Below are 57,671 nucleotides of genomic sequence, written 5' to 3'. Positions count from 1 at the left end.
CCACTAGCCCCGGATCTTGTGCATATAAAAGACGACGAGAGTTTATAACAGATGATTTTTAGGAAATATAGAAGGAGGGAAAACGATGAAGTCATATATGGCAAAACCAAATGAAGTAGAAAGAAAATGGTTTGTAGTTGACGCTGAAGGAAAAACTTTAGGTAGATTATGTTCAGAAGTTGCTAAAATTTTAACTGGAAAGAATAAACCTGAGTATACACCTCATGTGGATACTGGCGACTTTGTAATTATCTTAAATGCTGGGAAAGTTGAATTAACTGGGAAGAAATTAGACCAAGAATTCTATACTTACCATACTGGACATCCAGGTGGATTAAAGCAAGTTAGCTTTAGAAATATGCTTGCTGAAAAACCTGAGAAGTTAGTTTACAATTCTGTAAAAGGAATGATTCCAAAGACAAGACTTGGAAGACAAATGCTTAAAAAGTTAAAAGTATATGCTGGTCCAAATCACGACCATCAAGCTCAACAACCACAAGTATTAGATATATAATTTGATCGGGTTAGAAAGGAGGAAAAACAGATGGCAAAAGTAGCATACTACGGAACAGGTAGAAGAAAGAAATCAATTGCTAGAGTAAGATTGGTTCCTGGTGAAGGAAACATCACTATAAACAAGCGTGACATTGACAGTTATTTAGATTATGAAACTTTAAAAAGAGAAGTAAGACGTCCATTAGAGATGACAAACACATTATCTAAATATGATGTTATTGCAACTGTAACAGGCGGTGGATTTACTGGTCAAGCTGGTGCTTTAAGACATGGTATTTCAAGAGCATTAACAAAAGCTGATGAAGAATTAAGAGGAATCTTAAAAAAGGCTGGCTTCTTGACAAGAGATGCAAGAATGAAGGAAAGAAAGAAATACGGTTTAAAAGCTGCGAGACGTGCACCACAGTTCTCAAAGCGATAATCATACTATATATAAAAAGACTGTCCATTTATCAAATGGACAGTCTTTTTATATATAGTATGAAATTATTAGCGTTAACCTAAAGCATAATTTGTCATCCTAAGCGGAACAAAGCGGAGTCGAAGGATCTTAGAATTAGTAAAATTCATGGTTGTGTCAAGATCCTTCGCTACGCTGAAGAAGAGAATTCGACAAAATTTTGGAAATGATTGTATTAAATTAACGCTTATGAGTATGAAATATTAAACTTTGCAAATAATATTGTAGATAGTCAATCTTCTATAAAGGAGGAATAATAAATGCGAGCAAACAAAATGAATCAGCCTAACCAAGGAATCAAATGTATAGTGAACACCTGTCATTATTACATGAATGGAGATCGTTGTTCAGCAGAGATGATAGAAGTTCAACCTAAAAATGCTAATAATACACACGATACAGATTGTGCAACATTTATACCAGAGGGACAAGCTTAATTCAAGAAGAAAAAAAGCCCCGTTAGACGTGATTTTTCTAGCGGGTCTTTTTTAAATACTAATTCTGCTTACTGTCTCTCTTTGTATAAAAGAGACAAAAGTAAATGAAATTTAGCACTTTCCCGGGAAATATAGCACTATGTGATCAAATAATTTGTATAAACCTGCTTAACCATGTAATTTTTTTTGCAAATCTTCAATACTTCTTGACACGGTAGCCATGCTGTTAGTGAGTGTTTCAAATTCATTAGCTAGATCGCCATCCTTCAGACGTCCGTTATTATCATCTACCAGCAGCATTTCAATAGCTGAGAGATATTCTCCAGACTTATTTAGATTTTTTTTCAATTCTTGCAGTTGATTTGAAATGTTATTTATATCTTTTGAATTTTGCATTGTATTTCTCCTTTCCAAATGGTGATTACCACTTATATTTTTCCCTTAAAAAGCAATAAAATACGAAAGAAGGACAGGAAAATAATGAACTTGTAATTGTATATGTTGAGGGCTTTTCATATATATAAATATCAGAGAAAAAATACACTGTATGCCGTGTATATTAAAACTCTTAGTCATACATCTGGGAGTAGGAAATATCAATGGTTTTTTCTGTGATAAAAGATATAGCGTATAGGGGGAATACTATTTGAAGGTAATTATTGTTAAAAAAAGTTGGATTTATATTGCTATAGTGCTGTTAACTCTTTCAGTACTTTCTATAGCATGGATAAACTATTATAGGGCGAAGACAACTGCTTACTTATTGCCTAGCCTTACTAAAGTTATAATGCTAGATGCAGGGCATGGTGGTGTTGATCCAGGAGCTGTTAGCAAAGGAGGTGTGAAAGAAAAAGATATTAATTTAACGATAGCTCTGTATTTAAAAGAATATCTGGAACAAAATGGAGCGGTTGTTCTTATGACACGATTTGAAGATGAAGGTCTATATTCATCAGAAGGAAGCCTAAGAAATAAAAAGAACGAAGACTTGAGGAAGAGAAAAGAAATAGTAAAAGATAGCGGAGCAGATATCTTTATTACAATTCATCTGAATAGTTTTCCACAAACACAATATTACGGGGCTCAGACCTTTTATCCTAAAGATAATGCAGCAGGTAAAGTACTAGCAGAAAAAATACAAGAAGAACTAATTAATACATTAGATAATAATAATAAAAGAGTTGCGTTACCTAAAGATGATGTATACGTCATAAAAGGATTAGATATACCAACCACATTGGTTGAGTGTGGTTTTCTATCTAATCCTAAGGAGGAACAATTATTACAAAAATCATCTTACCAAAAAAAGATTGCTTGGAGTATTTTTGTAGGAATACAAAGGTATTTTTTAGAGAAATCTTAAAAAATGATATGCATCAATCCTTAGCTACATTGTTTTGCCAGGAATAATCATATCAATAATTCCTATAACAAGTGCACCTATGATGGCTCCTAAAAAGGTTACTGTCATAGCAGGCACCACAAACTGACTAATGTAAATAACAATAGCAGCAACAATAAAGCCTATGACTCCTCTACCAAAAGGAGAAGCATCAACGTTAAATATTCTTTCTACTAAGTAATTGACGATTGAAATTGCTAAAGCAGCTAGTACAACACCCCATAAACCTTCAATTCGGAAACCCGGTGTAATAAAGGCTGCTACTGCAATAACAATAGCGGATATAATAAATCTTAAAATTAATTTACCCCAACTGGGAGCATCCTGGGTACGATTTGGATTTCTTTCTTCTGACACTATAATCCCTCCACTTCACTAAAAGTTTTTATTTCTAATAAAACTTAATCCTTATGTTAAAAGGATTAGGTTGGTTTAAAAAGTGTTTCTTAAAAATAGCATGTACAATCAGGGAAAAATTTATTCATTTAGAGATAGAAGATTGTATAAATCTTATTTGGATAGGAAAGGTGGTAAAATGAAAAAAAAAATTTTTTTTATTATTATAAATAAAAAAAGAATCATACTTACCTTAGTATTATTTGTTGTACTTATTACGGTGTTAATAGGAGTAAGGGCACAAATGAAAAAAAACACTAGGGTATGGAATTATCATGAAGTCATAGTAAAAAAGTTAGAAGGTAAGTCGGATAGAGAAGTTCAGGGGAAGGTGGCTATCATTATAGATGACTTTGGAAATGCAGGAGACGGAACAAAAGAAATGGTAGCTATTCAGTCGGTACTGACTTGTGCTGTTATTCCTTTTTTACCTTATACTAATGAAGATGCTGTATTAGCTCATAACAGGGGACATGAGGTTATTATTCATATTCCTATGGAACCCCACTTTGGCAATCCCAAGTGGTTGGGTGAAAAAGGAATTACCACAAATCTCTCTACTGAACAAGTGAAAAGTATCATACGAGAGGCTATTGAAAAAGTGCCTTATGCAGTAGGGGTAAACAATCATATGGGTTCTAAGGCCACTGAAGACAGAAGGATTATAACAGCTATTGTTGAAGTGTTGAAGGAAAATGACATGTATATAGTAGACAGTAAAACTAGCATGACTTCAGTCATAAGAGAAATTGCCGAAGAATATGAAGTGCCAGTTTTGGAAAGAGCAGTATTTTTAGATAATGAAAAAAATATAGATGCTATCAAAAAACAGCTAGAGTTGCTGGGAGAGATAGCTCTAAAGGATGGCTATGCAGTAGGAATAGGTCACGTTGGACCGGAGGGTGGAGTTGTAACAGCTAAGGCTATTGAAGAAATGATCCCTGTTTTTGAAAAAAAGGCAATAAAAATTGTGCCAGTATCTGAGTTAATAAAGGAGGTTTTTTAGACTAAAAGAAGGAGATATCTTCGGCAGATTAGCATGGAGGAACTTCTTAGAAGTAAAAGCATTGTAAATGATGAGCAATTGTTACCCAATACCATGAAATCCTAACATGATTATAATCACAAAATACCGTGACATATGTCACGGTAAGAAGAGAAGGATTATTATATTATTTATATAAAGAATATAATACATTTGAAGGGAGAAATAATCATGTTCGGTATATTTAAGAATAAGAATAATGACCAAAATAATGTAGTACAAGAAAACAACCCAATGTTTTGTTATCAATGTGAACAAACACCAGAGGGAGGATGTACGAAATTTGGTGTCTGTGGAAAGAATCCTGATATAGCAAGTCTACAAGATATTATTATCTTTGGATTAAAAGGGGTTGCTGCCTACGCAACACATGCAAGAGAACTAGGTATGGTAGATCCAGAGGTAGATGCAATTGCCCATGAAGCATTATATACTACATTAACCAACTCAAACTTCAACTTAAATGAGCATATAGGTATGGCTATGAAGGTAGGAGAAGCAACAGTCAAGGTAATGGATTTATTAGATAGAGCACATACTTCAAAACTAGGGGTTCCACAACCAGTAACTGTGACACAAGATAAAGTGGAGGGGCATGCAATACTAGTAACAGGACATAATTTATATGCACTAGAAGAACTACTAAAACAAACTAAAGGTAAAGGTATTAACGTTTATACACATTCAGAAATGTTGCCAGCTCATGGATACCCAGAGCTTAAAAAGTATTCTCATTTAAAAGGTAACGTAGGTAAAGCTTGGTATGATCAAAGAAAGTTATTTGAAGAATTCCCAGGAGCTATTTTAGGAACCACCAATTGTTTAATGCCAATAAAAGGAAGTTATTCTGATAGGTTCTGGTCTTATGGAAACTGTGGCTTAGAAGGAACCGAAAAGATTATTAACGATAATTTTACACCTATTATAGAAAAAGCTTTATCTTTACCAAAGGCAAATATAAAGTCTGACAAGGTTTTAACAACAGGTTTCCATCATAACACAGTATTGTCTATCGCTCCAGAAATTATTGATGCAGTAAAGGCAGGGAAAATTAAAAGATTCTTTGTAATAGCTGGTTGTGATGCCCCTACAAAAGGAAGAGACTACTACAGAGAATTAGCAAATACATTGCCAAAGGAATGTGTGATCTTAACGACTTCTTGTGGAAAGTTCAGATTTAATGATATAGATTTTGGAACTGTACCAGGAACCCAGATCCCAAGATATATTGACTTAGGACAATGCAACAACTCAGGTTCAGCAGCAAAAATTGCAATAGCTTTAGCAGAGGCCTTTGGTTGTGGTGTAAATGACCTACCATTAACTATTGTATTATCATGGTTTGAGCAGAAAGCTGTAGCTATTTTACTAGGATTATTTAGTTTAGGAGTAAAAAATATCTATATTGGACCAAGTGCTCCTGCTTTTGTAACTCCTGGAGTATTAAAAGTATTGCAAGATACCTTCAACTTACAGTTGATTAGTGGAGACGCAAAAGAAGACTTACCTAAAATGTTATAGTTCATCGTAAAGTACTATAAGATTTTTAAAGGCTGTATTTTAAGAAATAGATAAGAGGAAGTTGAAATGAGAGAAGGCCTACAATTAGTGTAGGCCTTCTCGTTGTTGTATAAAGGTTTTAATTACTGTTGTTAATGTTGATACCATAAAATATTTCTGTCATTTCTTGATTTAGTTTCTCAAAAATCTCTCTTTTTTCTTCTTCACAAAGATCTGCCTCGGATATCTCGAATAAGTAATTATCAAGATCAATATCCTTGATCTTCATTTTCGTATGAAAAATATTTGATTGATAGATATTCATATCGATTAGGCTATACCTATCTATGGTTCCTCTAGCAATATAATCTTGAACGGAACTAATTTTATGATCAATATAGTGCTTGTTTCCTTCAATATCTCTTGTAAAGCCTCTTACTCTGTAATCGATTGTAATAATATCAGAATCAAAGCTGCTTATCAGATAATTTAAAGCCTTTAAGGGTGAAATCGTACCGCAGGTGGATACATCAATATCTACTCTAAAGGTACTGATATTATTTTCAGGATGACTCTCAGGGTAAGTATGGACAGTTACATGACTCTTGTCTAAGTGCCCTACTATGTTTTCACGACATGGAGTTAATACACCTCTATTACAAGAAGGGTCTAACACATACAGAGGAACTTCCTCTTCAGAAATTAATAGCGTAACACTAGCACCTTGAGGGTCATAGTCCTGCTTAGCGATATTTAGTACACTAGCACCAATAGACTCTGTAACAGTCTTTAAAATTTTTGTTAATCTTTCAGAATTATATTGCTCATCAATATACTCAATATACTTTTTTCTATCCTCTTCAGTTTTTGTATAACAAATATCATAAATATTGAAGCTCAAGGATTTAGTTAAATTATTAAATCCATATAATCTTAACTTGTTTTCATTTATTTTTGGCAATGATATTCCTCTTTTCTAATGGTATTCTTAGAAAATTATAAAACATATATTTTTATTGTCAAGTTATAAATTTTCTTAACTGCATATAGATGTGCGATCATAAAATTGTTCTTTATAGTATAGTGAGCAATTAATCAATAAATATTCTATAAACTAGTTACAGAGTCTCTCTTCACATTTTACTAGATTATATAGTAAATAGCAAATAAAAGAACAAAATCTTCCTTGAAGAACGTAATAAGGTAGATTTTGTCTAAAAGTAAAGAAGGGTTCTTTATTTATTTTTTAATAAATAGTACTTCCTTTAAATACTTTTCATAAAAGTCATTTAGAGCAGCTTCTAGTTGAAACTCACCGTCATAGGCACACCATTCTAGTAACAAACCATATACATAGGTCAATATAAACTTTGCAGTTTCTTGACTATCTAGATTTTTTTTAAAATAACCAATCCTTTGTCCTTCTTGAATAATATTTGTTAGAACGTTTTTCTGAAAAACGCTAGTGATAGAAAAATTTTTATAATGGTTCTCTATTTGAATCTTTAAAAATATCTTGATTTCATCTAGTGCATTTTTCTGAAAATAATTTATATAATAATCAAATATACTGCGAAGCTGCACATCAGGAGGTGACTCCAAAGTATTACTATAGATCTCTAATAAATTTCCCTCAGTTAGTCTAAATTTTCTCCTAACAATATCAGCCTTAGATTTAAAATGGTAGTAAAATGCTCCTTTTGTCAATCCCAATTCATTACAAATTTGCTCAACAGTAATGTTATCATATCCTTTTTTTTGAAACAGATAGAAGGCCTTATCTAGTAAAATTTTTTTTGTATTAATTGCTTGATCCCTGCGAAGTTTTTTATGTGTACTCTCCATAAAACTTACCATTCCCTTTATATTTTAAGATTATTATAACAATTATGTTTTAAAAAATAAAGGGTTGACTTTACATACCTTAGTATGTTAATATAATAACATACTAAGGTATGTAAGATGTATGACAAAATTTAGAATTAAATTTATGAGATATATCTTACTTGGTTTCAAAGAGGATAGAGATAAAAATAATTAAAGATAATGTTTTATTTTTAGGGGATTTGCTGATTATATAAAAAAGTTACATAGTGTTACTTGAGTTTTTATTTACTAATATTTTGATATCAATAAGGATTTAGTGGCGTATCATAATACTAAATGGAGCACTTGTCCGTTGATATAAATAAAACCCTCTTTAATTTGTTTGAAGTCACAGGATATGTGGCTTTTTTTTTATGTAAAAATCTAAAGAAAACTGCACTATAGACAAAAACTTTTCGACAAAGGTATATAGTAATATATGGAAAAGATAAAATGTGCTATAATCATGATAATATAGGTACATGCCTTTAAGCTTGAACTTTAATATTCAGAGGTTATGGTTTTGATTTGACTCAAAAACATAGCCAAGGACTGCAAGTGTAGCCCTTAGGATATTAAAGTTCATAGATGTATTTCTATAATAAAAATGTTATAAAAACGATATTAATCAAAGGATACTGGCATATACCTACAGCACTGAAGGCGTATCTTTAGTTAGGGGGAGAAAAAATGAAGTATTTGAGTATTAGGATAAAATTATTGACTTTGATACTTATAGCACTAATCCCATTAATAATATTTCAGTATGTAGGTATTTCTGAAGGGCTTAAACGTCAAACGCAAAGAGAACTCCTATCAAATGTTGAATATGCGGAGGCGGTTTCAAAAGTTTTTGTAAGTTACATTGAAGAAGTATGGGTACAACAGGAAATCGTTTCAAGGTTTATTACTTCTCAAAGAGGTGCAACATTAGAAGAAGTACAGTTTGATTTAGAAGAAATACAATCTGCTAATAAAGTTATTGCTAAAATGCACTTTTTAAACTTAAATGGAACTATTTTAGCAAGTTCAGCTCACGAGGATATAGGCTTAGTACTTAGAGAACGTAACTACTTTCAAAGAGTATTAAAAGGAGAAGAAAATGTTATTTCTGATTTGGTAGTAAACTCTAGAGGAGAACTTGTTTTACCAGTGGCTACAGGGATAAAGAGGGATGAAGAACTCATAGGGGTTATTGTATCAGTAGTGGATATAGAGAAACTACAGTCGAGGTTCCCAAGCTTTTTATTTGATGAAGGCAGTAGATTTACCTTTATTGATACCCGTGGAAATATAGTTTATTGCAGTGATCCTAATGTAGAAATTTGCGGGATACAGGCAATAGCAGATCATTCTACTGCTTGGCAGGCTTTAGGAGGAGAAGTGGTTAAAACAACAAACTATAGGTCGGAAATCGATGGTACTTTAAGGATACGTGTAGCTTATCCAATAAAAGAAATTGGGTGGGTATGTGTTGTTAGCTCCAATCTTGATGTGGTTTTGAAAGAATACCATAATCAAGCTAGAAACTCAACAATTATTTTGACGATAGTCTCTTTACTTTCTATAGGAGGAGCTATTTTATTGGGAAATCGTATTTTACATCCCATGACTAGGTTAAAGGATGCTGCTTATACCTTGGCCGGTGGGGATTACTCGGTGAGAACAAATGTGACTGGCAGAGATGAGATAGCAGTGACGGCTCAAGTATTTGATTATATGGCAGGAGAAATCCAACAATATGATAAATTTAAAACTCAGTTTTTTTCTAATTTATCTCATGAACTTAAAACACCTATTAATGTGATCTTCGCTGCTGTACAATTGCTTATCATAAAGCAAGATGACAAGCAGGAGAGTTTATGTAAAACTGAAATGCAAAAGTTTACAAAAACAATAAAGCAAAACTGTTATAGGCTTTCAAGATTAATCAATAATCTTATTGATATGAGTCGGTATGATGGAGGATACTTGAAGATAAGGCTTAGAAATTATAATATTGTGGCTCTTGTGGAAGAAATCACCATGTCAGTTACTAAGTACGCTGAAACCAAAGAAATAATGATAGTATTTGATACAGAAGTAGAGGAAAAGGTTATTGCATGCGATCCTGATTTTATTGAGAGAATCATCTTAAATCTTCTTTCTAATGCTATAAAATTTACAGAAAGAAAAGGGAGTATTTTCATAAACATTTACCATGGACAGAAGGGTGTGGTGATATCTGTAAAAGACACTGGTATAGGAATTCCCGAAGAGCAGCTGGAAACTATATTTGAACGTTTTAGGCAGGTAGACACCTCATTAAGCAGGAAAAATGAAGGTAGCGGAATAGGATTATCTCTTGTAAAAGCATTAGTGGAAATGCAAAAGGGAACCATCACTGTCAAAAGCCAATTGGGAGTAGGAACAGAATTTACTATAGAACTTCCTGCAAATAAATTGAGGGAGAAAGATATAGCATTATGTAATGAAGCTGTTTACGTTAATAATACAGCGGAAAGAATAAGCATCGAGTTTTCAGATATATACTCTATTCATGAATGTGATTAAGTAAATCGTATATCTATCCCTAAAATTACCTGGTATGCTACAACACATTAGACGAAAAATAAAGAAGAGGTGATTAAGATGAAAAAGAAAGAAGCTAAAAAAAGTCTTGATAAAAACTTCTTTAACGAGATGAACTATGAATTAGCCGGTGACATAGGTGCTATTGATAATGAAGATATGCTGAATAATAAAAAGTTAATTACAGAAAAAAAACATGTAAATAAAAATAAGAAAAAGTCATAAGTACGTAAGGACTCTTAGCTGATAAGAGTCCTTACGTATCTAAATTTTTACTTTATTAATAATTTTTCTACACTAAGCTATAGATTAAAGTTTTAGTAATATATAGAAATTTTTCATTCAGTTGCTTTTATTTATGATACAGGTATACAAATTATTTGACCGATTCTTAAAGCGTCTGGATTTACAGTTGGATTCGCTCTTCTAATTGCTTCTACGGTTGTGTTGTATCTGATAGCAAGATTGTAGAAAGTATCTCCTGAACGTATGGTATAGGCAGTTGTGCCAGTAGGGCAAGTGGTTGGTGGTGGCGTAGTACAATCTACTCCAAGTGCAGTCCATGTCCTAATGCCTACTACTCCATCTTGAGTAAGACCTTTGCTGGCTTGGAATGCTATAACTGCTGCTTGTGTCTTAGAGCCGAAAATGCCGTCAATAGGTCCTGGATCAAAACCAGCATCTTTTAATAGTTGTTGAAGTTGTCGTACAGAATCACCTCTACTACCTACTCTTAAGGTAGGACATACAGGAGTAGGGGGTGGGGTAGGTCCTGGTATACAAATTATTTGTCCGATAAACAATCTGTCAGGATCCACACCAGGATTAGCAGCCAGCAAAGCGTCTAAAGATATATTATAGGTTCTAGCTATATTATAGAAAGTATCTCCAGCTCTGATGGTATAAGGGGTTGTTCCTGCTGGACAAGTAGTGGGAGGTGTAGCGGTTGGAATACAAATTTGTTGTCCAATCATCAACATGTTTGGGTTGACAGTAGGATTTGCTGCGATAAGAGCTTGAATAGTTGTATTAAACCGAATAGCTAGTCTATAGAAGGTATCACCTGCTTGGATGATATAAGGTGTTGTTCCAGGGGGACATGGTGCCTGGCTATAATACATATAATACATACTTAATTGCCTCCTTTATAAGATATTTACAATATACTATGGTACTATAGTATACTACAGTATATTCCAATAGAGAGAATAGGTTCTATTTGCTTATCATCTTTCTTCAAAGAAGACACTAGTTAAGTATAAAATTAAAATATTTTTTTTTGCTATTGAAAGAACGGTTTAGAAAAGGTATAATAAGGGTACATCCAGTGAATTTACCTATAAGTATAATAATGATAGTTAAAATTTTAACATAATCATTATTAATTAGCACTTATTATCTCATCATAATTATTGTATAAATCCCAAGACATAATTATTTACATAGTTACAGGTTTCGACACAATGCGAACTGATAGTTAAAATTTTAACATAATTATTCTTAATTAGCACTTATTATCTCATCACAATCATTACACAGTCCTTAATGTATGGCTACTTAATATTAAAGTATAAAAGAAGTATTACTAAAATACTTGCAAAGCTAAAAAATCAAATGTAGCGTTGTTTAGTTGAAACTGAAGTGAAGATATGGATTTTAATTTGAGTTTAAATCAAGGTTTTCTTTTAGAGAGATTTTGCTCAAATATAAAATAATAAATACAAAAAAGGAGGCGCATTATGGGTAAAAATGTTTTGACTGAAGAAAATTTTGAAAAGTTGCAAAGAGTTATTGATGTAAACAAAAACAAGCAAGGAGCATTAATGCCTGTACTTCATGAAGGCCAAAAAATATTTGGATGTCTATCATTAGAGGTACAAAAGAAAATCTCTGAAGCACTTAAAGTACCCTTAAGTGAAATTTACGGAGTAGTAACCTTCTACTCTCAATTTTCTCTGGAGCCACAGGGTGATTATGTAATAGGAGTTTGTTTGGGAACAGCCTGTTATGTAAAGGGGGCACAGCCTATTATTGATAAAGTAAGCCAAATGATTGATACCAAGGCTGGTATGACTTCAACTGATGGAAAGTTCACTTTGGTGGCTACCAGATGTATAGGAGCCTGTGGTCTAGCTCCAGTAATTACTGTCAATGAAGATGTATACGGTAGACTTAAAGTAGATGATATACCTGAAATTATGGAAAAATATATGTAAATAGCGTATAAGAAAGGGGGATATATAGTGAAATCGATTGCAGAATTACAAAAAATTCGTCAAGAGGCGTTGGATAGAGTAAATCTTAGACGGGATAAAAAGGGTACTAGAATCGTTGTGTTTATGGGGACCTGTGGCATTGCAGCAGGTGCTAGACCAGTGTTAATGGCTTTATTAGAAGAAGTAAAAGCCAGAAATCTAAGTGATATAGTGGTTACACAAGCCGGTTGCAAGGGCGTCTGTAGATTAGAGCCAACTGTGGAAGTATATAAAGAGGATGAAGAAAAAGTTACTTATGTTTACATGACACCTGATAAGGCAAGGAGAGTAATCGTAGATCATATTGTTAATGGTAAGGTTATAGATGCCTATGCTATAGGAGCCTATGCAGAATAATCGTTTTTATGGGGCCTATAACAGAATATAGCTTTTGTAATGAAAGTCAATAACGTGATAAGGGGGTTAAATAATGGATTTATTTAGATCGCATGTACTGGTGTGTGCAGGAACGGGATGTACTTCATCAGAATCGTTAAAAATTTTAGAAAAATTTGAAGCATTAATAGAAGAAAATGATCTACAAAAAGAAGTAAAGGTTGTAAAAACAGGATGTTTTGGACTTTGTGAAGCGGGACCTATTGTTATCGTTTATCCAGAGGGCGCTTTTTATAGTCATATAAAGCTGGAGGATGTAGAACGAATTACAGTAGAACACTTATTAAAAGGAAGAATTGTAAAGGAATTATTATACAAGGAATCGGTGGAAGAAGATACAATCAAAGCTATCGATGAAGTAGGTTTTTATAAAAAGCAACAAAGGGTTGCTTTAAGAAATTGTGGAATGATTGATCCAGAGGTAATAGAGGAGTACATAGCAGTTGATGGTTATCAGGCTTTAGCAAAGATCCTAACAGAAATGAAGCCAGAGGATGTTATTGATATAGTAAAAAAATCAGGGATAAGAGGTCGTGGAGGTGGAGGATTCCCAACCGGATTAAAGTGGGAGTTTACCGCTAAAGCAGAGGGAGACCAAAAATATGTAGCATGTAATGCCGATGAAGGAGATCCAGGGGCATTTATGGATCGTTCAGTTTTAGAAGGTGATCCTCATGTTATTATTGAAGCGATGGCGATAGCTGCCTATGCAGTAGGTGCTGATTTAGGATATGTATATATTCGTGCGGAGTACCCTATAGCAGTAAGAAGACTTCAAATAGCAATTAATCAAGCCAGAGAAAAGGGTTTATTGGGGAAAAATATATTTGGAACTGATTTTAACTTTGATATGGAAATCAGACTAGGTGCAGGAGCCTTTGTATGTGGAGAGGAAACAGCTTTGCTTAACTCTGTTGAGGGAAGAAGGGGTATGCCAAAACCAAGACCACCGTTTCCAGCGATTAAGGGAGTATGGGGAAAACCAACCTTGTTGAATAATGTTGAGACTTATGCCAATATTCCGCAAATTATCCTTAAAGGAGCTGACTGGTTTGCAGGAATCGGAACAGAAAGGTCCAAAGGAACGAAAGTATTTGCTCTTGGTGGAAAAATTGAGAATACTGGTTTATTAGAAATTCCAATGGGAACAACCTTAAGAGAAGTTATCTATGAAGTAGGAGGAGGAATTCCAAACGGAAAAGCCTTCAAAGCTGTGCAAACGGGAGGACCTTCCGGAGGATGTATTCCTGCAGAGCATATTGACATTCCCATTGATTATGATAATTTAATTTCATTAGGATCTATGATGGGTTCTGGTGGAATGATTGTTATGGATGAAGATAACTGTATGGTGGATATCGCAAGATTTTTCTTGGATTTTACAGTAGAAGAGTCCTGTGGAAAATGTCCTCCTTGTAGGGTTGGTACAAAGAGAATGTTAGAAACCTTAGACAAGATTACCGAAGGCAAGGGTACATTGGAGGATCTTGATAATTTAGAAAGACTTGCTAAAAACATTAAGGCTTCCTCTTTATGTGGATTGGGTCAAACTGCTCCAAACCCTGTGTTATCAACATTAAAATACTTTAGACATGAGTATGAGGCCCATGTAAATGAAAAGAAATGTCCAGCAGGAGTTTGTCAAGCTCTTACTGATTACTTCATAACAGAAGAATGTAAGGGATGTACTTTGTGTGCCAAGGCCTGTCCAGTAGATGCTATAACAGGAGAAAGAAAAGAACTACATATTATTGATATAGATAAATGTATTAAATGTGGAGCTTGTGTAGATAAATGTTCATTTAAAGCGATTATAAAAAAATAGTATTAAGTCTTAGATATTCATTCAAGGAGGGTGAAAAAAGTGGGAAAAGTTACTTTAACTATTGACAACATACAGGTTGAAGTGCCTAAGGAGTACACAATACTAGAAGCAGCTAGGACCATAGGCGTAGATATACCTACACTATGTTTTTTAAAAGATATCAATGAAATAGGAGCTTGCAGGGTATGTCTTGTAGAAATTGAAGGAGCCAGAGCTCTGCAAGCATCATGTGTGCATCCAGTTGCAGAGGGAATGGTTGTAAAAACCAATACAAAGAAATTAAGGGATGCAAGAAAATCTACGGTGGAGTTAATCCTTTCAAGCCATAATCGTGAATGTTTAACTTGCTCTAGAAGTAAAAATTGTGAGCTTCAAAGCTTAGCAGAGGAGTTAAACATTAATGAAATTCCTTTTGAAGGTGAACAATTGGAAGCAGTTGTGGATGCAAAATCACACTCCATCGTAAGAGACTCCAGCAAATGTATCCTATGCGGAAGATGTGTAAACGTTTGCCGTGAAGTGCAAAAAATTGGGATTCTTGACTTTACCAATAGAGGATACCATACGGAAGTTGCACCAGCCTTCAGTAAAAGCATGGATGAAGCTCCTTGTATTTATTGTGGACAGTGTATAACCAACTGTCCAGTAGCAGCCTTAAGAGAAAAAGAAGATATAGAAAGAGTATGGGACGCTATTGAAGACCCTGAAACCCATGTAGTAGTGCAAACTGCTCCAGCAGTAAGAGCTGCTTTAGGGGAAGAGTTTGGCTTGCCAATTGGAACTAGAGTAACAGGTAAAATGGTGGCTGCATTAAAACGACTAGGGTTTGATAAAGTGTTTGATACGGACTTTGCAGCGGACTTGACCATTATGGAAGAAGGTCATGAACTGCTTCATAGAATTCAAGAAGGTGGAACCCTGCCGATGATTACCTCCTGTTCTCCAGGTTGGGTAAGATTTGCTGAATTCTACTATCCAGAGCTTATTCCTAATTTATCTAGCTGTAAATCACCACAGCAGATGATGGGAGCAATCATTAAATCTTATTATGCAGAACAGAGCAATATCGATCCTAAAAAAATATTTGTAGTTTCTATTATGCCATGTACTTCTAAGAAAACCGAAGCAGCTAGACCTGAATTAGAGGTAAACGGGGTAAGAGATGTAGATGCAGTACTAACAACTAGAGAATTAGGAAAAATGATTAAGCAAGCAAGAATTGATTTCATGAAGTTAAAAGATGCACAGTATGACACTACATTGGGAGATTACACTGGGGCTGGAGTAATTTTCGGTGCCACTGGAGGTGTAATGGAGGCGGCCTTAAGAACTGTAGCTGACGTATTAGAAGGTAAAGATTTACAAGATATTGAATATACTACTGTAAGAGGCGTGGAAGGAATTAAAGAAGCAGAGGTAACCTTGGGAGGCAAGACGATTAAAGTTGCTGTTGCCCATGGTACTGCTCAGGCAATAGAATTAATTGATATGATTAAGAGTGGTGAGAAGGAATATCACTTTGTAGAAATCATGGGATGTAGCGGTGGTTGTGTAACAGGAGGAGGTCAACCTCATGTGCCTGCCAGAGTAAAGATGGATTGCGATATAAGAGTGGAAAGAGCAAAGGCTTTATATGAAGAGGATGCAGCAATGACATATAGAAAGTCTCATCAGAACCCATTGATTCAAAAACTATACAGTGATTATTTAGAAAAACCAAATAGTCATAAAGCCCATAAATTACTACATACTCATTATGAAGCAAGAGAAATATATGCAATTGGCAGCCAAGAACTTGCTGAAGCATGTGTAGAGGCAGCTGCTACGGGAGAGTAAAAATAACAAATTTACATAGGTGTAGGTAGGTTTTCTACCTACACCATCTATTAACTTAAGTAATATTGGTAAGGTTGCTTAAATAAATTTTAATAGATAAGTCTAACTAGTGGATTCTATTCACTAGGAGGATATGAACACTATTCTAATTGCAAGGATTCTTCTGAGCAAAAGGTAACTTTCCTACCTTTGGAGAGTTTTTTTTGCTGTTTATTTTAATATCAAGGAGGCGTAGTAGATGAACAGACGAATAGGCGTAGTTGCAATTATTGTTGAAAATAAAGAAAGTGTTCAAATGGTAAATAAATTACTTAGTAAATATGGAGAAATCATCATAGGAAGGATGGGTGTACCTTACAAAGAAAAAAATGTAAATGTTATATCCACCATTGTAGATGGTACTACAGATGAGATTGGTGGGCTGACAGGTCAATTAGGAAGACTTGAAGGCGTGTCAGTAAAAAGTGCTCTGATTCAAAAATAGGTACGCATGTGCTTCCTTCAGCAAAAAAGTAAAAATTGAAGGGAGAAAATTATGGATACGAATAAAATCATCAGCGAGAATCAAATCAATAAGCTCTTAGAAGATTATAGAAACACTACCAAGGAAGAAATTCTACGAATAATAGAAAAGTCACAGGAATGTCATGGTCTAACTTTAGGGGAGGTGGCTGCACTTTTACAAACAGAAGATGAAGGTTTAATGGAAATTTTGTTTGATGCGGCTCGATTTATAAAGAACAAAATCTATGGAAAAAGAATTGTTGTTTTTGCACCTTTATATACTAGTAATGAATGTACCAATAATTGCTTATACTGTGGATTTCGTGCAGCGAATAAAAAACTTCATCGTAAAACACTAAGTAAGGAAGAAATTATACATGAAGCTAAGTCTATTGAAAAACAAGGCCATAAACGAATTTTATTGGTTTGCGGAGAAGATCGTAGAAGTACGGGTATTGACCATATTGTTCATGCTGTTAAAACTACTTATGAGGCAGGAGATATTAGAAGAATTAATGTAAATACAGCACCTATGGAGGTAGAGGATTTTAAAAAGCTTAAAATGGCAGGTATAGGAACTTATCAAATTTTTCAAGAAACTTATCATAGAGAAACCTACAGAAAAATGCACCCTACCGGTGCCAAGGCTGATTATGATTATAGATTGACAGCCATAGAACGGGCGTTAGAGGCAGGTATAGATGATTTTGGAATAGGACCTTTATTAGGACTATATGACTACAAATTTGATGTGTTAGCAACATTAAGACATTCTCAATATATGGATGAAAAGTATGGTGTAGGTCCTCATACTATATCCGTTCCAAGATTAAAGCCAGCACTAGACTCAGGGCTAAAGGAAATACCCTATGCAGTATCAGATAAGGATTTTAAAAAAATAGTGGCAATTTATCGTCTTGCTGTACCCTATACGGGTATCATTTTATCAACTAGAGAAAATGCAACCTTGAGGGATGAATTACTAAACTTGGGCATATCTCAAATATCTGCAGGATCTAAAACAAATCCAGGGGGTTATGGTAAAGAGGATAAAGAAGCTAAACAATTTGAAAACAGTGATGAAAGAACGTTAGATGAAATGCTTCAGGTAATATGTGAGCAGGGGCATATACCAAGTTTTTGCACAGCCTGTTATAGAAAAGAAAGAACAGGAAATGCCTTTATGGAACTAGCTAAAGATGCTCATATCGATGGGTTTTGTCAAGTGAATGCGATCTTAACGCTAAAGGAAAACTTATTAGACTATGCATCTGAGAACATGGTACGAAAAGGGAATACACTGATTAACAGGACATTAAATGAAATAAAAGATGCATCTATTCGAAACCTGATAGAAGAAAGACTAGGTCAAATAGAAATGGGAAAAAGAGATCTTTATTTATAAGATAAAGCCTAGTCTAGACAGAGTTTACAGAAAAGCAGGAAAAAATATTGAGGATGGTAAGAATACATTTTTATCATACCAACTATAGGTTCAGTAGCTTTAATACTTTTGAGATTGCTGCTTAAGAGTATTGAAACAGCTAATAATTTTGAAGGCAAAATATAAAGCAGATTGAGATAAAGCAATCTGCTTTTTGTTTGAACTTATTAAAGTGAAGGGAAGTGACTTTTCAATAGTAACCTTATTAAGAAAGAACCCCGTTATTGACAAAAAAAGTCCAAAACCAACAAATATTGACAAAATTATAACACACCCATTATAATTAAATTGGAGGAGACTATTTAATCAAATATAAAAATCTTACAATAACAAGGAGACTGACAAAAACGATGAACAAATTCAAAAGTACAAAACACATCTATTCAGTAAAAGTTAAGCTGATTGCGATACCACTAATAATTGTTTTTGCTGCTATTTTAGGTATTGGGGGTATATCTTCCTATCTAACAAGAAGTAGTATGCTTGATCAGATGAGACAAAATGGATTAGAACGAACAGCTGAGATTGCAAATCAGATAGCTAAGTCTACCACATCAGTAACAGTTATTGATGAAATGATAGAGGATAGAATAAGAGCAATTGGAAGAAATGTTATAACGCATCAGGACAATTTAAGTAATGAGTTTCTAATGCAAATAGCTAAGGACTTAGATGCTGATGAAATTAATGTCTATAATGAGAATGGAGAGATCATATTCTCTAATTTAGCAGAGGAAAATGTAGGATGGATAGCACCTGAAACACATTTTGCTCAACTCTTATTGCGAGAAAATAAAGGTGAGTTAATGGAGGAAATAAGGGAAAGTACGATAGATAGTAATTATTACAAGTATGGTTATCTGAAAAGTGAAAGAGGACAAGTAGTGCAAGTGGGTATTATCGCCAATAGAATTCAAGAGTTATCAGGAAGATTAAGTCACCAAAACCTTGTTGAAGAATTAGCTAAAGAAGATAGTATCGTCTATGCTCTTTTTATAGATAAAAATTTAAAAGCTGTTGCCCATAGTAACAGAGATAGAATAGGCGTTGAGCTTACTGATGAAGGAAGTAAAATAGCAGCGGTAGATGGCAGAGAATATACCTCTGAATTTGACTATGATATAGAAAAAGTTAGGGTATATGACGTTTTAATGCCAGTTATGCTAGATGGAGAGCATATTGGTGCCATTAATATAGGACTTTCCATGGATAGAATTCATGGTGCAATACAAAAAAACTTTTTCATGATAGCTGTTATAGGTATAGTATTTTTTCTTATACTAGGTTTCGTATTATTTATGGTCTGTAATAATATAGTTAAAACACTAAATGTAACAAAAGAGCACTTGAACTTAACTGCATCAGGGGATTTTACGTTTGAAGTTTCTGAGAAACATCTTAGTAAAAAAGATGAGTTAGGAGAAATAGCTAATGCCATAAAGAATATGCAGAGATCTATCAAAGGAATGATACAAAGTATAGCAAATACTTCTCAACAAGTAGCTTCTTCATCGGAGGAATTAACTGCTACTAGTCAGCAGTCAGCTGTTGCAGCAGATGAAGTAGCCAAAACAATTGAAACCATCGCTAGAGGAGCAAATGACCAAGCGAAGGATACAGGAAATGGAGTAAAGTATATTCAAGAGTTAGGAAAGCTGATAGAAACAGATCAGCTACATATCCATGATTTAAACCTTTCTGCCAATGAGGTAACAAAACTAAAGGACGAAGGATTTGAAATATTAAAGGATTTGGTAGAAAAGACAAATATTAATAATGGATCAATACAAGAAGTTCAGGAAATTATTGTAAACACCAATGAAAGTGCAGAAAAAATAGAAAGTGCCAGTCAAATGATTAAAAATATTGCAGAACAAACAAATTTATTAGCATTAAATGCAGCTATAGAAGCAGCTCGAGCTGGAGAAGCAGGTAGAGGTTTTGCTGTTGTGGCAGAAGAAATAAGAAAATTGGCAGAACAATCTAATACATTTACAGAAGAAATAGCTACCATTATTAAAGAGTTAACAGATAAAACAGGACATGCGGTTGGAACGATGCAGGAAGTAGGTAGAACTGTAGCATCACAAACAGCAAGTGTAGAATCTACAAATACCAAATTTAGAGGAATTGATAGTGCGATTGAAAAGATGAAACAAATAATACTAGAGATCAATCAATCAGGCAGAGCAATGGAAGGTAAGAAAGAAGAAATTATTGCAGTTATTCAAAACTTATCGACTATATCACAGGAAAATGCGGCAGGTACCGAGGAAGCTTCTGCATCAGTACAAGAACAAACTGCATCTATGGAGGAAATAGCAAATGCAAGTTATACATTGGCACAACTAGCTGAGGAAATGCAAGAGAGTATTGCAAGATTTAAGTGTTAAAAAATAAGGTTTTGGAATAGTATAAAAAATTTCAGGGAGCTATAAAAAGCGCCCTGAAATTTTTTATACTATCAGGTATCTTCCTTTATGCTGGCTTTTATTTTATTATTAACTAATCCTACTAGAGGTCAGTTTTGTAAAAACGCCTGCTAATAGTGCTTAGGGTCTTATAGTAGCGATAGCTTAGAAGATCGTTGGCATCTTGAAATAGAATTGTGTAGAATGTTGTAGTATAATAATATTTATCTACACAAATAGTTCATGACAAGGTAGCTGCTAATCTTTAGATTGTGTAGAGCAATCGGTATTGATTATGAACTAATATTATGTTAGGAGTGGAAAATATGGACTTTTTTGAAAGGTTTCAATGGCTTTTTATGATTATAGCTATGTTTATAGGGCTTGGGTTAGGGCAGCTAGGTAGTATAGCTGGAGCAGCAGCATATTTTATTACACCCTTTCTTATAATGATGCTTTTTGGTATTTTTCTACAAACGCCTGTGGAAAGCTTAAAAGAAGGCTTTAAAAGCCCAAAAGTTTTGAGGTTGAGTCTTCTGATCAATTTTGTATGGACACCTTTATTAGCCTTTGGCCTTAGTTTTCTTTTTTTTCGCAATACCCCCGATGTTTTTATTGCATTAATTATGGATATGGTAACCCCTTGTACTGATTGGTATTTGGTTTTTACAGGAATAGCTGGTGGAAGTATTGCCTTGTCTACCTCCTTTTTACCATGGAATTTATTTATGCAGTTTATTTCAATCCCAGTTGCTATTTTCCTTTTTGCTGGTACTGTGGTAGAGATACAGCCATATATTTTCCTAGAAAGTTTTTTAAGGGTATTGTTGCTTCCCTTTATTATTGCAATACTAACGAGAAATATTATCTACTACATAAAGGGTCAAAGTTGGTTTGAACAAAATATTCTTGGAAAAATAGGTATATTTCAATCTGTATTTCTTATGTTTGCTATAATGGCAATGTTTGCTTCTCAAGGAGTTATTTTAATTGAAAACCTGAGTTTAGTAGTAAGACTTATTATACCTGTAACCTTATTTTTCATAATTAATTTCTCTATAGGACAACTAATAGGTCGGGTTTTTAAGCTTTCTTATCAAGAGGGAGCCAGTTTGATTTTTACTATCTTAGCTCGAAATGCACCGTTAGCTTTAACTATTGCTGTAGCTACTTTCCCAGAGCGACCTCTTATTCCTTTGGTTTTAGCTGTAGAATCTTTAATTGAGTTACCAATGCTTTTTGTATTTTCTCAAATCATGCTTCTTTTCTATTCTAAAAAATGGTGGTGGGATCTCACTTGACCCCCTGCAAAATAATCTCTAGCTAGCACTTCTAGGGTAAAAATACGTATAAGTCTATTTATTTTAAGCTTAAATAGGTCCAAACCCTTTGAAAGGCTTAAAGACCCATAGATATTATAGATGTACCAAGTATAAGACTATACTGAGGATTCTGAAGGGCAAAGGAACAAGCCTGATAACAGCAAGGACATGTTTTCTAGAAAGACTTAATCAGACTAGTCTTCGGCTAAGCTTAAGACAATAAAGAGAGGTAACTATAGATGAGGTTAATCAAGAAATTTTTAGGTGAAATTTTACGTGGAATAGCTAAGGTAATAGGCACTATAATAGACAGTTTAGTACAGTTAATTGAGAATATGGTGTTGTTTGTAGGAAGCTTTTTTAAAGGCTGTCTAGCTTTAATGAGTATGGGGGGCTGTTTGTTTTTTTTGATATTTGCTAATTTAGGTTTTAGGATATTAATGAATTCTATGGGCCTATCTATTCTATTGTTTTTATTGGTATTTTTAATGTTTGGGGGTAAGTTTGTATCTTATTTGAAATACCTAAAATATATTACAACGGAGTTTCTATATAATACTGCTAATTACCTTATAGATGGAACAAACCATCAATATAAAGCTTTTAATGAATATAAAGCAGCGTACAAAAAAGCAGAAGAGGACAAAATAAGAGAACAGCAACGTCGTTATTATGAGCAACAAAGAAAATGGGAAGAAGGCTGTAAACAACAATGGTATCAACAAAACCACCAAAGTGGTCAAAGGACCTACGGTGGTTATAGCAACCAGGGTAGTTACGGTCATAGTTTTGTAAACCCCACTGTTGAGTTTAAGAATAGGTATGAGAGAAGTTGTGATATTTTAGGAGTAGCATATGATGCAGATAAAACACAAATTAAAAGTGCATATAGAAAAAAGGCAAAAGAGTATCACCCAGATTTGTGTAAAGCTCCGAATGCAACAAAGATTTTTCAAGAGATTACTGCTGCATACGAGTTTCTGAGTGATGATAATATACAACAGTATAAAAACATCAACTAATTCTTTCGCTTCTAAATGACGTATTATTAGGAAGTTTTATCTGAAAGAGATAGTTTATATATTGTCTAATTTAGACTACTCTTTAAAGGATAAAAGATAGACAAAGCCTGGTAAATAATTGTGTAGTTAAGAGGAGTTTGAACAAATGGAAAACAACGAGAAAAGTACTCTAGATGAGAAGAAAAGCATTAAAAAATTTCACAAACCAGAAAAAAATGTTCTTAAGGTTATGGGAACAAAATTCTCTCCACTAATACCAAATTATATATCTTTTAGTAGAATCATTTTTTCTTTAATTTTAATCCTCCTTGAGCCACTAAGCTCAGTATTTTATGCAATATATTTTTTGTGTGGGTTTAGTGATATTATGGATGGCTTTATTGCTAGAAAAACAGGAACCACAAGCAGGCTTGGGGAAAAACTTGATTCCATAGCTGACATGACATTGACGGTGATATTATTAGCTATCTTTTATCCTGTTCTAAACCCTACAATTGAAATCCTTATCTGGATTATTTTAATCAGTATAATCAGACTAGCATCAATGACTATAGCTTTGATAAAATATAAAACCTTTGCAATTCTGCACACCTACGGAAATAAAATTACTGGCATGACTTTATTTATATTTCCAGTACTGCTTCCCTATATAGATGCCAGGGTGTTGATGTATATAGTTTGTGTTGTGGCAAGTATGTCAGCAATCGAGGAGTTAATTATTCAGATGACATCAAGTCAATTGCAATTAAATAAACAAAGTATATTCTTTAAATAAGCATGATCTACAGTAAACAATTATCCCTATTAAAATCTTCTCGCTAGTACTTTAGTGATTTATATAATAAAGGATGTAATGTGGAAGTATCTATCCAGCGATATGAGATATACAGAATTAATTTTCCTCCTGTAGGTTGAGAATGATTGAGTAAAATTAATGTTAAGTATTATAAGGATTAGGTAAAGTAGATTGAAAATGCATAATAAAGACTTGGACGCAATAATAACAATGAAAATTTGCTATTTATCTTAAAGGATAAAATTTTTTGCTTTGTAAAGGAGAAAAGTATGGAAAAATTTTTATTTAGTAAAATCGGATACATTTATTTGCCTGTTAAAAATATTGATAAGAGTGTGGAATGGTATGAAAGCAACTTAGGTATGAAAGTAAAAATTCCAAAGTTTAAGGATGATCTAGATACTTATGTAGTTGTTCTAAGTATAGAGTATGGAATACCTTTATTACTTTTTGAGACAAATGATAAAAATCACGGACATTTTTTAAGACATGGACAATCCTTTCAGAGGTTTGCTATTAACTGTAGAGATATCGATTATACACATAAAACTTTAAAGAATAAAGGCGTGGAAGTAACAGATATTATTGTACGGGGTGAGGGACAAGCAAAATATTTCTTATTTAAAGATATAGATAAAAACTTGATAGAAGCAGCATGGTCTATTTGGGATGATGATATGGCATAATGGATGAAAAAGGCGTAGCACGAATAAATTAATTAATTATGTGTTCGTAGAATTATGTGGAATAAATTCAGGTGAGGTGGTTCTATGAAAAAGAAATTAGAGAAGGATAGAAATATCCAAATAATTTTGGGTTTTGCATTAACACTATTGGCTTTATCAAGATTATCAATGGATGGACTAAGTGGGCTTGCTATTTTTACTGGAAGTGTGGGAGTTTTAGCTTTTTTAGCTGCTTATAAGAGTCATAAAGAAATTATTAAAAATGATAATAACTAGATTGGTAAACATATTTTATAAAATATGAAAAAAAGTTTAAATTAAGCCTTAAGCCGCATCGTCTATTTGAGAAGACATAAGATAAATACAAGTAGCCAATAATCAAAATATAAAATAAAACAATAAGTAACAATTTCCGAGGAAATAAACTAGAAAAATACAGAAATTTGCCACTAAATCTACAGCGGGCTGATCTTCTACTCCCTTAAAGTACAGAAAAGCAAGTACAGAGGAGTAAAAAAAGAGCCCTAAAAGAACTCTTTTAGAAGTAATACGCTACTAGTATTAGTACTATTGTTTGTGGTAGAGATATTTATAAGTATATATCTGAAAACTCAATGTTAATTCTTTCTATATTAACAAATGTTGTTTCATCTGAAGCTTGAGCAATAGAATCTAGCAAAACTACAGGTAAATCTATAATAAACTCGCTACCTTCTCCTAGTACGCTATTTACTTTAATGCTTCCTTGATGCATATCTATAAGAGATTTTACAAGAGAAAGACCAATTCCACTACCTTCAGTTTGTCTACATAAGGAGTTATCAACTTGAGTGAAATATTGGAAAATCAGCTGCTGCATATTTTCAGGAATTCCTATACCAGTATCTTTGATAGAAATTTCTACATGAGTTTCTTTGTCACTTAAGGTTACTTCTATCTTTCCTCCAGATGGAGTAAATTTAATTGCATTTGAGATGAGATTTAAGATTATCCTTTCAACTTTATCGGGATCAGTAGCCATTATTTTTTCTTCAACATCAGTATCAAATATCAACTCAATATTTTTAAGTTTTGTATATTCCACAACAGATGTGGATATATCTTCCACTAATTTTACTATATCACAATTTATTGGATTAAAAACAAATTGATTTCCTTCAATTTTGCTTATATCTATAAGATTATTTATCAACCTTAGAAGTCTATAGCTATTCTGTTTTTGCATATTAATGTATTTGGATATAGATGCTTTATTAAAATCCTCCATGCTCTCCATAAGTTGAATAGCTCCTAGAATAATATTAATCGGGGTTTTAAGTTCATGGGATACTGTTGAAAAAAACTGAGTCTTTAGTCTAGCAACCTCATCTCTTTGAGAAATTTGATGGTTTATTTCTTCTGTCATCCGGTTAAATGCTTCACTAGTTGCAGCTATTTCATCTTTTCCAGCAAACGTTGTTTTTATTTTAAGGTTCCCCTTAGAAACCTCCTCAGCAGCATCTTTTAGTTTTATTATGGAGTCCACATACCTATTACCTAACATGGTAGCTAGTAAAAGCGATAGGATAGATGTAAAAAGAAGAATAACAATATCTCTCTTAGCACTTTTCAGCAACTTACCTAGCACCTCGCTTGTTGGCACATTATAATAACTTACCCACCCAATCTCTTCAATAGGATAAGCTACCCCTAGAGAATCTGTTCCCGTGAACTGGTAAGAGTCAGTACTATATGTCACAACTTTTCCTTGAAGAGCTCTAAATGCAGGAGAATCATAGTCAATTATTCTTTCATTAAAGGGCATGTCATGATAATTATGTTCATAGACTATTTTGCCGGCACTATCAATTAGCCCAAGCCTCGCTGATTCACTGACGAATTGAAAGTCGAAAATATCACTAAACTTATCTAAATCCATAATTGCAACTAAAAGCCCCTTTAGTTCTCCTTCAATATAAATACCTCTAGATATGTGAATGGTGAGTTCATCACCTAAAATACTTCTTCCTAAATTCGATACTATTCGTTCCTCTCCATTAATAATACGCTTATAAAACTCCATTCCCTGCACATTTACATTATTTAAAGCATCATTAGAGCTGGCAAGGACAGTACCTTCAGGGCTAATCCAAGAGTATCTTCTAAAAGCTTTTTTTTCTGAAAATACATTGTTTATATAGCTTTCAATTTCTTTACTTGTCCACTCAGGATTTGACAGTATAGCTACTCCTATTGCATATTGCTGTGCCCAATTCTCTTCAAGATAGTTCATAAAGGTTAGGTTTATAGTTTGTGCAAAATTTATGCTGGATTTTAATTCTTGCTCTATACTTTCTTTATACTGACTATTAATTCTTAGTAGTTGTAATGTAATTAAGGGAATCAGCACAAGCAAAACTAGTAGAATAAGCTTTAGTTTTAAGTTCATTTTCAACTTTAACAAGTTTAAATACCTCCAATAATAGATTGATGTGTTGATTGTATTACATTTTATATTTTATCCCATAAAATAAAAGCTTTGTAAAAAATATTTATCTAGCAGGAGGCAATGGAGGTTTAAATTTTAAGCGTTGCTAGATATTTTTTATTTTATGGGCTAGAAGAGTTATATAATGCAAAGCATGTTGGTAAACTTGCAATGATAAATGAAAACTCTGAAAAACAAAATTGTTTAAAATTGAACAAATAGTCTAGGAATATGTTTCTACAGAGATTTCGACAGGATATTAAAAAAATCCTTCATAAATTTTAATAGATTTGAAAAGATGCTGCTATGGTCTAGATCACTATATGTTTATATTGAAACTATGGATTATATGTACTCCTTTTTAGGGGTAACATTGTAGTATGATGTATTAGAATGGTTAGCGTCCTACTGTTGACAGAAAAAAAAATTTAGCATAACATAAAAAATATAAAAATAGAGGACTGTCCTATGATGATTTTAAAAAGGTAATGTTTACTCTGACAAATAACTATAAAACGATAGGAGTAGTATATATGGATGATACAAATAAAACTGATGTTAGGAATACTGTTCGTGAAAGTTATGGTAAAATAGCTGATGGCAAGGTAAATGATGAAGGATGTTGTAGCGGTAGCATTAAGATTGAAAATTCTGCAAAGGAAATATGAAATAAAATAGGGTATTCTGATGAAGAAATATTAAATGTGCCAGAAGGTGCTAACATGGGGTTAGGTTGTGGAAATCCTCAACTAATTGCAGAGATAAAAGAAGGTGAAATAGTCATTGACCTTGGAAGCGGAGGAGGATTTGATTGTTTCTTGGCATCAAAAAAGGTAGGTTCAAAGGGATATGTAATTGGGGTAGATATGACTCCAGGAATGATAAGTAAATCAAGAGTTTTATCTAAGAGACATAGATATACGAATGTAGATTTCAGGTTAGGTGAAATTGAAAATCTTCCGGTAGCGGATAACACAGCAGATGTAATTATCTCAAATTGTGTAATAAACTTGTCTCCTAAAAAACAAAGGGTATATAATGAGGCATATAGGGTATTGAAAAAGGGTGGTAGAGTTGCTATTTCTGATGTAGTCCTAATTAAAGAGCTGACAGAAGAAATGAAGCAAGATGAAAAACTTTATTGTGGCTGAGTTACTGGAGCTTCTTCAGTTGAAGAACTAAAAATATATTTAGAGAGAGCTGGATTTAGCAATATAAATATTGAAACTAAAGAGGTATCGAAGGAATATGCTGAGAAATGGGCACATAATTTAAAAGTTGGAGAATACATTATGTCTGCTTCAATAAAGGCCATTAAATTGTAATATTACTATATAACCAACCAATAGAACTAGACTTCAAAGGAGATTTAGTTCTATTTTCTTTAGGTATCAAAAAGCTTGATATGCTATTATATTGAACCCTTTTCCGATTTCGTTAAATGCCATAAATTTATGGTATACTATGAAGTAAAGAATTAATATACATCAACAATATATACACCCTAATAAGAATAAAGATTTATAAGATTTCAATTATTGACTGCTTGTAGGGGATAGTTTATGGAGCATATTCAAGTAGGTTTAGCACTATCAATGATATTTTTTATAGTTATAACAATCACAAGAATTTGGATGAAATTCGCAAATCATACCGGGGAAACCTTTGGGATAGGAATTTTTTTAATTCAATTTATAGGAAAAAATAAGAAAAATATGTAATTTGTAGTTAAGCATTCACTTTACATTATGTTTTTAAGACATAGTAGGTGCATATGACGTATCAAGAATTATATTTACAAAGAAAGTTGTTGATAACATGGCTTGTATTGCTGAATTCGGTATTATAGATGAATTTGAAATTGATAAAGATTACTCCTCTAAATATGAACCGCAAAAATATAATTGTGTTGCCATTGATGATGATATTTTGGGTGATTGGTGGAAAAAACTGGTTTTAATTAAAACTTATTTTCATAGTTATAGTAGACCAAATTTTGCACTTGCAAGGTGGGGAGTTACTCTTATTCCACCAGAGTCATTAGAGGCTTTCTATAACATTGTATCAACCGATAGGCGTTCTAAAACATCAAAAGAATTAGTTGATTTAATGATATTGCTGCGAAAGGCAATTTCTGAAAACAAATATGTAATTCATTATGGAGTATAAGGATGTTTTTAAATAATACACAGCTCCCTTATATTGCAACAAAATACTAGGTAATTATTTTAAGGGCATGAAATTATAGAAGCTTTTAACAATATATAAATATTTAGTAGAGAAATCGCCAAATAATGAGAAAAAATATAGAAAGATAGGACTAAATATACTAGGGATTACTTGTCAGGAAGAAAACCCATAGAAGATTATCATAAGATAGTTGAGCGTCATGCAGCAGAAGGTTGGAGATTATTGCAAATATTTGCTCCTCCTGTGTCTGGATACGGGGTAGCAGATTCTTTTGAACTTATGTTTGAAATGCAGAGATAGTACTCACGTATTAAGTAGTTGATGAAAAATATGAACTAGCAATTTTGCATCTATATTTTGAATTTTTTTATGAAAGGAAGAGGAGTATGTCTGTAGGCTGGTCAGCACTAGGAGTTGGAATAATGTCTATAATATGGGGATTAATTTCATATTATGGTGATGAATCATTTGATGAAGGTATAGTCGAAACTTACTCAAAAAAATTTATTATACTTGATGAAAAACGACTAATTAATCATGTGCATTTGATTAGAATAGTCCAAGGCGTAGTTTTTATATTAGTGTCTTTACTACAATTTTTCCATAAGAGTAATGCAATAAGTATTATACTTGTATTAGTCAGTATTATTTTAATGATAGGAGCACATTATTATCAAAGAAGAAAATTTTTATCATCAAAAATCAGTAATTAACTTTTATTATTCAAAAAAATTTTTATAGTAGTTGATTCGCATTACCTATTTGAGACAACATAAGATAAATACAAATAGCTAATAATAAAAATGTAAAATAAAACAATAAATAACAATTTCCGAGGAAATAAACTAGAAAAATATAGAAGTTTGTCACTAAATCCACAGTGGGGTAACCTCCAAGAAGAATACTCTTTAGGATAACCCCATACCCCTTGAAAATCAAGGATAAAGAAGTTATGGAGGAAAAGATAAATACATATAGATTGATATTGAGACAACAGGTTACTAATAAAAAGGTAATCTGTTTTATTGTCTAAGATAAATAATTTAAGGGATTAAGTTGATATGGTATAATAATAGTAATAAAACATGCTGTTTATTGGGAGGGAAAACTATGAAATGGCAAGAAGTACGGGAGTTATATCCAAATCAATTTGTGCTACTCAAGGTACTGAATTATTATATGGAAGATGACATACGATATATAGATGATGTGGCAGTAGTAAAACCTATCAATGACCCTAAAGAAGTAACGAAATTGTTAGTGAATGGAAAGTCAGATGATTTAGTATATCATACAAAAAATGAAAAAATTATTATTAAGGTCAAAAACATCAGAGGATTTAGGGGACTAGCATAATGAAAATAATATATAGGGATGGACTACTGTATACATCTGTAAAAATCTCTTACAAGGGACAAATAAAAATTATTGACAATATCGTAGTTGATACTGGCGCTGCTGTATCAATTATTTCACCTGACGCAGTATATGACTTAGAGATTTATCCAGAAGAAGATGATGAAATCGTAACATTCATAGGTGTTGGAGGTAGTGAGCATCATTCTTTTACTAAAAAAATAGATGAAATAGAAATAGGCAAATTCACAGTAGTGGAGGCAAAAGTAGATTTTGGCATAATCGACCCAGCAGGTGAGATTAATGGATTACTGGGATTAGATATCCTTATTGCAATGGGAGCAACCATTGATTTGAAAGAATTTAAAATATGTTAATAGACAAAGGGTGAAGCATCATCCTTTTTAAATATTGGGTTTATATTCGTGTGTTTGAGTGGAGAGATGCTATTACTCAAAAGACAGAGGAGAAGAATATAATGAAAAGTGAAAAAGAAAAAATGTTATCAGGTGATTATTATAACGCTGGTGATGAAAGTTTGGTAAGAGAAAGAGATTATGCAAAGAATCTAATCTTTGAATTTAACCATACAAGACCTAGTGATAAAGAAAAAAGAAAGAAAATTCTAAAAGAACTAATTATAGCAAAAGGCTCTTTTCATATTGAAGCACCATTTTATTGTGATTACGGCTATAATATTGAGGTAGGAGAAAATTTTTATGCTAATTATGGGTGCATTATACTTGACGTTAACAAGGTACAGATTGGCAACAATGTACTTTTAGCACCAAATGTTCATATATATACTGCTGCCCATCCAGTGAATCCTATGGAAAGGCTTACTGGGAAAGAATTTGCTAAAGCAATAATTATAGGAAACAACGTGTGGGTTGGTGGTGGAACAATAATATGCCCAGGAGTAAAGATAGGTGATAACGTAACTATAGGAGCGGGGAGTGTTGTGACTAAAGATATTCCTAGCAATGTAGTTGCTGCAGGAAATCCATGTAAAGTAATTAGGGAAATTGGATGTTATACAATATCTTTTTTAGTCGTCACAGATAGAAAATACGTGATTTCAAAGTGGCTAATGTTTAGTGTGGTTGTCATCCAGAGTATGGTGAAGAATATTGATTGTTAAAGCTTTCAAATAGATCCCTCGATTCTCTCGGGATAACAATCATTGAGTTTGCTGCACATAACAAAGCTAATTCTGAATTTCTTTTTTTACCAGTAATAGATAAATTGGCTGTATTATTGTTTAGTAAGGGGGATGAAAATGAAAATAGTAACCTTGTTAGAAAACAGAACTACTTCAAAAGATTATAAGTGCAAGCATGGTCTTTCTTTGTATATCGAAACAATAAAACATAAAATACTATTTGATACAGGAGCAAACCACTATTTTATAGATAATGCTAGGAAAATGGGTGTAAACCTAGAAGAAATTGATGTAGCAATAATATCCCACGGGCATTATGACCATGGTGGTGGGTTAGAGGACTTCCTAAAGATTAACAATAGAGCAAAGGTTTACATAGGTAAAGAAGCTTTTAATAGTCACATTATAAAACTGTTTGGACTTATTAACTATAACATAGGGCTAAAGAAAGTGTTAAGGAATAACGAAAGGTTTATAAAAATTGATGGAACTTTAAATATTGATGATGAATTGACTTTATTTAGTGATATTACTGAGAGCAAACTTTTACCGTTAGGAAACAACAAGTTGTATAAAAAAAATGAAACTGGTGCTGTTATACAAGATGATTTCAACCATGAAATCAACCTTTTGGTTAAGGAAAATAACACCTATAATTTAATATGTGGATGTGCCCATAAAGGCATAATAAATATAATCAATAGGGCTAAGGAATTAACGGATGCTAATATCAAAACTGTAATAGGTGGATTTCACTTAATGGGAATGAAAATCAAAAACCCAGAAAACCAAGGATTTTTAGAAAAATTAGAAAGAAATTTAAGTTCCAATGGCACTGAGAAGTACTATACATGTCATTGTACTGGAAAGCATGCCTATGATTACTTGAGACAAAAAATGACTAATATAGGGGAGCTAAAAACAGGTATGACAATTGATATGGAAATATGCAACTAAAAACAACTAGGAAGGTACATCTTATCTATTTGAGAGGACATAAGATAAACACAACTAACCAATAATAAAAATATAAAATAAGACAATAAATAACAATTTCCGAAGAAATAAACTAGAAAAACATAGAAATTTCTCACTAAAACCACAGTGGGGGAACCTCCAAGAAGAATACCCTTTAGGATAACCCCCCACCCCTTGGAAAAACAGAAAAAAATTTAAAAGCTAACTAAAAGAGGATGTATATATCGACATCCCTTTTCTAGTTTTTGCGGTATGAATATAATTGTTTCAAAATATTGCAGGGATAAAGGGCTAGATATAGAAATAAAGCAGTATAATCAAAATCTTTAAGGACAATAGGGGTGAAAAAACAAAACATGGAAGCTAACATTCTGGATGAAGGATTAAAAGAGAAAAGAATAGAACTGGAAGTGGAGTTGAAGAATACTAAACTTCTACAAAATATAAGCACTGAATTGATAGTAGAAAATAATATTCAAATATTATTTGAAAAGATTATAGATGGTGCAATGCAAATAATGCACTCAGAATATGCTAGCATACAGATGCTCCATACCGCACATGACAATACCCGAAAGCTCCAACTGTTGGCTTTTCGAGGGTTTAATGAAAAAGCTGCTAAGTTTTGGAAATGGGTACCTGTTGATGAAGCAGGTTCTACTTGCGGCGAAGCTTTACGTAAGGGATATCGGATTATTGTGTCAGACGTGAAGGAGTGCGACTTCATGCAGGAAACACAAGACCTTTGTATATACCTACAAACAGGTATTCATGCTGTTCAATCCACTCCTCTCTACTCTCGTAATGGCAGGATGCTAGGCATGATATCTACTCACTGGAGCCAACCTCATCAGCCATTAGAGGGGGATTTAAGGCTCTTGGACGTGTTAGCAAGACAAGCGGCTGACCTAATTGAGCAAAAACAGTCAGAAGATAGAATTAAATGGGATAAAGAAAAGGCAGAAATTCTTTATGAAATTACAGAAAAGCTTCTTGCCAGTACCCATCCTCAAGAGATAGTAGAGGAACTCTGTGTTCAAGTTATGAAATTTCTTAAGTGTGACGTCTTCTTTAATTATCTTATTGATGAAGAAAGAATGAAACTTCATCTTAATTCTTATGCAGGAATCCAGGAAGAGCTGATTGACAAAATTGAATGGCTTGATTACGGTGTTGCAATCTGTGGATGTGTGGCACGAGATGGAAAAAGAATCGTGGCTGAGAGAGTCCAAGAAACACCTGACCAGAGGACAAATCTTATAAAATCCCTAGGAATCAAGGCGTATGTTTGTCATCCTCTGATGGGAAAAAATACAGTTATTGGCACTCTTTCATTTGGTACAAAATCAAAAGATGCTTTCAATGAAGATGAAATTGCTCTTATGAAGGCAACTTCTACACAGGTTTCAATTGCAATGAACAGAATAAAAACAGAAGAAGTGTTGAGAAGGCAGCAACAGCTTATGATACAGGCTGAAAGTGAGAAAAGAGAAGCACTTGAAAAAGCAATAAATATGAAAGATGAGTTTTTGTCTCTAATATCACATGAACTCAGGACTCCCATTAATGTCATTAATACAGCTGTTCAGGCTCTAAACCATATGTATTCTGAAGAAATGTCGGATAAGGTTAAGAAGTATATAAGAACTATAAGACAGAACACTTTCAGGCAATTAAGGCTTGTTAATAATCTCCTTGATATCACCCGTGCCAATTCAGGTCATATGAAGATAAATAAAAAAAATATTGATATAGTTTTTCTTACAAAAATTATTACTGAATCTATTTATCAATACGCCTCCTTAAAGGGAGTTGAAGTAACATTTATATCTTCCTTAGAGAAAAAAATAATAGGAATTGATGATGAGAAATATGAGCGTATAATTTTAAACCTCCTTTCAAACGCTATCAAATTTACACCAAAAGACAAATCTATTAAGGTAAGCTTAAGTTCTATAAAAGACAATATTAGGATTGACATAGAGGATAACGGAATAGGTATTCCACGGGATAAGATAGATGTAATCTTTGAACGTTTTGGACAAGTAGACAGTTCTTTATCAAGACAGGCGGAAGGTACAGGCATAGGCTTATCACTAGTAAAGAATTTTATTGAAGCGTTAGATGGCAGCATATCAGTCGAAAGCGAGGTAGGTAGGGGAAGTACTTTTACTCTTCAATTACCTAGTAAGGAAGTGGCTGAAGAACAAGATGAGAAGCAAATGATAGATTTATTGAACAACCGTCTTGTACATATTACGAATGTTGAGTTTTCTGATATATATCTATAAAACAACTATTTAGGGTCTTTGTTTTAAGACATGATACCTTGAATGTGTGAGGAGAATAAAAGAATTTTTTGCATCGCATCATCTGTTTGAAAAGGCACAAGATAAATGCAAATAGCCAATAATAAAGATGAAATAGAAATAGGCAATTCACAGTAGTGGAGGCAAAAGTAGATTTTGGCATAATCGACCCAGTAGGTGAGATTAATGGATTACTGGGATTAGATATCCTTATTGCAATGGGAGCAACCATTGATTTGAAAGAATTTGCTAAAGCAATAATTATAGGGAACAACGTGTGGGTTGGTGGTGGAACAATAATATGCCCAGGAGTAAAGATAGGCGATAACGTAACTATAGGAGCGGGGAGTGTTGTGACTAAAGATATTCCTAGCAATGTAGTTGCTGCAGGAAATCCATGTAAAGTAATTAGGGAAATTTGATGTTATACAATATCTTTTTTAGTCGTCACAGATAGATAATACGTAGCAAATATTATTAATATTTGGAGGTATAAGAGGATGAAAGAGAAATATAAAACGATTGTGAAAGTGGTTATGGCTTTACTTATTGGGTTTTGGATGCTTTCTATAATTCCATTTAACAAAAATATAAAGCAAGAAATATCTGCAAATATATACGAAAATGGAGTTATAACTGATAAAACAACTGTTTTCATAGATGGAGAAAAAAGTAACTATCTCTTTCGTGATGACGATTCATTTAGTGGAAAATTTCATATCCTATCCTATGAAAAAACAGGAAGAGAAGGTATGCAAGCAGGCATTCGGTGGGGTGATGAGCAAAATATACAGAGGCTGCGATATTATCAAAATGCCAGTTTTCCCGATATGGATGTAATAGGCACAATCCTTATCAACAAAGAAATGACAGAGCTGGCTTTGATGTTTACAGATGGGACCGTCATTGCAACTTCTAACGAAATTTATACTCTTTATAAAAATCATGTTTCTTATTATCCCGAAACAGGCTCCACATCTGTTGTAGGTAGCATTCCTGAAATATGAAGAAAAAACAAATGAATGGATCTTCTTATTATGAGCATAGGTTAGGTTTGAAGTTAATATATATAACCTTAGCTGTTTTAGTTACAGAAAACAGAAAGTAAAAATCAAGACGACTGTAAAAAACAGGTAAAAACACAAAAATTCTACGTATATACATATAGAGGAGAGAAAATACTATGCGCATATCAAAAAAGCTTTATTATGGTATCAGTATGCTTATTGCGATGACTTTAACAATCCTTCTGCCTGGCAGAGCTTTTGAAATGACTCCAGGAGGAATGTTAAGATATGAATTTGGGTTACCTTTTCACTATATAACCATCTATCAATATCAGCCGACAAGCAACTGGATGATTCCTAATCTTTTTGGTGGTAATGCAGGTCTTGGTGTAGACCCATTTCCATTACTAATGAATGCATTTATTCTATATCTTATTATAGATTTTATTAGACCATCATCCTCTCTGGAGGAAAAAAGAGCGTTAGATATAGAGCTTTTAAAATATCTAGGCATCTTGTTTTTAGGTTTATTATTAATCCATAGACTACCTCACAACTCCTACTCTGTGATGCAGTATATCATTCCACCTATCTCATTTCAAAACGGTGGAACCCTATACTTATCAGGATTACCTATTTTAATCCTGTTTATTTACAGTTTTGTAAAAATAATTAGTCTGTCAAGGTTTGCTGAGAAAAGTAAATTCTTTATTTTTTTAATCCTTATTGTGATGATTATGCCTTTGATGGGGCAAAGTATCCACCTTGCTAGGAGTACTTATCATGCTCTTGCACAAAGTAATTTAGCGGCTGTGGATTGTAACTTTGATAATAGCAGTATAAATATAACAACAGGAGAGGACGGGGAAGTACTTGTCAACGTAAGCCTAGAATTGATAGACTATGGTAGAAATCATAATCAGTTTAAGGTGCGGATTCATATACCTGAAAAATGGCAAGCTTATTTTGATATGGACTCTTTACAATTAGAAAAAATATATACTACTGATGGTTATAGAAATACCATAAAAATTCAAGAGGAGCTGCAGCTACAAATTGCTGAGGGCCATACTGAATCAGACATATGGAATCATCGATGGTATAATCAGACCTTTTATTATGAACTATATAATGATGAAGAAAGTATCATGATTATAAATCATGGGAGATAAAAAAAGATTACTAAAAAAATAATGGCTTGCTTCAGAGGTGCAGAACAAAAGTTGCATTAAAATTTGCACTCTTTTTTATGTAATAAATTTATCACACTGTTAAAACACATTGTTAACAAGTTTCAAAAAATGGGTGCAAAAATAAGTGAAAAAATCAGTGTATTTAAGTACAAAATACAGATCAATAAGAGTACTAATAAAAAGATTTTAATAACTTATATAGATGCTGATTAGGACATATCAAGTAGATAATTGTAAATTAAATACTATTTATCTTTTATCAAAACGGAGGTTTGAATTTTGAAGAAAATAATAATGTTTATAGCTATATTTACTTCTGCTATGATTATTAGTGCATTAATTCTTTATATAAATTTTTTCCCATTAGCTAAACCTATTGAACTACCCATAGTAAATGAAATTTATGCTGTGGAAATCAAGAAAGAACATATCATGGAAAAGTATATAGATGATAAAGAAATTCTGGAAATATTAAATTGCTTTTCAAATGCTAAGCCTACAAGAATAATTACAACACACGAAAGACCAATTATAAGCGAATACTACACCATTAATTTCTATTCCAAAGAAGACAGGCTATATACATCATTTGTTTATAATGAAAATTCAAAATGGTATATAGAGCAACCATATTATGGCGTTTATGAAATAAGAAAAGGACTACTGGATTTTCTACCTTATATTGAAGCTTTAATTCAAAATCAAAACATAGAGAGGGAATTAGGCGATTTAATACCGATGGTAAGGGTTAGGGGCATGTTGTACTTAGACACTGGAAAAGAAAGCGATATTAGTGCAAGATGCGGGGTCATGGATGGTAAAATAACTTCAACAGTAGAACCGTTTCAAAAACCTACTAAAGATAATCAATCTAACTTTGGCAGTGGGTATGAATATCAAGTTGTAAATGATAATAGTATTGATATCTATATGAATGAAAAATGGATTAGATTTGATGATGAAGATTAACGAAGGTTATAAATATAATACTGGGTTGGGATAAATGAACATAATTTATAAATTGTGAAGAAATAAAATTAATTGTTAAGTCCCAGCATCTATTAAAAATCGATTAGATTTAAAATGTGATAGGCAACAAGCAACAGGCGACCACAGGTCGCCCCTACAACATCAAATAATAATTTGTATCTCACCTTAACTATTTTAGAGTAGCAAACGAATCAGATGGAGACTTATCATAAGGGGAAAATAGAAGTAAAAATAATAGGCACTATATAGAACCTTCATAGCTTAAAGCATAAAAAAATATCTTTATCATAACAAACAATGATAATTTCTTAACCCCCTTCATAATTATAGGGAGAGAACTATGTATTTAGGGGGAGTGAAGGTGCGCAAAAAAGTATTGATGGTAATTGTGGTGATATTGTTAGCAGCTCTAAAGGTAGGAAGTTTCGTTGTGCTCCATCGAGGAGAAGGATTGAATAGATTATTAAGTTTTATGACTTTATCTGATAAATATGTAGGAGAATACTATAATGAGTACATTCAATGGGAAAACAGAATGATAGAAGAAAATCCTGATTATGATGATCTAAAAATATTAGTAGATATCTCTGAAAAAACCTTATATCTATTGAATGGAAATGAATTAATAAAAAAATACCCTATTGCTAGTGGCAAACCTGGAAGCCCGTCTCCCTTAGGATCTTGGAAAGTAGTTAGCAAAGCAAAATGGGGCGGTGGATTTGGCACCAGATGGGTGGGACTGAATGTACCCTGGTTTACCTGCCGAGAAGAACACTCTTGGGGTAACCCCCTACCCCTTAGAGAAATGGAGGTTAGTAAAGAACTATGAGAGAAAACAATAAAGAATAGTATGAGTAATAGGGACAAAGTAGATTGCTAAAAAGGTAATCTGCTTTATTTTAGTTATGCAAAATTTTTAACCTTAAGAAAATTTTAGTTTTTTTTAAGGTTGTACTACTAGGCTTGGTTTTCTATTAATGATATAATTGTCTAAATAAGTAAAAATATAGAAAAATTTATCGAAAGGATTAAATTAAAATCCTTACATATCACAGTACAATTATGCCGTTCTTATATATGCTAATGTACTATCAAATTGGTAATAACATTATCTAAATATTTGACGATAAGACAAAGTATAATCAGGGAACATTAACTCCGCATTCCAAAAATGACAAAGGGGGAATACCTAGGTGAAAAAAAGAGACAAAGGAATAGCCTTATTATTATCAGTGATAATGATAACTTTAGCTTTCATCACTCCTATTTATGCAGAAGTGGGAGAAGATACCACTATTGCTAAGGAGGATACTGTGAATGAGGGATTAAAAGAAACTACAGTGACTCAACAAGTTTATGGAGATAATGGACTGGAAACTCCAATATCAAAAGAAATAATTTCTGTTACAGGGGTAATGTTGAATCAAAACAACATTTCGCTTATGGTAGGAGAAACCCAAGTATTGGAAGTTGCTGTATTACCTGAGGAAGCCACTAATAGAAATGTACTATGGGAAACATCCAATCCAGATATTGTAGAAGTATCTGCCCAAGGGGTAGTTACAGCTCAATCTGAAGGACAAGCCTTAATAACAGTTTCTACAGAAGAAGGAAGTTTTTCTGATACCTGTGTTGTAAAAGTAGTAGATAACAATTCTTTTCATACTATGTTTGTTGCTAAAACTGGGGACAACCATCCAGTATCAGACTACGCATTGCGTTGGAGATATGAACACAATATATCAGAAGATGTAGAAAATCTTTTAATGAATATTTACGGAGACAGTGGTGGAATACAGTTTAGTAATGACCACTTTAAAGAAGGTTCATATAGTGCATACTTTAATGGGAGTGCTATGTTGTTTTCGGAGGAACCATATAATTTATCCCTTCTAGACCAGAATAACCAACTAACAGTTTCTATCTTAGCTAAACTAACGGAAGATAAGAATCAAGGCATATGGGAATTCTTAACTTTCCAAGAATCTGATTTCTATTTAAGGTATAGAGCAAGTGATAATAGAATCATTGCAGGATTTGCACAGGAAGAAATACAGTCAGACTCACAAATAGAACTAAATGAATGGTATCTATTCACATATATTTGGGATGGAAAAAACCTGAAGTTATATATCAATGGGAATCTCGAAGTCAGTAAAAAACATCCTTTGTCAGATAGTATTGATATTAACAACGAAAGCTGGTATGCTCATTGGTACATAGGTTCTGCTCACAAAACTGAATATAGTCCAGGAATATTTACAGGGTATATGGATGATATGATAGTATACGGAAGAGCCTTAACGCCTACAGAAATAAGTGAAATGTATCAATACTATTTTCCAAATACAAATCCACAGAAATATACCATAACCTTTGACACAATGGGGGGGACAGAAATTCTACCATTGACTTTAGAAAAAAGTGAAGCTGTAGTAATCCCTTCAACTACCAGGACAGGACACAATTTCATAGGATGGTACATAGATAAAGATTATACAACCCCCTTTGATGATTATGGTAGTGAAAATCCAATGCATAAAACACTATATGCTAAGTGGGTGGAAAAAGAACCACTGTCCATTCAACTAGGAGAAATATTTAGTAGTAATGAATACGAGTATTCCTTTCCTAATTTAACAGTAGAAGGCTCTAATGTTCGCGGGATACAAATTAGCTTTACCAGTGCTGTAAGTCCAAATGATAGAATCATACTACCTACAGGGCATACTGATTTTGATATACCAAGCCACCTAGATAATGGTTCGACTATTAGAATTAGCAATTTACCGCAAGGAACAACATCTCAACAAGTAGAGGCATTCTTAAGGGAAGTAATTTTTTCAACAGACAATCAGAATAATATAAACAAAATACAAATAATCCTTTATGATAAACCTATTAAAAATGTTGTGTTCTATTCATCAGACACAGGTCATTACTATGAATATGTAAAATTTACAGGTGAGCCAAAAGACCCTGATTGGAGTTGGATTAAAGCTTATAACGAGGCACAATCCAAAACATTTTTAGGGCAATCAGGGTATCTTGCAACTGTTACAAGTGAAGAAGAAAATAATTTTTTATATACTATTTCAAATGGCTCGACAGGGTGGTTCGGAGGAACAAGAGCAAGATTAGATAATATCAACACTCCTAATGCAGCCATAATATCTGGCAGATACGATAGTAAGAACTTTTGGTATTGGGCAAGTGGTCCTGAATATGATGCAGTCCAAGGTCCAAGAGGGTCAGTATTTTATGACAAAGTGAGACGGAATGATACTTTGTCAAATGCAGAAATTGTTTATGATTATAGCCCATGGTCAAATAATGAACCTAATAACAGTGCTAATAATTTAGTATATGGGTATGAAGCATTTTTAGCTACGGTTGATGGGAGTTCTCTATGGAATGACACACCTAACTTCTACACTCATCATCAAAATCGTGCTGATATGAATTTACAATATCGTGCAAGAGGGTATTTTGTGGAGTATGGAGATGCAGGGCATGATACTATATGGCAAAGTGATAGTGGAACAGCAGCAGCTGAAGAAACAGTGCATTTTTGGAGAGTAGACTATGATGCTAATGGTGGAATAGGAAATATTGATAGTCAAAGTAAAATTAATGGCGTAGATTTGATATTACAAGGTATAGCTCCTAATCGAGAAGGATATATATTTTTAGGTTGGGGAACAAGTAGTGATGCCACAGTAGTATCCTATAGAGAAGGTGATATTTATGCTATTGATGAAGATATAACCTTATATGCTTTGTGGGTAGATAACCAATACGTTGTAAGCTTTGATGTAGATGGTGGAAGCCCAGTGGCGCCTCAACTAATAGATTACATGGGAAGAGTTACAATACCAGTTTCCCCAACGAAGATAGGACATACCTTTGGGGGGTGGTATACCGATAGTGATTTTGCAACAGCCTTTGATTTTGATAGCATGCCTATTACAGAGGATACAACAATCTATGGTAAATGGGACATGAATCAGTATACTGTAACCTTTGATTCTCAAGGAGGTAGCCCAGTAGGTGATGTATCGGTAAATTATGATAACCTTATATCTGCACCTATAGCACCAACAAAGGAAGGATATACTTTTGGTGGTTGGTACAAAGATGCTTTATACTTAAACCAATGGAACTTTGCTGCAGATGCAGTAACTGGAAACATCACATTATATGCAAAATGGAGTATAAATCAGTATATAGCAAGCTTTAATGTAGATGGTGGCAGTCCAGTAGCTTCACAAACAATAGATTACATGGGAAGAGTTACAATACCAGTTTCCCCAACAAAGATAGGACATACTTTTGCGGGGTGGTATACCGATAGTGATTTTGCAACAGCCTTTGATTTTGATAGCATGCCTATTACAGAGGATACAACAATCTATGGTAGATGGGACATCAATCAGTATACTGTAACCTTTGATTCTCAAGGAGGTAGCCCAGTAGATGATGTATCGGTAAATTATGATAACCTTATATCTGCACCTATAGCACCAACAAAGGAAGGATATACTTTTGGTGGTTGGTACAAAGATGCTTTATACTTAAACCAATGGAACTTCTCTACAGATGTAGTAACAACAGACATAACCCTATATGCTAAATGGGATATTAATGAATATACAGTAGCATTTGATAGCCAAGGTGGTAGTCCTGTAGATAGCCAAACAATAAACTATATGGGAAAAATCATAGCACCGGTAGACCCAACAAAAACAGGATATATCTTTGGTGGATGGTATACAGATAGCAGTTTAACAAATCAGTGGGATTTCAACTTGGATGTCATAACTGTAGATACTACACTGTTTGCTAGATGGAGTCAAGTTCCATCAAGTAATAGTGGTGGGGGGTCAGGTGGAGGCAGCGGTGTTTCTGCGCCAACTCCAGTATTAGCACCTAGCGCTATTGAAGTAATTATTAACGGGGAAGTTGAAAAAACAGGCACGGAGACTATAGCAAAAGTAGATGGTAAAACAGAAGTTAAGCTAGTTATTGACTCAGCACAGATGGATAAACGCATTGAAGATGCTATAAAAACAAGCAAGAGTAACAATGAATTAATTATTCCTGTTATGAATACAGGCGACACAGTGAAAGTAGCATTAACAGGTGACATTGTTAAAAAGCTAGAAGATAATGATTTTAATGTATCAGTAAGAGAAGAAAAGGTTGAGTATAGAATAGTAGCAAAAAATTTTACAATTGAAATGATTGCTCAATCCATGGGTGTCAATTTAGACAACCTAAAATCCATAGAAGTTGAAGTAAGTATTAGTAAACTAGATGCTAAGGAAACTGAGAAACTAACCGCTAATGTAAAATCATTAGGACATGAGCTTATATTTGAACCTGTAGAGTTTACAATCACAGCAAAAACAACTGCTGCAGATGGAACAGTACAAGAACGAGTAATAAGTAGATTTAATAATTATTCAGAGCGTATTATGGAAATACAAACAGGGATAGACCCAAGTAAAATTACAACTGGCGTTGTATTTAATAAAGATGGTTCCTACGTTCATGTACCAACAGAAGTATTTGAGAAAGATGGTAACTGGTATGCAAAGATTAACTCTCTAACCAATTCAACCTACTCCGTTATTTCAAATCCAACAGTAGTTGACACTGTGATAGGACATTGGTCAGAAAATCATGTAAATGATATGGCATCGAGACTAGTTCTTGTAGATTATAAGAATTTTGAAGCCAATAAAGAAGTGACAAGAGCAGAGTTTGCAGATTATATCGTAAGAGCGTTAGGTCTATATAGGGAAGGTTTATCTATAGAGAATAAGTTCACAGATATTAATAAAAGCAAGCAATTTACAAGCATTCTGATAGCAAATGACTGGGGCATTATTGGGGGATATCCTAATGGAACCTTCAGACCAGATGCAACCATCACAAGAGAAGAGGCAATGACCATGTATGCTAAAGCAATGGATATAGCCAAAATTCCAGAAAGCAAGGGAAATAAACTATCTACCTTTAGGGATAGCAAAGAAGTATCTAGTTGGGCTGCAGCTCATGTGCAAAGAACTGTGAATGCGGACATCTTTAAAGGTAAAGGTAATGGGATATTAGACCCTAAGGGAACCTTAACCCATGCAGAATCTTTAACAGCAATTAGAAACCTATTAATAAGAGCCAAGCTGATTAACTAATAAGTAAAAGTAGAACTTTTATGATAAATGAGTCACATTGTTTTAAATAGCAATGTGGCTTATTTATTTTATTTTGAACATATTGTATGGAAACTGCCTGGTTAAAAATTTGTTTCAAAAGTAAACCATATAGCATACTTTGGCTGAGACAAAGTTAAACTATATTATTTCTATGGCATTAAAATTATAAAAAATACTAATAATATATGCAAATATTAGGCAGAAATTTTGTTAAGTAATAAAGAAAAATATGGGAAAATAGGACCGAATACAACTGGGGTATATATTAGGAAGAACACCCTTTGGGGAACCCCCTACCCCTTGGAAATAGGAGATAAATTTCTGTGAATATAGATAAAATGATTGCTGAGGAAAAGCAGTCTATTTTTTTGTTCTTTAACTATAATATGCTACAGAAGCACAAATTTAATAGTATAATAAGGGAAAGATTTGTAAGTATTTATCGTCTAAGTCTAATAAGGTAGGGTGACTTAGTCTACTTTGGATGAAAGTATTACATAAAATATTATACACCTTACTCGGCAGACGAAGTGGTAAATTTAAAAACATCCTTATTGTTGTGCAAATAAAACTTTACGTTATGACAATAAAACTTTACGTGGAAGTTGGATAATGCTATACTCTTTATATCATATTTTCAAGGAGGTAGGAGAATGAAAAAAGATGATATTTTGAAAAAAGCACAATATGAGAAAAAAGATGAACGGGAAGAACACGTTAAGACTAAGGCTTTTCATGCTGGCTGGATAGGTGTATCAGCGGTTATGATATTTCTTATTATTTGGCGAAGTATCCATAATGAGTCTGCTAGTGACCTCCTCATGATTTTAATGGCTCAGATTGGTGCAACTTCATTTTACCAATATGCTAAGATACCAGATAAAAAGACGTACTTAATGGGTGGAGTTTTTAGTATCATAGGATTAGGGTTAGCACTTGCATCGTTGCTAAGTCAATACGGGGTTTATTAGTCATGGGTAAATATGGAGAGTTAATATTAAGAAATCGCTTAAAGGTTGCAAGGGTAGAAATGAACTTAACTCAGGAAGAATTGGCTAATTTAGTAGGAGCTTCTCGCCAAACTATAAGTTCTATTGAAAAAGGGCAGTTTAATCCCACTGCAAAATTAGCACTAATCCTTTGCATTGCATTAGATAAGAAGTTTGAAGAATTGTTCTATTTTGATTAAACTAATAACTTAACTATAACCTTGTCAATGAATACTACTTAATAAGGTACAAGGATGAATTGATACGCACTCTCCTTATTAGTCATCACAGATGAATATTGTGACGATACTAGATAATTAACAGGGGGTATAATCTATGTTTAGAGATTTTTTTGGAGAAGATATTCCAAAGTTAAAAAAAGCTTTAATATTAATTGGTTCTTTATTTTGGGGTGGGAGTCTAAGCGTATATATTGGATTATCGAAAGGAAGAGATATATCAAGGGTATTGTCCAGACCGAGAGGAGCAAGCAGTTGGACAGTATCTAATGAATTGACTACAGCATGGACATATGTACCAGTTATTATAGGGATATCTCTAATGCTGTTATCAATAATATTTTCTGGAATAGTTTTTTTGAAATGGTATGAGGATTAAAGTAGTACACATTGTCTAGGCGACCACAGGTCGCCCCTACAACATCAAATAATAATTTGTATCTCACCTTAACTATTTTAGAGTAGCAAACGAATCAGATAGAGACTTATCATAACGAGAAAATAGAAGTAAAAATAATAGACACTATACAGAACCTTCATAGCTTAGAGCATAAAAAAATATCTTTATCATAACAAACAATGATAATTTCTTAAACCCCTTCATAATTATAGGGAGAGAACTATGTATTTAGGGGGAGTGAAGGTGCGCAAAAAAGTATTGATGGTAATTGTGGTGATATTGTTAGCAGCTCTAAAGGTAGGAAGTTTCGTTGTGCTCCATCGAGGAGAAGGATTGAATAGATTATTAAGTTTTATGACTTTATCTGATAAATATGTAGGAGAATACTATAACGAATACATTCAATGGGAAAACAGAATGATAGAAGAAAATCCTGATTATGATGATCTAAAAATATTAGTAGATATCTCTGAAAAAACCTTATATCTATTGAATGGAAATGAATTAATAAAAAAATACCCTATTGCTAGTGGCAAACCTGGAAGCCCGTCTCCCTTAGGATCTTGGAAAGTAGTTAGCAAAGCAAAATGGGGCGGTGGATTTGGCACCAGATGGGTGGGACTGAATGTACCCTGGGGTAGATTCGGAATACATGGAACAAACAAACCCAATAGCATAGGTTATAATGCTTCTGCTGGATGTATACGGATGAACAATAGGGATGTAGAAGATTTATACAAATATGTGAAGCATGGTACCCCAGTAGCCATAGTAAATGGCCTTCATGGGCCTTTTGGTTATGGACTTCAAACCATTAAGCCAGGGGATTTTGGGTCTGATGTTATGGAGGTTCAAAGAAGACTTAGAGCATTAGGTTATTACAATACAGATTATCTAGATGGAAAATATGGGCCTATGATGGAACAGGCTATATACAAATTCCAGCAGGAACATAATATACCTAAAAATCCTTACATAGAGTGGCAAACCTATGAAGCTTTAGGAATTATTTTAATGGAGTAGATAAAGTACCCTTTTTTATAGAAACAAGTGAAAAAATTTTGGCGCTGAGAAAACAACTAAAAAAATGTTGCAGTCATACTTAAAGCAAGGCAATAAAAATCCCCTCTATTTTTTATAAACAATAGAGGGGATTTTTTGTTGTCTTAACCTAGGCGGAAACACTTTGGAAAGGACAAACATCATTTTTATCTTTTTTCATATGATGATATATAACACTAATTCTTATAGACCATTAAAGGAGTTGAAAGTTATGTGCGGTATTGTTGGATGGATTAACTTAGAAGAAAACATCATGGAAAAAAACAGCATTATTGAAACTATGGTAAGCAAATTGAATAGAAGAGGTCCCGATGATAATGGAATATATAGAGAAAAAAATGTTCTTTTTGGGCACCGTCGTTTAGTGGTGGTGGACCCTGAGGGAGGACGTCAGCCTATGACGAGACAGTTAGGGGAAAATACTTATACGATCATCTATAATGGAGAGCTGTATAATACAGAAGAGCTAAGAAAAGAATTACAAGAAAAAGGCCATCATTTTCATGCTTACTCCGATACAGAAGTATTATTGATTTCCTATATAGAATGGGGAGTAGATTGTGTTAAGAAGCTTAATGGTATTTATGCCTTTGGTATATGGGATAACAGCAAAAAGACTTTATTTATGGCAAGAGATCCTCTTGGAGTAAAGCCTTTATTTTATACAAAAGTAGGCAGTCATTTTATGTTTGCATCAGAAATAAAGGCACTTTTGGCTCATCCCTTAGTAGAACCTGCCATTGGTGAGGAAGGACTAGCAGAAATATTTGGCTTAGGACCTGCAAGATCTCCTGGAAATGGTATTTATAAAAATATTCATGAGATACCTCCAGCATATTGGCTGCTCTATGATCAAGATGGCTATAAACTAAAAAGATATTGGCAATTAGAGAGTAAAGAGCATAAAGAAGATTTTAATACTACAGTAGAACATGTAAGAGGTTTGATTGTAGATGCTATAGAAAGACAATTGGTATCTGATGTGCCTGTCTGCACCTTTTTATCTGGGGGGGTAGATTCCAGTGCTATATCTTCTGTAGCAGCCAATGCCTTCAGAAGGGATGGTAGAGGACAATTAGACACTTATTCCATTGACTATGTGGACAATGCATTATATTTTAAGGCTAATGAATATCAGCCAAATTCTGATGGAATGTATATACAAGTCATGAAAAATTTTATAGGATCTAAACATCATAACATTGTTATAGATACGCCTCAGTTATTCAAAGCATTAGAAGATGCTGTGAAAGCCAGCGACTTGCCTGGTATGGCGGATGTAGATTCTTCTCTTTATCTATTTTGTAATGAAGTAAGAAAAAAAGCTACTGTAGCTTTATCAGGGGAATGTGCTGACGAGATCTTTGGAGGATATCCATGGTTTACAAGGGCTGAGGATATCGCTGCTAATACATTTCCATGGGCAAAATCTACTCAAGAACGAAAAGGTATTCTTTCCAAAGCTTTTAGTAATATAGACTTAGAGGGCTATGTAGCAGCTAAGTATGAAGAAACAATTAAGGAAGTTCCAAAGCTTGATGGGGAATCTCCTGAAGCCCATAGAATGAGGGAGTTATTTTATCTTAATCTAAAATGGTTTATGATCACATTATTAAATAGAAAAGACCGTATGAGTATGGCAAATAGTTTAGAGGTAAGGGTTCCCTATGCGGATTATAGAATTGTAGAGTATCTGTGGAATGTTCCATGGGAAATGAAGTATCATAATAAGCAGGAAAAGGGACTGTTAAGAAAGGCGTTAAAGGGAATTTTACCAACAGAAGTGCTAGAAAGGAAAAAAAGCCCTTATCCCAAAACCCATCATCCAGCCTATTTAAAGATGGTACAAATGCAGATGAAAAACATTTTACAAGATACTACTTCTCCTATACTTCAAATCATTGACGTAGAAAGAGTTGCAGAAATTGTAGAAACAGGTGGAGCTGCTTTTGGGAAGCCTTGGTTTGGCCAGCTTATGACTGGACCTCAACTCCTAGCACATTTAATACAAATCAATATTTGGATGAAGGAATACAAAGTAAAAATTGTTTAAAATCAGCAAAACAACACCCAGCATATCAGCCGATATGTTGGGTGCTGTTTTGCCTTTAGTAGATAAAATGAAGGAGTACAAGGATACTTCCAACCGTCCAGGTATAGAAAGAAAAATAATACAGTTTTTCTCTTTTAATGAAGTTAATCAAGGTTCTTATAGCGAAAATTCCTGATAAAAATGCTGCCAAAATTCCCGCTAAAATAATAGAAAAAGTAATATCACCAGTGCCCATTGTTAAGGCATCCTTTGCTTCTAAAAGAGTGGCGCCTAATATTGGTGGAATAGAAATCAAAAATGCGAATTTGGTAGCCAATTCTTTATTAAAACCTCTGAACAAAGAACCTACAATGGTAGAACCCGAACGAGAGATCCCAGGTGTAATGGCGAAACCTTGAAAAATTCCTACAATAAGAGCATCAAACCAGTGCATTTGCCGAATCGTTCTTTTACCAACGTGAATTTTTTCAGCTGTCCATAAGAGGGTACCAGTAATAATCAGAGATACACCAATAATCAATTGAGAAGTAAAGAAGCTCTCAAAAATATCTCCCAAAAATATTCCCATAAGACCTGTAGGAATGGTAGCTACGATGATAAAAACCCCTAACTTTCTATGTTCATTATTTAGATTGAAGCCTTTTCCTCTGAATAAGTCAAAAAACATCAAAACAAATTCTCTGCAAATTATAAGAATATCTCCTGCATATATAAAGAAAATAGAAATTAAGGTACCGAAGTGCAGCATGACGGATAAAAACAATATCCTGTCTTCGGGAACATTTAATAAACTTTGAGCTACTGCTAAGTGACCAGAACTGCTAACAGGCAGAAATTCCGTCAATCCTTGTATAACTCCTAGTATAATGGCTTTTAATACTGTCAAAAAAATCCCTCCTATAAAAAATATATTCAACAAAATCAATTATAGCATATTAAGATAAATTACTTATAATAAATACTATAAAGATTTGCAGATATAACAAACTTTATTCAGCTTTAACTAGACGAATTCACTGTTAAACTGATATAATTATTGAATATATTTATTATGGAAAATTCACAAAGCTAGAGGAGATGGCGATAACTATGGAAAATGTAAACTATGAAAATCACTTTACCTTTGCCGGGTGTGATACGGTGGCGTTAGCAGAAGAATTTGGTACCCCTTTATATGTAGTTTCAGAAGAAATGATACGGGAACGATGTGGGGAAATAAGAGAAAACTTTTTGAATAAATATAAAAATGTTAAAGCTGCTTATGCTAGTAAAGCGTTTCTTACTATGGCAATGTGTAAAATCATAGAAAGTGAAGGCTTAGGCTTAGATGTAGTGTCTGGTGGAGAGCTATATACTGCTATAAAAGCAGGCTTTCCTACAGAAAATATAATGTTTCACGGCAACAACAAGTCATGGGAAGAGCTTGAATTAGCTGTGATAAATGATGTTGGAAGAATTATTGTTGATAATATTTATGAGTTAGACCTATTGGAAGAGATTACAAAACAACAAAATAAAAAAATGAAAATTCTTTTCAGAGTTACCCCAGGAATTAAGGGAGAAACTCATGAATATATTGTTACAGGACAAAAAGATTCTAAGTTCGGAATCCCTCTTGAGCCTGAGAAGATTAATGACGTAGTTGCAAGAGTGATGGATTCCGAGAATATTGAATTAATGGGATTTCATTTCCACTTAGGCTCTCAGTTGTTTGAAAATCATATTTATAAGGCGGGTATTGAGGTAATTGCAAAGTTAATGAAAGATTTAAAAGAAGGGTTAGGCTTTATCACGAAAGAATTAAATGCTGGTGGAGGATTTGGTATCCGGTACACCTCTGAAGATCATCCACAGCCTTTGCATTATTTTACAGATGCCATTATGGAGGCAGTAGAAATCCAGTGCTGTAAACATAATTTGGATTTGCCAACCATCATTATTGAACCTGGCAGATGGATTGTAGGGGAGGCTGGGGTCACTTTATACACCATCGGCAGTATTAAGGAAATTCCTAATATTCGCACCTATGCCAGCATAGATGGAGGACTTCCAGATAATCCAAGACCTGCTCTGTATAAAGCAAAATATGATGCTCTAGTAGCAAATAAGATGAATGAGGAACTTAGTACTACCGTTACTATTGCTGGAAAGTGCTGTGAGTCAGGAGATATTCTTATCTGGGACTTAGATACACCTCCATTAGAAGCTGGAGATATTTTAGCTGTGCTAAGTACTGGTGCGTACAACTTCTCTATGGCTAGTAATTATAATAGATTACCTAGACCAGCAGTAGTCTTAATTAATAAAGAGCATCCAGAACTTATCGTAGAAAGAGAAAGCTATGACCATTTATTGGACAGAGAAATTATTCCCTCTTATTTAAAAAAATAGTAGGGATTTATTCAAAATTGATACTTAAAGGGAGGGTGCTATCTTTCAGGAGGATAAAATAAGATTAGCAGAAAGTACTGGGCTAGGATTTGGGAAAACTCCCAAGGTTTTATCATTTAAAAATATTATATAAGAAAAAGAGCTACGCAAAGTTGCACTTCAAATATTAGACAAAAATCCAATGTTTGAAGGTCTACAAAGCGAGCTCTTTTTATTTGCAATATTTTTAGGCTCCTCTACGTTTACATAAGCCTCACGTGTACACCTGTGCCCTAGGTCTTTTTATTAAAACCATATAAGTTAACTATCAGGTGTTCAAATGGTTTCAAAGCAGGTAAAGTAGATTGATATTGTTTTTAAGTACTTTTTTTACTAAAACCAAAATATTTATTATTAAAACAGATAAATTTTTCAACATTGTATAAATAGCATTGCGCACTTTCTACGAGGAGGTGAAAAATAGGAATTTCGTGTAATAGTCTAAAAAGTAAGGAGGAAAGGGAATATGATTAATGTTATTTGGTTTTTGTTCATTGCGGTAGGCATTATTGTGGGAGCCTTTACTGGAAATATTGAAGCTGTCACAGATGCAGCTATTAATAGTGCGAAAACAGCAGTGGATATATCTTTAGGATTAATTGCGGTTATGGCTTTATGGCTTGGAGTCATGAAAATTGCAGAGGTATCTGGACTTATTAAAACAATTGCTAAAGGATTAAGATTTATAATGGTGCCGTTATTTCCAGATGTGCCAGAGGATCACCCAGCAATGGGGGCAATGGTTATGAATATAGCGGCAAATATTTTAGGATTAGGAAATGCTGCAACACCATTAGGATTAAAAGCAATGCAAGAACTTCAAGAAATAAATCCTCATAAAGATACAGCCAGTAATGCAATGTGTACCTTTTTAGCGATTAATACTTCATCTGTAACAATAATTCCTGCAACTGTTATAGCTATCCGAGCAGCTGCTGACTCAGCAAGTGCAACAGAGATTATTGGGCCAACGATTATAGCAACAGCAGCTTCAACAATTGCAGCGGTTATAGCGGTGAAGTTGCTACAAAAACTGCCGATGTTTCAAATAAAGGCAGAAGAAGCAAATAATCAATAGGAGGTGTGAAGTATGTTTATTACTATTCTTGATACCATATCAAAGTTTGCTATACCTTTTATTTTACTGATAATACCGGCTTATGGTTTTTTAAAAAAGGTAAAAGTATATGAGGCCTTTACGGATGGGGCAAAAGAAGGTTTTCATACGGCTATTAGAATTATCCCCTATTTAGTAGCCATGTTGGTAGCGATAGGTATATTTAGAGCTTCAGGAGCTATGGATTTATTAGTGAACCTTGTAAGTCCTATTACAAGTTTGATCGGTATGCCGGGAGAAGTGTTGCCAATGGCGATGATGAGACCTTTATCCGGCGGTGGAGCCCAAGGAATTATGAGCGAATTAATCACTACCCACGGACCAGATTCCCTAGTGGGTAGAATGGCTTCGGTGATGCATGGTTCTACTGAAACAACCTTCTATGTTTTAGCAGTGTACTTTGGTTCGATAGCTATTAAGAAGACGAGACATGCTTTGCCTGCGGGGCTTATTGCAGATGTGGTAGGTCTTATAACGACTGTTATTGTAGTGAGAATGATGTTTGCTTAATAGAAGGATGATATAATAAGGACTATTTAATAGTCCTTATTATGATAAATTTGTCAAAGACTCAAGAACACATCTTCACACAAATTGGTTATTAGCGTTTTTAAAGAATAAAAAGAAGGGATGGGAGAAAAATATGATAAAACCAAAAGCATTAAAACCTGAAGATACAATAGGGATCATTGCGCCTGCCAGCCCATCGACGAAAGAGAAAATAACGTTAGCAAAGAAAAAACTGACTGCATTAGGCTATAAAGTAAGAATCGGAAAGAGTTGTTATGCAGAACATGGCTATCTAGCAGGGAAAGATGATCTAAGGGCAGAAGATATTAATCACATGTTTTGGGATAAGACCATAAAGGGTATCATTTGCCTAAGAGGAGGATATGGTACAACAAAACTACTAGATAAGTTAGATCTCAAAACCATAAAAAACAATCCTAAGGTTTTTGTAGGCTATAGCGATATCACTGCACTACATTTAGCTATGAACCAAAAATGCGACTTAGTAACCTTTCATGGTCCAATGGCGGCTTCAGATTTTGCGGGGAATATAGAAGATTTTACAATAAAATCTTTCTTAACGGCGGTTATGAACCCTAAGCCTATAGAAGTAATTGAAAATCCTATATCAACAAAAATAAAATGCCTAGTAAAGGGAGAAGCTGAGGGAGAAATCGTTGGAGGTAACTTAGCTTTAATCACTGCTACTATGGGTACACCTTATGAAATCAATACTAAAGGAAAGCTATTGTTTATAGAAGACGTAGGAGAAGCGCCTTATAGAGTAGATCGTATGTTAACACAGCTGGCTTTAGCAGGAAAATTTCATGAGGTATCTGGGATATTATTAGGAGATTTTAAAGACTGTGAAGCACCTGAGGGTGAGAAAAGTTTAAATTTAATGGAGGTATTTGAGGAAATTATTCTGCCCTATGGCAAACCTACTATTTACAATCTAAAAGCGGGACATTGTTCCCCTATGATTACCTTGCCTTTAGGCGTTAAGGCTATATTAAAGGCAACTGAAGGAAAACTATATATGAAGGAGGTGGCCACAATAACATGATGATAGAATCTTCAATAACTGAAAAAGCAGAGGGGCTAAAAGATTGGTTGGTTAAAGTTCGGAGAGATTTTCATAAAAATCCAGAGTTGAGTACGGCAGAGTTTAGAACCCATAAAAGAATTGTAAAATACCTTAAAGAGATGGGGATTGATACTATCACTGGGGTAGCTAACACTGCTGTTTTGGGTATAATAGGAGGGAAGATTCCGGGAAAGACTGTGGCAATAAGAGCAGATATGGACGCTCTGCCTATAGAGGACAAGAAGGATGCATCTTACAAATCAAAGGTATTAGGAAGTATGCATGCCTGTGGACATGACGCCCATATGGCGATTTTACTAGGAACAGCAAAAGTTCTTAAGGAAATGGAAGAAAAAATAGTAGGCACAGTAAAATTATTTTTTCAACCGGCGGAAGAAACCGTAGGTGGGGCAAAGCCAATGATTGAAGCAGGAGTGATGGAAAATCCTAAAGTGGATGCTGTTTTGGGGTTGCATGTGACTCCTGAGATACCAGTGGGTCAGATCGGAGTTCGGTATGGTCAAATGAATGCATCTTCTGATAGCATAAAAATTACTATTTACGGGGCAAGTACTCATGGAGCTTATCCACATGAAGGAATCGATGCTATCGCAGTGGCAGGACAAGTTATTGTTGCGCTACAGACGATTATTAGTAGAAACATAGACCCTAGAGATTCGGCTGTGGTCACAATTGGAAGGATTCAAGGAGGAACCCAGGGGAATATCGTCGCAAATAAAGTGGAAATGGTAGGAACTGTTAGAACTTTAAATCCTGAGACTAGAGACAAAGTGATTAATAAAATAAGAGAGATTACAGAGCAAGTATCAACAGCAATGGGGGCAAAAGGTGAATTGATGAGAGAGGAAGGATATACTGCTTTGATTAATGATGACAATATCGTTAGAATTGTTGAGGAAAATGGGAGAAAGTTATTAGGTACAGAAAATGTAAAGGCAATAAAATCTCCTAGTTTGGGAGTAGAGGACTTTGCATATTTTTTAGAAAAGGCTCCAGGAGCTTTTTATAGATTAGGTTGTGGAAATGCAAAGAGAGGCATTGTACATCCTGGACATAGTAATTTGTTTGATATAGATGAAGATTGTCTTCACATTGGTGTGGCACTACAGACAGAGAATGTTCTAAAGATCTTAGGGAACAAACAGTAGTAAATGTTTCACGTGAAAGATTAAAGTAATGCTTAGTACAGATTCAATAAATTCTAATAAACTCAGGGTGATGTTTCATCACCCTGAGTTTATTAGAATTACCTTACTTGTTTTTATGACTACAGCTTTTACAAATAGCTATATTAAGATCCTCGCTTACTACTTGCATTTTTTGATACTCCTTATCGAACTCTTCTAACTCTTCAAGTGGTTTGTCTAAAAACTTTATAAATTCATTGGAAACTGTTTCGATGAGTTTTTTATTAAGAGAGTAAATAGCTCGTTGCCCTTCTTTTTCAACCTCAACCAAAGAGGCATGTTTTAATATTTTTAAGTGTTGAGATATACGTGGTTGACTAATACCTAAGATGCCTTCCAGCTCACATACGTACATAGGTTTCAAAGATAATATTTTAATAATTTTAATTCTAGTCCCTTCACCTAAAGCTTTAAAAATTAATTCAAAGTCCATACTGATCCTCCGTAAAATAACAATATTAAATATATTATAGCATAGTTTTTTCATATTGTTTAGAGCACATATTTTTTAATGTATAGTATAGACGTTATTCATATAAAATACTCAAAACTACTTTAACTACAATTTCAGCATAGAAGTTAATTTATATAACATGGAAGAGATGGCAATAATATATAAGGTGGTTTTTATTTCACTACATAAGACAAAATTTAGACAGGGGTGGAATGGAATGCTTATTGTATTTACTAGGGCATTGATATTATATGCTTTAGTGGTTGTTGTTATGAGGATGATGGGAAAAAGGCAAATTGCAGAGATGCAACCTTTTGAATTGGTGATCACTATAATGATTGCAGATTTAGCTGCAACGCCTATGGAAAATGCGGGGGTCCCTTTACTTAATGGAGTAATTCCTATAATGACACTACTATCGGCACAGGTACTTGTATCTTACTTATCTTTAAAGAGCGAAACTTTTCGAGAAATCGTATGCGGGAAGCCAAGCCTTCTTATAGATAAAGGAAACATTGTCCAATCAGAAGTAAGAAGGTTAAGAATTAATATAAATGATCTTTTAGAGCAGTTGCGATCTAAAAATTATCCAAATTTAAGTGATGTAGAATTTGCAATACTGGAAACCAATGGTCAAATCACTATTATACCTAAGGCAGAAAAAAGAAATGTAATTACCAGCGATATGGGTATACCAGTACAGCCGGAGGAGCTGCCCATTACTTTGATTATAGATGGTAAAATTATTGAAAAGAACCTTCAAAAAACAGGATTTGATAGATCATGGCTTATGAATCAATTAAAAAATAATAATATCGATAATATAGAGAATGTTTTCTTTGGATTTTTATCTTCGGAGAAGCTGTTTTATGCTCAGGAAAAAGAAAAATCATCCTAGTGGGGAGGTCAATTCATGAAGGTGGTAGTTGCAACAGTATTGATATTAGTTGTATTCTTCACTTCTTCTTTAGTTTTGAATCAGTATATAGAAAGAAGTGCAAAAGAACTAACGGATATGATACAAAAATTGGAGGCAGCTGTTCAGGAAGAAAGCTGGGAAGAAGGTCAAATGCACATGGAAAAGGTTGTAGAGCAGTGGCATGAGACAAGAAGCATGTGGCAAACATTTTTAGAGCACTATGAAATTGATGTTATAGATATTGTATTAGCAAAAGTGGAGAAGTATGTAACAATTGAAGAGCGAGCATTAGCCTTAGGTGGGATTGCGGAACTTGAACTTTTGATAGAACATGTGATAGGTAAGGGAGAATTTAAATTAACCAATATTTTATAAAACTACATTCATATGAAAGTAGGGCATATTTTTTTATGGATAGGAATACCAGTATTTACTTGTGGATAAGTGATAGGGATTATCGTATCATAGATTATGTAAACTTAGATATACTACAATTTAGGAAGGAGTTTACTGTCTATGAAAAAAATATTGCGCTTCGCAATCGTGATGATGGCGGTGTTGGTATGGATACCCTCTTTTGCTGAAGCGGCTCAGGTACACAGAGTATCTAGCGGAGAAACGTTATTTCTTATTGCTGAAAAAC

Annotated in this window: 55 protein-coding genes and 2 pseudogenes (1 of these 57 running past the window's edge); 49 read left to right on the top strand and 8 right to left on the bottom strand. The window is 33.8% G+C overall.

Annotated features, from left to right (window positions below):
• The first annotated feature begins 85 nt into the window (after nt 1–85).
• From rplM to CACET_RS20010, 3 genes are all read left to right on the top strand, one after another.
• Nucleotides 86–514: a 50S ribosomal protein L13 gene (gene rplM, locus CACET_RS17460; protein WP_044826233.1), complete on the top strand. Its 429-nt coding sequence runs from the start codon at nt 86–88 to the stop codon at nt 512–514.
• A 30-nt stretch (nt 515–544) separates the two neighbouring features.
• Complete coding sequence (gene rpsI, locus CACET_RS17455; RefSeq protein ID WP_044826234.1) at nt 545–937, top strand: 30S ribosomal protein S9; 393 nt, start codon at nt 545–547, stop codon at nt 935–937.
• Between the two features lie 299 nt (nt 938–1,236).
• Nucleotides 1,237–1,413, top strand: a complete 177-nt coding sequence (locus tag CACET_RS20010) for a DUF1540 domain-containing protein (RefSeq protein ID WP_082058307.1) — start codon at nt 1,237–1,239, stop codon at nt 1,411–1,413.
• Nucleotides 1,414–1,581: 168 nt separating this feature from the next.
• Here CACET_RS20010 and CACET_RS17450 read toward each other — a convergent pair whose 3' ends face one another.
• Nucleotides 1,582–1,809, bottom strand: a complete 228-nt coding sequence (locus CACET_RS17450) for a hypothetical protein (RefSeq protein WP_044826235.1) — start codon at nt 1,807–1,809, stop codon at nt 1,582–1,584.
• 250 nt (nt 1,810–2,059) lie between these two features.
• Between CACET_RS17450 and cwlD the strand changes: the two genes are divergently transcribed.
• Entirely contained in the window at nt 2,060–2,776 is a 717-nt protein-coding gene (cwlD, locus tag CACET_RS17445) for an N-acetylmuramoyl-L-alanine amidase CwlD (protein WP_044826236.1), read from the top strand.
• Between the two features lie 24 nt (nt 2,777–2,800).
• Here cwlD and CACET_RS17440 read toward each other — a convergent pair whose 3' ends face one another.
• Entirely contained in the window at nt 2,801–3,172 is a 372-nt protein-coding gene (locus tag CACET_RS17440; RefSeq protein WP_044826237.1) for a phage holin family protein, read from the bottom strand.
• A 178-nt stretch (nt 3,173–3,350) separates the two neighbouring features.
• Between CACET_RS17440 and CACET_RS17435 the strand changes: the two genes are divergently transcribed.
• The gene (locus tag CACET_RS17435; RefSeq protein WP_044826238.1) at nt 3,351–4,217 is read left to right on the top strand and encodes a divergent polysaccharide deacetylase family protein; all 867 of its coding nucleotides are present in this window, start codon (nt 3,351–3,353) and stop codon (nt 4,215–4,217) included.
• A 210-nt stretch (nt 4,218–4,427) separates the two neighbouring features.
• Nucleotides 4,428–5,777 carry a hydroxylamine reductase gene (gene hcp, locus CACET_RS17430; protein ID WP_044826239.1) on the top strand — a complete coding sequence of 450 codons (1,350 nt, stop codon included), beginning with the start codon at nt 4,428–4,430 and terminating at the stop codon, nt 5,775–5,777.
• A 118-nt stretch (nt 5,778–5,895) separates the two neighbouring features.
• Here the strand turns inward: hcp and speD are convergent, their stop codons facing one another.
• Nucleotides 5,896–6,717: an adenosylmethionine decarboxylase gene (gene speD / locus CACET_RS17425; protein WP_144414801.1), complete on the bottom strand. Its 822-nt coding sequence runs from the start codon at nt 6,715–6,717 to the stop codon at nt 5,896–5,898.
• A gap of 278 nt (nt 6,718–6,995) precedes the next feature.
• Nucleotides 6,996–7,601 (bottom strand): TetR/AcrR family transcriptional regulator, encoded by a 606-nt coding sequence (locus CACET_RS19675; RefSeq protein WP_052661562.1) that lies wholly within the window; start codon nt 7,599–7,601, stop codon nt 6,996–6,998.
• Nucleotides 7,602–8,312: 711 nt separating this feature from the next.
• Here CACET_RS19675 and CACET_RS19670 point away from each other — a divergent pair.
• Complete coding sequence (locus tag CACET_RS19670; protein WP_052661564.1) at nt 8,313–10,175, top strand: sensor histidine kinase; 1,863 nt, start codon at nt 8,313–8,315, stop codon at nt 10,173–10,175.
• Nucleotides 10,176–10,253: 78 nt separating this feature from the next.
• Nucleotides 10,254–10,418: a hypothetical protein gene (locus CACET_RS20645; protein ID WP_158386129.1), complete on the top strand. Its 165-nt coding sequence runs from the start codon at nt 10,254–10,256 to the stop codon at nt 10,416–10,418.
• Nucleotides 10,419–10,549: 131 nt separating this feature from the next.
• Here CACET_RS20645 and CACET_RS21450 read toward each other — a convergent pair whose 3' ends face one another.
• Nucleotides 10,550–11,323 carry a LysM peptidoglycan-binding domain-containing protein gene (locus CACET_RS21450; RefSeq protein ID WP_048407552.1) on the bottom strand — a complete coding sequence of 258 codons (774 nt, stop codon included), beginning with the start codon at nt 11,321–11,323 and terminating at the stop codon, nt 10,550–10,552.
• A 609-nt stretch (nt 11,324–11,932) separates the two neighbouring features.
• Between CACET_RS21450 and CACET_RS17405 the strand changes: the two genes are divergently transcribed.
• From CACET_RS17405 to CACET_RS17350, 12 genes are all read left to right on the top strand, one after another.
• The gene (locus tag CACET_RS17405) at nt 11,933–12,409 is read left to right on the top strand and encodes an NADH-quinone oxidoreductase subunit NuoE family protein (RefSeq protein WP_044826240.1); all 477 of its coding nucleotides are present in this window, start codon (nt 11,933–11,935) and stop codon (nt 12,407–12,409) included.
• 27 nt (nt 12,410–12,436) lie between these two features.
• Complete coding sequence (locus CACET_RS17400) at nt 12,437–12,805, top strand: (2Fe-2S) ferredoxin domain-containing protein (RefSeq protein ID WP_044826241.1); 369 nt, start codon at nt 12,437–12,439, stop codon at nt 12,803–12,805.
• 73 nt (nt 12,806–12,878) lie between these two features.
• Nucleotides 12,879–14,669 (top strand): NADH-quinone oxidoreductase subunit NuoF, encoded by a 1,791-nt coding sequence (gene nuoF, locus CACET_RS17395; RefSeq protein WP_044826303.1) that lies wholly within the window; start codon nt 12,879–12,881, stop codon nt 14,667–14,669.
• A 39-nt stretch (nt 14,670–14,708) separates the two neighbouring features.
• Nucleotides 14,709–16,505 carry an NADH-dependent [FeFe] hydrogenase, group A6 gene (locus CACET_RS17390; RefSeq protein WP_044826304.1) on the top strand — a complete coding sequence of 599 codons (1,797 nt, stop codon included), beginning with the start codon at nt 14,709–14,711 and terminating at the stop codon, nt 16,503–16,505.
• Between the two features lie 238 nt (nt 16,506–16,743).
• On the top strand, nt 16,744–16,989 hold the full coding sequence (locus CACET_RS17385; RefSeq protein ID WP_044826305.1) for a TM1266 family iron-only hydrogenase system putative regulator: 246 nt from the start codon (nt 16,744–16,746) through the stop codon (nt 16,987–16,989).
• A gap of 51 nt (nt 16,990–17,040) precedes the next feature.
• The gene (hydG, locus tag CACET_RS17380) at nt 17,041–18,414 is read left to right on the top strand and encodes a [FeFe] hydrogenase H-cluster radical SAM maturase HydG (RefSeq protein WP_044826306.1); all 1,374 of its coding nucleotides are present in this window, start codon (nt 17,041–17,043) and stop codon (nt 18,412–18,414) included.
• 389 nt (nt 18,415–18,803) lie between these two features.
• Nucleotides 18,804–20,846: a methyl-accepting chemotaxis protein gene (locus CACET_RS19665; protein ID WP_052661571.1), complete on the top strand. Its 2,043-nt coding sequence runs from the start codon at nt 18,804–18,806 to the stop codon at nt 20,844–20,846.
• 344 nt (nt 20,847–21,190) lie between these two features.
• On the top strand, nt 21,191–22,165 hold the full coding sequence (locus tag CACET_RS17370) for an arsenic resistance protein (protein ID WP_044826307.1): 975 nt from the start codon (nt 21,191–21,193) through the stop codon (nt 22,163–22,165).
• A gap of 260 nt (nt 22,166–22,425) precedes the next feature.
• Nucleotides 22,426–23,208 (top strand): J domain-containing protein, encoded by a 783-nt coding sequence (locus CACET_RS17365; protein WP_044826308.1) that lies wholly within the window; start codon nt 22,426–22,428, stop codon nt 23,206–23,208.
• 145 nt (nt 23,209–23,353) lie between these two features.
• Nucleotides 23,354–23,983 carry a CDP-alcohol phosphatidyltransferase family protein gene (locus tag CACET_RS17360; RefSeq protein ID WP_479722640.1) on the top strand — a complete coding sequence of 210 codons (630 nt, stop codon included), beginning with the start codon at nt 23,354–23,356 and terminating at the stop codon, nt 23,981–23,983.
• A gap of 290 nt (nt 23,984–24,273) precedes the next feature.
• Nucleotides 24,274–24,690, top strand: coding sequence for a VOC family protein (locus CACET_RS17355; RefSeq protein ID WP_044826309.1), 417 nt, complete (start codon nt 24,274–24,276; stop codon nt 24,688–24,690).
• Between the two features lie 84 nt (nt 24,691–24,774).
• Nucleotides 24,775–24,966 carry a hypothetical protein gene (locus tag CACET_RS17350; RefSeq protein ID WP_044826310.1) on the top strand — a complete coding sequence of 64 codons (192 nt, stop codon included), beginning with the start codon at nt 24,775–24,777 and terminating at the stop codon, nt 24,964–24,966.
• A 313-nt stretch (nt 24,967–25,279) separates the two neighbouring features.
• Here CACET_RS17350 and CACET_RS19660 read toward each other — a convergent pair whose 3' ends face one another.
• On the bottom strand, nt 25,280–27,133 hold the full coding sequence (locus tag CACET_RS19660; protein WP_052661573.1) for a sensor histidine kinase: 1,854 nt from the start codon (nt 27,131–27,133) through the stop codon (nt 25,280–25,282).
• A gap of 557 nt (nt 27,134–27,690) precedes the next feature.
• Between CACET_RS19660 and arsM the strand changes: the two are divergent.
• The 21 genes and pseudogenes from arsM (at nt 27,691) to asnB (ending at nt 49,303) form a co-directional block, all read left to right on the top strand.
• Nucleotides 27,691–28,482: pseudogene (gene arsM, locus CACET_RS17340) on the top strand (arsenite methyltransferase).
• Nucleotides 28,483–28,719: 237 nt separating this feature from the next.
• Nucleotides 28,720–28,878 carry a hypothetical protein gene (locus CACET_RS20640; RefSeq protein ID WP_158386127.1) on the top strand — a complete coding sequence of 53 codons (159 nt, stop codon included), beginning with the start codon at nt 28,720–28,722 and terminating at the stop codon, nt 28,876–28,878.
• 97 nt (nt 28,879–28,975) lie between these two features.
• Nucleotides 28,976–29,326 (top strand): hypothetical protein, encoded by a 351-nt coding sequence (locus CACET_RS17335; RefSeq protein WP_201774976.1) that lies wholly within the window; start codon nt 28,976–28,978, stop codon nt 29,324–29,326.
• A gap of 171 nt (nt 29,327–29,497) precedes the next feature.
• Nucleotides 29,498–29,647 (top strand): DUF4177 domain-containing protein, encoded by a 150-nt coding sequence (locus tag CACET_RS20005; protein ID WP_082058312.1) that lies wholly within the window; start codon nt 29,498–29,500, stop codon nt 29,645–29,647.
• Between the two features lie 86 nt (nt 29,648–29,733).
• On the top strand, nt 29,734–30,060 hold the full coding sequence (locus CACET_RS17330) for a hypothetical protein (protein ID WP_044826312.1): 327 nt from the start codon (nt 29,734–29,736) through the stop codon (nt 30,058–30,060).
• A 397-nt stretch (nt 30,061–30,457) separates the two neighbouring features.
• On the top strand, nt 30,458–30,703 hold the full coding sequence (locus CACET_RS17325) for a hypothetical protein (protein WP_044826313.1): 246 nt from the start codon (nt 30,458–30,460) through the stop codon (nt 30,701–30,703).
• Nucleotides 30,703–31,080 carry a retropepsin-like aspartic protease gene (locus CACET_RS17320; RefSeq protein WP_044826314.1) on the top strand — a complete coding sequence of 126 codons (378 nt, stop codon included), beginning with the start codon at nt 30,703–30,705 and terminating at the stop codon, nt 31,078–31,080. Before CACET_RS17325 ends, CACET_RS17320 begins: the two co-directional genes overlap by 1 nt.
• Before the next feature lie 101 nt (nt 31,081–31,181).
• Nucleotides 31,182–31,844, top strand: coding sequence for a sugar O-acetyltransferase (locus tag CACET_RS17315; RefSeq protein ID WP_082058313.1), 663 nt, complete (start codon nt 31,182–31,184; stop codon nt 31,842–31,844).
• A 138-nt stretch (nt 31,845–31,982) separates the two neighbouring features.
• Nucleotides 31,983–32,822, top strand: a complete 840-nt coding sequence (locus CACET_RS17310) for an MBL fold metallo-hydrolase (RefSeq protein ID WP_044826315.1) — start codon at nt 31,983–31,985, stop codon at nt 32,820–32,822.
• A 377-nt stretch (nt 32,823–33,199) separates the two neighbouring features.
• Nucleotides 33,200–35,134, top strand: a complete 1,935-nt coding sequence (locus CACET_RS19655; RefSeq protein ID WP_052661575.1) for a GAF domain-containing sensor histidine kinase — start codon at nt 33,200–33,202, stop codon at nt 35,132–35,134.
• A gap of 275 nt (nt 35,135–35,409) precedes the next feature.
• A pseudogene (locus CACET_RS17300) lies at nt 35,410–35,574 on the top strand (DapH/DapD/GlmU-related protein); the annotation flags it as partial.
• A 78-nt stretch (nt 35,575–35,652) separates the two neighbouring features.
• Entirely contained in the window at nt 35,653–36,159 is a 507-nt protein-coding gene (locus tag CACET_RS17295) for a hypothetical protein (protein ID WP_044826317.1), read from the top strand.
• Nucleotides 36,160–36,335: 176 nt separating this feature from the next.
• Complete coding sequence (locus tag CACET_RS17290) at nt 36,336–37,331, top strand: hypothetical protein (RefSeq protein WP_044826318.1); 996 nt, start codon at nt 36,336–36,338, stop codon at nt 37,329–37,331.
• Nucleotides 37,332–37,631: 300 nt separating this feature from the next.
• Nucleotides 37,632–38,321, top strand: coding sequence for a DUF5301 domain-containing protein (locus tag CACET_RS19650; RefSeq protein ID WP_052661576.1), 690 nt, complete (start codon nt 37,632–37,634; stop codon nt 38,319–38,321).
• A gap of 382 nt (nt 38,322–38,703) precedes the next feature.
• The gene (locus CACET_RS21445) at nt 38,704–39,171 is read left to right on the top strand and encodes a L,D-transpeptidase (protein WP_479722639.1); all 468 of its coding nucleotides are present in this window, start codon (nt 38,704–38,706) and stop codon (nt 39,169–39,171) included.
• A gap of 364 nt (nt 39,172–39,535) precedes the next feature.
• Nucleotides 39,536–44,539 (top strand): InlB B-repeat-containing protein, encoded by a 5,004-nt coding sequence (locus CACET_RS17275; RefSeq protein ID WP_044826299.1) that lies wholly within the window; start codon nt 39,536–39,538, stop codon nt 44,537–44,539.
• A gap of 674 nt (nt 44,540–45,213) precedes the next feature.
• Entirely contained in the window at nt 45,214–45,531 is a 318-nt protein-coding gene (locus tag CACET_RS17270; RefSeq protein ID WP_044826300.1) for a DUF6442 family protein, read from the top strand.
• A gap of 2 nt (nt 45,532–45,533) precedes the next feature.
• The gene (locus CACET_RS17265; RefSeq protein WP_044826301.1) at nt 45,534–45,749 is read left to right on the top strand and encodes a helix-turn-helix transcriptional regulator; all 216 of its coding nucleotides are present in this window, start codon (nt 45,534–45,536) and stop codon (nt 45,747–45,749) included.
• A 136-nt stretch (nt 45,750–45,885) separates the two neighbouring features.
• On the top strand, nt 45,886–46,167 hold the full coding sequence (locus CACET_RS17260) for a hypothetical protein (RefSeq protein WP_044826302.1): 282 nt from the start codon (nt 45,886–45,888) through the stop codon (nt 46,165–46,167).
• Nucleotides 46,168–46,431: 264 nt separating this feature from the next.
• Nucleotides 46,432–47,211: a L,D-transpeptidase family protein gene (locus CACET_RS17255; protein WP_242849921.1), complete on the top strand. Its 780-nt coding sequence runs from the start codon at nt 46,432–46,434 to the stop codon at nt 47,209–47,211.
• 250 nt (nt 47,212–47,461) lie between these two features.
• Nucleotides 47,462–49,303: an asparagine synthase (glutamine-hydrolyzing) gene (asnB, locus tag CACET_RS17250; RefSeq protein WP_044824387.1), complete on the top strand. Its 1,842-nt coding sequence runs from the start codon at nt 47,462–47,464 to the stop codon at nt 49,301–49,303.
• 55 nt (nt 49,304–49,358) lie between these two features.
• Here asnB and CACET_RS17245 read toward each other — a convergent pair whose 3' ends face one another.
• The gene (locus CACET_RS17245) at nt 49,359–50,189 is read right to left on the bottom strand and encodes an undecaprenyl-diphosphate phosphatase (RefSeq protein WP_044824386.1); all 831 of its coding nucleotides are present in this window, start codon (nt 50,187–50,189) and stop codon (nt 49,359–49,361) included.
• Between the two features lie 191 nt (nt 50,190–50,380).
• Here CACET_RS17245 and lysA point away from each other — a divergent pair, with 191 nt between their 5' ends.
• From lysA to CACET_RS17220, 5 genes are all read left to right on the top strand, one after another.
• The gene (gene lysA / locus CACET_RS17240; protein WP_242849920.1) at nt 50,381–51,694 is read left to right on the top strand and encodes a diaminopimelate decarboxylase; all 1,314 of its coding nucleotides are present in this window, start codon (nt 50,381–50,383) and stop codon (nt 51,692–51,694) included.
• Nucleotides 51,695–52,199: 505 nt separating this feature from the next.
• Nucleotides 52,200–52,811 carry a nucleoside recognition domain-containing protein gene (locus tag CACET_RS17235; RefSeq protein ID WP_044824384.1) on the top strand — a complete coding sequence of 204 codons (612 nt, stop codon included), beginning with the start codon at nt 52,200–52,202 and terminating at the stop codon, nt 52,809–52,811.
• A gap of 12 nt (nt 52,812–52,823) precedes the next feature.
• Complete coding sequence (locus tag CACET_RS17230; RefSeq protein WP_044824383.1) at nt 52,824–53,360, top strand: spore maturation protein; 537 nt, start codon at nt 52,824–52,826, stop codon at nt 53,358–53,360.
• Between the two features lie 133 nt (nt 53,361–53,493).
• Complete coding sequence (locus CACET_RS17225) at nt 53,494–54,426, top strand: S66 peptidase family protein (RefSeq protein WP_044824382.1); 933 nt, start codon at nt 53,494–53,496, stop codon at nt 54,424–54,426.
• The gene (locus CACET_RS17220; RefSeq protein WP_242846907.1) at nt 54,423–55,616 is read left to right on the top strand and encodes a M20 metallopeptidase family protein; all 1,194 of its coding nucleotides are present in this window, start codon (nt 54,423–54,425) and stop codon (nt 55,614–55,616) included. Before CACET_RS17225 ends, CACET_RS17220 begins: the two co-directional genes overlap by 4 nt.
• 103 nt (nt 55,617–55,719) lie before the next feature.
• Here CACET_RS17220 and CACET_RS17215 read toward each other — a convergent pair whose 3' ends face one another.
• Nucleotides 55,720–56,088 carry an ArsR/SmtB family transcription factor gene (locus CACET_RS17215; RefSeq protein WP_044824381.1) on the bottom strand — a complete coding sequence of 123 codons (369 nt, stop codon included), beginning with the start codon at nt 56,086–56,088 and terminating at the stop codon, nt 55,720–55,722.
• A 238-nt stretch (nt 56,089–56,326) separates the two neighbouring features.
• Here CACET_RS17215 and CACET_RS17210 point away from each other — a divergent pair, with 238 nt between their 5' ends.
• From CACET_RS17210 to CACET_RS19645, 3 genes are all read left to right on the top strand, one after another.
• Nucleotides 56,327–57,007, top strand: coding sequence for a YetF domain-containing protein (locus CACET_RS17210; protein ID WP_044824380.1), 681 nt, complete (start codon nt 56,327–56,329; stop codon nt 57,005–57,007).
• A 15-nt stretch (nt 57,008–57,022) separates the two neighbouring features.
• Nucleotides 57,023–57,403 (top strand): DUF4363 family protein, encoded by a 381-nt coding sequence (locus tag CACET_RS17205; protein WP_044824379.1) that lies wholly within the window; start codon nt 57,023–57,025, stop codon nt 57,401–57,403.
• 141 nt (nt 57,404–57,544) lie between these two features.
• Nucleotides 57,545–57,671, top strand: partial view of a LysM peptidoglycan-binding domain-containing protein gene (locus CACET_RS19645; RefSeq protein ID WP_052661328.1) — the 5' portion only. It continues 1,106 nt past the right edge of the window; 127 of the gene's 1,233 nt are visible here — the first part of the coding sequence; the start codon lies at nt 57,545–57,547; the stop codon falls past the right edge of the window.

It is taken from the genome of Clostridium aceticum (assembly GCF_001042715.1).
In the GTDB taxonomy this organism is placed as follows: Bacteria; Bacillota; Clostridia; order Peptostreptococcales; family Natronincolaceae; genus Andreesenella; species Andreesenella acetica.
The sequence above is the reverse complement of the archived record's forward strand: the minus strand, read 5'-3'. Positions and strand labels throughout refer to the sequence as shown.

Coding starts and splice junctions, on each gene's coding strand:
- CACET_RS17225 (WP_044824382.1), top strand. CDS start 53,494: ATGATAAAACCAAAAGCATTAAAACCTGAAGATACAATAGGGATCATT.
- CACET_RS17290 (WP_044826318.1), top strand. CDS start 36,336: ATGCGCATATCAAAAAAGCTTTATTATGGTATCAGTATGCTTATTGCG.
- CACET_RS17215 (WP_044824381.1), bottom strand. CDS start 56,088: ATGGACTTTGAATTAATTTTTAAAGCTTTAGGTGAAGGGACTAGAATT.
- lysA (WP_242849920.1), top strand. CDS start 50,381: ATGGCGATAACTATGGAAAATGTAAACTATGAAAATCACTTTACCTTT.
- nuoF (WP_044826303.1), top strand. CDS start 12,879: ATGGATTTATTTAGATCGCATGTACTGGTGTGTGCAGGAACGGGATGT.
- CACET_RS19655 (WP_052661575.1), top strand. CDS start 33,200: ATGGAAGCTAACATTCTGGATGAAGGATTAAAAGAGAAAAGAATAGAA.
- CACET_RS17325 (WP_044826313.1), top strand. CDS start 30,458: ATGAAATGGCAAGAAGTACGGGAGTTATATCCAAATCAATTTGTGCTA.
- CACET_RS17320 (WP_044826314.1), top strand. CDS start 30,703: ATGAAAATAATATATAGGGATGGACTACTGTATACATCTGTAAAAATC.
- CACET_RS17205 (WP_044824379.1), top strand. CDS start 57,023: ATGAAGGTGGTAGTTGCAACAGTATTGATATTAGTTGTATTCTTCACT.
- CACET_RS17370 (WP_044826307.1), top strand. CDS start 21,191: ATGGACTTTTTTGAAAGGTTTCAATGGCTTTTTATGATTATAGCTATG.
- CACET_RS17295 (WP_044826317.1), top strand. CDS start 35,653: ATGAAAGAGAAATATAAAACGATTGTGAAAGTGGTTATGGCTTTACTT.
- CACET_RS17210 (WP_044824380.1), top strand. CDS start 56,327: ATGCTTATTGTATTTACTAGGGCATTGATATTATATGCTTTAGTGGTT.
- CACET_RS17435 (WP_044826238.1), top strand. CDS start 3,351: ATGAAAAAAAAAATTTTTTTTATTATTATAAATAAAAAAAGAATCATA.
- CACET_RS20010 (WP_082058307.1), top strand. CDS start 1,237: ATGCGAGCAAACAAAATGAATCAGCCTAACCAAGGAATCAAATGTATA.
- CACET_RS19670 (WP_052661564.1), top strand. CDS start 8,313: ATGAAGTATTTGAGTATTAGGATAAAATTATTGACTTTGATACTTATA.
- CACET_RS17355 (WP_044826309.1), top strand. CDS start 24,274: ATGGAAAAATTTTTATTTAGTAAAATCGGATACATTTATTTGCCTGTT.
- CACET_RS17405 (WP_044826240.1), top strand. CDS start 11,933: ATGGGTAAAAATGTTTTGACTGAAGAAAATTTTGAAAAGTTGCAAAGA.
- CACET_RS17330 (WP_044826312.1), top strand. CDS start 29,734: ATGTCTGTAGGCTGGTCAGCACTAGGAGTTGGAATAATGTCTATAATA.
- CACET_RS17235 (WP_044824384.1), top strand. CDS start 52,200: ATGATTAATGTTATTTGGTTTTTGTTCATTGCGGTAGGCATTATTGTG.
- CACET_RS17450 (WP_044826235.1), bottom strand. CDS start 1,809: ATGCAAAATTCAAAAGATATAAATAACATTTCAAATCAACTGCAAGAA.
- CACET_RS17230 (WP_044824383.1), top strand. CDS start 52,824: ATGTTTATTACTATTCTTGATACCATATCAAAGTTTGCTATACCTTTT.
- CACET_RS20640 (WP_158386127.1), top strand. CDS start 28,720: ATGGAGCATATTCAAGTAGGTTTAGCACTATCAATGATATTTTTTATA.
- CACET_RS17220 (WP_242846907.1), top strand. CDS start 54,423: ATGATGATAGAATCTTCAATAACTGAAAAAGCAGAGGGGCTAAAAGAT.
- CACET_RS17350 (WP_044826310.1), top strand. CDS start 24,775: ATGAAAAAGAAATTAGAGAAGGATAGAAATATCCAAATAATTTTGGGT.
- CACET_RS17260 (WP_044826302.1), top strand. CDS start 45,886: ATGTTTAGAGATTTTTTTGGAGAAGATATTCCAAAGTTAAAAAAAGCT.
- CACET_RS17360 (WP_479722640.1), top strand. CDS start 23,354: ATGGAAAACAACGAGAAAAGTACTCTAGATGAGAAGAAAAGCATTAAA.
- CACET_RS17265 (WP_044826301.1), top strand. CDS start 45,534: ATGGGTAAATATGGAGAGTTAATATTAAGAAATCGCTTAAAGGTTGCA.
- hcp (WP_044826239.1), top strand. CDS start 4,428: ATGTTCGGTATATTTAAGAATAAGAATAATGACCAAAATAATGTAGTA.
- hydG (WP_044826306.1), top strand. CDS start 17,041: ATGGATACGAATAAAATCATCAGCGAGAATCAAATCAATAAGCTCTTA.
- rpsI (WP_044826234.1), top strand. CDS start 545: ATGGCAAAAGTAGCATACTACGGAACAGGTAGAAGAAAGAAATCAATT.
- CACET_RS17335 (WP_201774976.1), top strand. CDS start 28,976: ATGGCTTGTATTGCTGAATTCGGTATTATAGATGAATTTGAAATTGAT.
- CACET_RS17270 (WP_044826300.1), top strand. CDS start 45,214: ATGAAAAAAGATGATATTTTGAAAAAAGCACAATATGAGAAAAAAGAT.
- CACET_RS17385 (WP_044826305.1), top strand. CDS start 16,744: ATGAACAGACGAATAGGCGTAGTTGCAATTATTGTTGAAAATAAAGAA.
- CACET_RS20645 (WP_158386129.1), top strand. CDS start 10,254: ATGAAAAAGAAAGAAGCTAAAAAAAGTCTTGATAAAAACTTCTTTAAC.
- CACET_RS21450 (WP_048407552.1), bottom strand. CDS start 11,323: ATGTATTATATGTATTATAGCCAGGCACCATGTCCCCCTGGAACAACA.
- asnB (WP_044824387.1), top strand. CDS start 47,462: ATGTGCGGTATTGTTGGATGGATTAACTTAGAAGAAAACATCATGGAA.
- rplM (WP_044826233.1), top strand. CDS start 86: ATGAAGTCATATATGGCAAAACCAAATGAAGTAGAAAGAAAATGGTTT.
- CACET_RS17365 (WP_044826308.1), top strand. CDS start 22,426: ATGAGGTTAATCAAGAAATTTTTAGGTGAAATTTTACGTGGAATAGCT.
- CACET_RS19665 (WP_052661571.1), top strand. CDS start 18,804: ATGAACAAATTCAAAAGTACAAAACACATCTATTCAGTAAAAGTTAAG.
- CACET_RS19675 (WP_052661562.1), bottom strand. CDS start 7,601: ATGGAGAGTACACATAAAAAACTTCGCAGGGATCAAGCAATTAATACA.
- CACET_RS17315 (WP_082058313.1), top strand. CDS start 31,182: ATGAAAAGTGAAAAAGAAAAAATGTTATCAGGTGATTATTATAACGCT.
- CACET_RS17310 (WP_044826315.1), top strand. CDS start 31,983: ATGAAAATAGTAACCTTGTTAGAAAACAGAACTACTTCAAAAGATTAT.